Annotated in this window: 58 protein-coding genes, 3 tRNA genes and 2 pseudogenes (2 of these 63 only partly in view); 31 read left to right on the top strand and 32 right to left on the bottom strand. The window is 65.6% G+C overall.

Translation table 11 applies throughout. The features are described 5' to 3' along the window. Positions 1-124, bottom strand: the 5' portion of a protein-coding gene (locus B0T44_RS03065; RefSeq protein WP_077116507.1) for a hypothetical protein. It extends 122 nt beyond the left edge of the window; 124 of the gene's 246 nt are visible here — the first part of the coding sequence; its start codon is at positions 122-124; its stop codon lies beyond the left edge, outside the window. A gap of 195 nt (positions 125-319) precedes the next feature. Here B0T44_RS03065 and B0T44_RS03070 point away from each other — a divergent pair. The 9 genes and pseudogenes from B0T44_RS03070 to B0T44_RS03110 all read left to right on the top strand — a co-directional run. Further along, positions 320-392 (top strand) — tRNA-Asn (locus B0T44_RS03070). An 80-nt stretch (positions 393-472) separates the two neighbouring features. Further along, positions 473-805 (top strand): hypothetical protein, encoded by a 333-nt coding sequence (locus B0T44_RS03075; RefSeq protein WP_077116508.1) that lies wholly within the window; start codon positions 473-475, stop codon positions 803-805. Between the two features lie 88 nt (positions 806-893). Beyond that, positions 894-1,262, top strand: a complete 369-nt coding sequence (locus B0T44_RS03080) for a glyoxalase superfamily protein (protein ID WP_077116509.1) — start codon at positions 894-896, stop codon at positions 1,260-1,262. Next, positions 1,259-2,233, top strand: coding sequence for an ABC transporter ATP-binding protein (locus B0T44_RS03085; protein WP_077116510.1), 975 nt, complete (start codon positions 1,259-1,261; stop codon positions 2,231-2,233). The genes B0T44_RS03080 and B0T44_RS03085 overlap by 4 nt, the downstream gene beginning before the upstream one ends. After that, the gene (locus B0T44_RS03090) at positions 2,230-3,051 is read left to right on the top strand and encodes an ABC transporter permease (protein WP_077116511.1); all 822 of its coding nucleotides are present in this window, start codon (positions 2,230-2,232) and stop codon (positions 3,049-3,051) included. The genes B0T44_RS03085 and B0T44_RS03090 overlap by 4 nt, the downstream gene beginning before the upstream one ends. A gap of 26 nt (positions 3,052-3,077) precedes the next feature. Then, positions 3,078-3,437, top strand: a complete 360-nt coding sequence (locus B0T44_RS03095; RefSeq protein ID WP_077116512.1) for an ArsR/SmtB family transcription factor — start codon at positions 3,078-3,080, stop codon at positions 3,435-3,437. Next, positions 3,412-3,894: an SRPBCC family protein gene (locus B0T44_RS03100; RefSeq protein WP_245839074.1), complete on the top strand. Its 483-nt coding sequence runs from the start codon at positions 3,412-3,414 to the stop codon at positions 3,892-3,894. Before B0T44_RS03095 ends, B0T44_RS03100 begins: the two co-directional genes overlap by 26 nt. 234 nt (positions 3,895-4,128) lie before the next feature. Further along, on the top strand, positions 4,129-4,749 hold the full coding sequence (locus B0T44_RS03105; protein WP_077116514.1) for a hypothetical protein: 621 nt from the start codon (positions 4,129-4,131) through the stop codon (positions 4,747-4,749). Between the two features lie 127 nt (positions 4,750-4,876). Then, a pseudogene (locus B0T44_RS03110) lies at positions 4,877-4,984 on the top strand (dihydrofolate reductase family protein); the annotation flags it as partial. A 143-nt stretch (positions 4,985-5,127) separates the two neighbouring features. On the opposite strand, the gene B0T44_RS03115 reads toward B0T44_RS03110, so the two are convergent. The 4 genes from B0T44_RS03115 to B0T44_RS03120 all read right to left on the bottom strand — a co-directional run bounded on the left by B0T44_RS03115 (position 5,128) and on the right by B0T44_RS03120 (position 6,865). Continuing rightward, positions 5,128-5,331, bottom strand: a complete 204-nt coding sequence (locus tag B0T44_RS03115) for a cold-shock protein (protein WP_077116515.1) — start codon at positions 5,329-5,331, stop codon at positions 5,128-5,130. 229 nt (positions 5,332-5,560) lie between these two features. After that, on the bottom strand, positions 5,561-5,695 hold the full coding sequence (locus B0T44_RS27800; RefSeq protein WP_254893652.1) for a hypothetical protein: 135 nt from the start codon (positions 5,693-5,695) through the stop codon (positions 5,561-5,563). A 267-nt stretch (positions 5,696-5,962) separates the two neighbouring features. Continuing rightward, positions 5,963-6,121, bottom strand: coding sequence for a hypothetical protein (locus B0T44_RS26925; RefSeq protein ID WP_175647998.1), 159 nt, complete (start codon positions 6,119-6,121; stop codon positions 5,963-5,965). A 138-nt stretch (positions 6,122-6,259) separates the two neighbouring features. Further along, positions 6,260-6,865, bottom strand: coding sequence for a TetR/AcrR family transcriptional regulator (locus B0T44_RS03120; RefSeq protein WP_077116516.1), 606 nt, complete (start codon positions 6,863-6,865; stop codon positions 6,260-6,262). Positions 6,866-6,957: 92 nt separating this feature from the next. Between B0T44_RS03120 and B0T44_RS03125 the strand changes: the two genes are divergently transcribed. Both B0T44_RS03125 and B0T44_RS03130 read left to right on the top strand, forming a co-directional pair. Beyond that, on the top strand, positions 6,958-7,950 hold the full coding sequence (locus B0T44_RS03125; RefSeq protein ID WP_077116517.1) for an alpha/beta hydrolase: 993 nt from the start codon (positions 6,958-6,960) through the stop codon (positions 7,948-7,950). A gap of 299 nt (positions 7,951-8,249) precedes the next feature. Beyond that, positions 8,250-10,187, top strand: coding sequence for a propionyl-CoA synthetase (locus B0T44_RS03130; RefSeq protein WP_077116518.1), 1,938 nt, complete (start codon positions 8,250-8,252; stop codon positions 10,185-10,187). Positions 10,188-10,278: 91 nt separating this feature from the next. On the opposite strand, the gene B0T44_RS03135 is transcribed toward B0T44_RS03130, so the two are convergent. After that, positions 10,279-10,731, bottom strand: a complete 453-nt coding sequence (locus B0T44_RS03135; RefSeq protein WP_077116519.1) for a VOC family protein — start codon at positions 10,729-10,731, stop codon at positions 10,279-10,281. 135 nt (positions 10,732-10,866) lie between these two features. Then, positions 10,867-12,132: a cytochrome P450 gene (locus B0T44_RS03140; protein WP_245839075.1), complete on the bottom strand. Its 1,266-nt coding sequence runs from the start codon at positions 12,130-12,132 to the stop codon at positions 10,867-10,869. Positions 12,133-12,406: 274 nt separating this feature from the next. On the opposite strand from B0T44_RS03140, the gene B0T44_RS03145 reads away from it, so the two are divergent. Continuing rightward, positions 12,407-13,987, top strand: a complete 1,581-nt coding sequence (locus B0T44_RS03145) for an AMP-binding protein (protein WP_077116645.1) — start codon at positions 12,407-12,409, stop codon at positions 13,985-13,987. Positions 13,988-14,180: 193 nt separating this feature from the next. Here the strand turns inward: B0T44_RS03145 and B0T44_RS03150 are convergent, their stop codons facing one another. Genes B0T44_RS03150 through B0T44_RS03175 form a run of 6 tightly spaced genes read right to left on the bottom strand, consistent with a single transcriptional unit; the run spans position 14,181 to position 19,256 of the window. Further along, on the bottom strand, positions 14,181-14,858 hold the full coding sequence (locus tag B0T44_RS03150; RefSeq protein ID WP_081511499.1) for a TetR/AcrR family transcriptional regulator: 678 nt from the start codon (positions 14,856-14,858) through the stop codon (positions 14,181-14,183). A 9-nt stretch (positions 14,859-14,867) separates the two neighbouring features. Continuing rightward, a complete protein-coding gene (locus B0T44_RS03155; RefSeq protein ID WP_077116521.1) occupies positions 14,868-16,070 on the bottom strand; it encodes a thiolase C-terminal domain-containing protein in 1,203 nt (400 codons plus the stop codon). 28 nt (positions 16,071-16,098) lie between these two features. Continuing rightward, positions 16,099-17,250: a thiolase family protein gene (locus tag B0T44_RS03160; protein ID WP_077116522.1), complete on the bottom strand. Its 1,152-nt coding sequence runs from the start codon at positions 17,248-17,250 to the stop codon at positions 16,099-16,101. Continuing rightward, complete coding sequence (locus tag B0T44_RS03165) at positions 17,247-18,317, bottom strand: thiolase family protein (RefSeq protein WP_077116523.1); 1,071 nt, start codon at positions 18,315-18,317, stop codon at positions 17,247-17,249. Before B0T44_RS03165 ends, B0T44_RS03160 begins: the two co-directional genes overlap by 4 nt. Then, positions 18,310-18,798 carry a Zn-ribbon domain-containing OB-fold protein gene (locus B0T44_RS03170; protein WP_077116524.1) on the bottom strand — a complete coding sequence of 163 codons (489 nt, stop codon included), beginning with the start codon at positions 18,796-18,798 and terminating at the stop codon, positions 18,310-18,312. Before B0T44_RS03170 ends, B0T44_RS03165 begins: the two co-directional genes overlap by 8 nt. Further along, a complete protein-coding gene (locus tag B0T44_RS03175; protein WP_077116525.1) occupies positions 18,795-19,256 on the bottom strand; it encodes a PhlB family protein in 462 nt (153 codons plus the stop codon). Before B0T44_RS03175 ends, B0T44_RS03170 begins: the two co-directional genes overlap by 4 nt. 222 nt (positions 19,257-19,478) lie before the next feature. Here B0T44_RS03175 and B0T44_RS03180 point away from each other — a divergent pair, with 222 nt between their 5' ends. After that, the gene (locus B0T44_RS03180) at positions 19,479-21,017 is read left to right on the top strand and encodes an aldehyde dehydrogenase family protein (RefSeq protein WP_077116526.1); all 1,539 of its coding nucleotides are present in this window, start codon (positions 19,479-19,481) and stop codon (positions 21,015-21,017) included. Positions 21,018-21,038: 21 nt separating this feature from the next. Here B0T44_RS03180 and B0T44_RS03185 read toward each other — a convergent pair whose 3' ends face one another. Beyond that, positions 21,039-21,788: a VTT domain-containing protein gene (locus B0T44_RS03185; RefSeq protein ID WP_077116647.1), complete on the bottom strand. Its 750-nt coding sequence runs from the start codon at positions 21,786-21,788 to the stop codon at positions 21,039-21,041. A gap of 191 nt (positions 21,789-21,979) precedes the next feature. Between B0T44_RS03185 and B0T44_RS27805 the strand changes: the two are divergent. Further along, positions 21,980-22,090 (top strand): annotated as a pseudogene (locus B0T44_RS27805) (PDR/VanB family oxidoreductase); the annotation flags it as partial. Positions 22,091-22,271: 181 nt separating this feature from the next. After that, the gene (locus B0T44_RS03190; protein WP_245839076.1) at positions 22,272-23,141 is read left to right on the top strand and encodes an RNA-guided endonuclease InsQ/TnpB family protein; all 870 of its coding nucleotides are present in this window, start codon (positions 22,272-22,274) and stop codon (positions 23,139-23,141) included. Between the two features lie 49 nt (positions 23,142-23,190). On the opposite strand, the gene B0T44_RS03195 is transcribed toward B0T44_RS03190, so the two are convergent. Next, positions 23,191-23,685: a UCP032817 domain-containing protein gene (locus B0T44_RS03195; RefSeq protein WP_077116648.1), complete on the bottom strand. Its 495-nt coding sequence runs from the start codon at positions 23,683-23,685 to the stop codon at positions 23,191-23,193. 461 nt (positions 23,686-24,146) lie between these two features. Between B0T44_RS03195 and B0T44_RS03205 the strand changes: the two genes are divergently transcribed. Beyond that, positions 24,147-25,139 carry a zinc-binding dehydrogenase gene (locus B0T44_RS03205; protein ID WP_077116528.1) on the top strand — a complete coding sequence of 331 codons (993 nt, stop codon included), beginning with the start codon at positions 24,147-24,149 and terminating at the stop codon, positions 25,137-25,139. Between the two features lie 17 nt (positions 25,140-25,156). On the opposite strand, the gene B0T44_RS03210 is transcribed toward B0T44_RS03205, so the two are convergent. Further along, complete coding sequence (locus B0T44_RS03210) at positions 25,157-25,336, bottom strand: hypothetical protein (RefSeq protein ID WP_077116529.1); 180 nt, start codon at positions 25,334-25,336, stop codon at positions 25,157-25,159. Then, a complete protein-coding gene (locus B0T44_RS03215) occupies positions 25,333-25,764 on the bottom strand; it encodes a nitroreductase family deazaflavin-dependent oxidoreductase (RefSeq protein ID WP_077116530.1) in 432 nt (143 codons plus the stop codon). Before B0T44_RS03215 ends, B0T44_RS03210 begins: the two co-directional genes overlap by 4 nt. A 112-nt stretch (positions 25,765-25,876) precedes the next feature. Here B0T44_RS03215 and B0T44_RS03220 point away from each other — a divergent pair. Continuing rightward, a tRNA-Ile gene (locus B0T44_RS03220) sits at positions 25,877-25,950 on the top strand. A 138-nt stretch (positions 25,951-26,088) separates the two neighbouring features. Here B0T44_RS03220 and B0T44_RS03225 read toward each other — a convergent pair. Further along, entirely contained in the window at positions 26,089-26,598 is a 510-nt protein-coding gene (locus tag B0T44_RS03225) for a hypothetical protein (RefSeq protein ID WP_077116531.1), read from the bottom strand. A gap of 26 nt (positions 26,599-26,624) precedes the next feature. Next, positions 26,625-27,458, bottom strand: a complete 834-nt coding sequence (locus tag B0T44_RS03230) for a 2OG-Fe(II) oxygenase (protein WP_077116532.1) — start codon at positions 27,456-27,458, stop codon at positions 26,625-26,627. Positions 27,459-28,007: 549 nt separating this feature from the next. On the opposite strand from B0T44_RS03230, the gene B0T44_RS03240 reads away from it, so the two are divergent. Continuing rightward, positions 28,008-29,768, top strand: a complete 1,761-nt coding sequence (locus B0T44_RS03240) for a BCCT family transporter (protein WP_077116534.1) — start codon at positions 28,008-28,010, stop codon at positions 29,766-29,768. A gap of 91 nt (positions 29,769-29,859) precedes the next feature. Here the strand turns inward: B0T44_RS03240 and B0T44_RS03245 are convergent, their stop codons facing one another. The 4 genes from B0T44_RS03245 to B0T44_RS03260 all read right to left on the bottom strand — a co-directional run bounded on the left by B0T44_RS03245 (position 29,860) and on the right by B0T44_RS03260 (position 32,157). Next, positions 29,860-30,105, bottom strand: a complete 246-nt coding sequence (locus B0T44_RS03245; protein WP_139347779.1) for a DUF6374 family protein — start codon at positions 30,103-30,105, stop codon at positions 29,860-29,862. A 74-nt stretch (positions 30,106-30,179) separates the two neighbouring features. Continuing rightward, positions 30,180-30,677: a hypothetical protein gene (locus tag B0T44_RS03250; protein ID WP_077116536.1), complete on the bottom strand. Its 498-nt coding sequence runs from the start codon at positions 30,675-30,677 to the stop codon at positions 30,180-30,182. Beyond that, complete coding sequence (locus tag B0T44_RS03255) at positions 30,674-31,798, bottom strand: DNA polymerase III subunit beta family protein (protein WP_077116537.1); 1,125 nt, start codon at positions 31,796-31,798, stop codon at positions 30,674-30,676. The genes B0T44_RS03250 and B0T44_RS03255 overlap by 4 nt, the downstream gene beginning before the upstream one ends. 83 nt (positions 31,799-31,881) lie before the next feature. Continuing rightward, entirely contained in the window at positions 31,882-32,157 is a 276-nt protein-coding gene (locus tag B0T44_RS03260; RefSeq protein ID WP_077116649.1) for a hypothetical protein, read from the bottom strand. Positions 32,158-32,441: 284 nt separating this feature from the next. Here B0T44_RS03260 and B0T44_RS03265 point away from each other — a divergent pair, with 284 nt between their 5' ends. From B0T44_RS03265 to B0T44_RS03275, 3 genes are all read left to right on the top strand, one after another. Continuing rightward, entirely contained in the window at positions 32,442-32,735 is a 294-nt protein-coding gene (locus tag B0T44_RS03265) for a hypothetical protein (RefSeq protein WP_077116538.1), read from the top strand. 122 nt (positions 32,736-32,857) lie between these two features. Then, complete coding sequence (locus B0T44_RS03270) at positions 32,858-34,306, top strand: DUF1254 domain-containing protein (RefSeq protein WP_081511501.1); 1,449 nt, start codon at positions 32,858-32,860, stop codon at positions 34,304-34,306. A gap of 100 nt (positions 34,307-34,406) precedes the next feature. Next, positions 34,407-34,928: an SgcJ/EcaC family oxidoreductase gene (locus B0T44_RS03275; RefSeq protein ID WP_077116651.1), complete on the top strand. Its 522-nt coding sequence runs from the start codon at positions 34,407-34,409 to the stop codon at positions 34,926-34,928. Positions 34,929-34,946: 18 nt separating this feature from the next. Here the strand turns inward: B0T44_RS03275 and B0T44_RS03280 are convergent, their stop codons facing one another. The 3 genes from B0T44_RS03280 to pabB form a co-directional block, all read right to left on the bottom strand. After that, positions 34,947-36,824 (bottom strand): TerD family protein, encoded by a 1,878-nt coding sequence (locus tag B0T44_RS03280; protein WP_077116539.1) that lies wholly within the window; start codon positions 36,822-36,824, stop codon positions 34,947-34,949. A 462-nt stretch (positions 36,825-37,286) separates the two neighbouring features. Then, the gene (locus tag B0T44_RS03285) at positions 37,287-37,694 is read right to left on the bottom strand and encodes a hypothetical protein (protein WP_139347780.1); all 408 of its coding nucleotides are present in this window, start codon (positions 37,692-37,694) and stop codon (positions 37,287-37,289) included. 103 nt (positions 37,695-37,797) lie between these two features. Next, on the bottom strand, positions 37,798-40,245 hold the full coding sequence (pabB, locus tag B0T44_RS03290; RefSeq protein WP_077116541.1) for an aminodeoxychorismate synthase component I: 2,448 nt from the start codon (positions 40,243-40,245) through the stop codon (positions 37,798-37,800). 89 nt (positions 40,246-40,334) lie between these two features. Between pabB and B0T44_RS03295 the strand changes: the two genes are divergently transcribed. From B0T44_RS03295 to B0T44_RS03310, 4 genes are all read left to right on the top strand, one after another. After that, positions 40,335-41,390 (top strand): phosphotransferase family protein, encoded by a 1,056-nt coding sequence (locus B0T44_RS03295; protein ID WP_217697482.1) that lies wholly within the window; start codon positions 40,335-40,337, stop codon positions 41,388-41,390. 205 nt (positions 41,391-41,595) lie between these two features. Next, positions 41,596-42,726: an NDMA-dependent alcohol dehydrogenase gene (locus B0T44_RS03300; RefSeq protein WP_077116543.1), complete on the top strand. Its 1,131-nt coding sequence runs from the start codon at positions 41,596-41,598 to the stop codon at positions 42,724-42,726. A gap of 311 nt (positions 42,727-43,037) precedes the next feature. Continuing rightward, entirely contained in the window at positions 43,038-43,865 is an 828-nt protein-coding gene (locus B0T44_RS03305) for a serine hydrolase domain-containing protein (protein WP_077116544.1), read from the top strand. 97 nt (positions 43,866-43,962) lie between these two features. Beyond that, positions 43,963-44,496, top strand: a complete 534-nt coding sequence (locus tag B0T44_RS03310) for a DUF3145 domain-containing protein (protein WP_077116652.1) — start codon at positions 43,963-43,965, stop codon at positions 44,494-44,496. 16 nt (positions 44,497-44,512) lie between these two features. Here the strand turns inward: B0T44_RS03310 and B0T44_RS03315 are convergent, their stop codons facing one another. The 6 genes from B0T44_RS03315 to B0T44_RS03340 all read right to left on the bottom strand — a co-directional run bounded on the left by B0T44_RS03315 (position 44,513) and on the right by B0T44_RS03340 (position 46,976). After that, positions 44,513-44,839: a hypothetical protein gene (locus B0T44_RS03315; RefSeq protein WP_217697483.1), complete on the bottom strand. Its 327-nt coding sequence runs from the start codon at positions 44,837-44,839 to the stop codon at positions 44,513-44,515. Between the two features lie 66 nt (positions 44,840-44,905). Continuing rightward, complete coding sequence (locus B0T44_RS03320) at positions 44,906-45,124, bottom strand: hypothetical protein (protein ID WP_139347781.1); 219 nt, start codon at positions 45,122-45,124, stop codon at positions 44,906-44,908. A gap of 85 nt (positions 45,125-45,209) precedes the next feature. Then, positions 45,210-45,281: transfer RNA gene (locus tag B0T44_RS03325), tRNA-Val, on the bottom strand. Positions 45,282-45,312: 31 nt separating this feature from the next. Then, the gene (locus tag B0T44_RS03330; protein ID WP_077116546.1) at positions 45,313-45,777 is read right to left on the bottom strand and encodes a peroxiredoxin; all 465 of its coding nucleotides are present in this window, start codon (positions 45,775-45,777) and stop codon (positions 45,313-45,315) included. Positions 45,778-45,856: 79 nt separating this feature from the next. Continuing rightward, complete coding sequence (locus B0T44_RS03335) at positions 45,857-46,279, bottom strand: DUF3052 domain-containing protein (protein ID WP_077116547.1); 423 nt, start codon at positions 46,277-46,279, stop codon at positions 45,857-45,859. Between the two features lie 139 nt (positions 46,280-46,418). Beyond that, positions 46,419-46,976: an Rv2240c family protein gene (locus B0T44_RS03340; protein ID WP_077116548.1), complete on the bottom strand. Its 558-nt coding sequence runs from the start codon at positions 46,974-46,976 to the stop codon at positions 46,419-46,421. Positions 46,977-47,191: 215 nt separating this feature from the next. On the opposite strand from B0T44_RS03340, the gene aceE reads away from it, so the two are divergent. The 6 genes from aceE to B0T44_RS03370 all read left to right on the top strand — a co-directional run. Continuing rightward, entirely contained in the window at positions 47,192-50,056 is a 2,865-nt protein-coding gene (gene aceE, locus B0T44_RS03345; protein WP_077116549.1) for a pyruvate dehydrogenase (acetyl-transferring), homodimeric type, read from the top strand. A gap of 14 nt (positions 50,057-50,070) precedes the next feature. Beyond that, the gene (locus tag B0T44_RS03350) at positions 50,071-51,405 is read left to right on the top strand and encodes a PucR family transcriptional regulator (RefSeq protein ID WP_077116653.1); all 1,335 of its coding nucleotides are present in this window, start codon (positions 50,071-50,073) and stop codon (positions 51,403-51,405) included. 127 nt (positions 51,406-51,532) lie between these two features. After that, positions 51,533-52,456: an ACP S-malonyltransferase gene (locus tag B0T44_RS03355; RefSeq protein WP_077116550.1), complete on the top strand. Its 924-nt coding sequence runs from the start codon at positions 51,533-51,535 to the stop codon at positions 52,454-52,456. Positions 52,457-52,584: 128 nt separating this feature from the next. Next, positions 52,585-52,887, top strand: coding sequence for a meromycolate extension acyl carrier protein AcpM (acpM, locus tag B0T44_RS03360; RefSeq protein ID WP_077116551.1), 303 nt, complete (start codon positions 52,585-52,587; stop codon positions 52,885-52,887). A gap of 10 nt (positions 52,888-52,897) precedes the next feature. Then, positions 52,898-54,148, top strand: a complete 1,251-nt coding sequence (locus B0T44_RS03365) for a KasA/KasB family beta-ketoacyl-ACP synthase (RefSeq protein ID WP_077116552.1) — start codon at positions 52,898-52,900, stop codon at positions 54,146-54,148. Between the two features lie 122 nt (positions 54,149-54,270). Beyond that, positions 54,271-55,641, top strand: the 5' portion of a protein-coding gene (locus B0T44_RS03370; RefSeq protein WP_077116553.1) for an acyl-CoA carboxylase subunit beta. 63 nt of this gene lie beyond the right edge of the window; the window shows 1,371 of its 1,434 coding nt (coding positions 1-1,371); it begins with the start codon at positions 54,271-54,273; its stop codon lies off the right edge, out of view.

Raw genomic sequence — 55,641 nt, forward strand, 5'->3', positions numbered from 1 at the left:
GCTTGCGCGTCACCGGGCTCGCTGTGACCGCACGAGTGACCGCGCTGATCTGCTCATAGCGCGCCCGCCCGGCCTTGCTACCCAGCACATAGCCGGCAGCAATGCCGATGATCAACCGCAGCATCTCGTCGAGCTCCTCCCAGTCGTCCGCGTGCGCTCTACATCCTGCCCGACCCCCGCCACCCATGTCGATTCGCACGCGCCGGACAGCCCCCGCTCAACCCCACCCGCACCCCGCTGACGACACGATTTGGGCGGCCGCCCGACCATACGCTAGAGTTTCTCCTCGGTCAGTCCGAAACGGGCAGGCCGAGGTCGATCCCCTATAGCTCAATTGGCAGAGCAGCCGACTGTTAATCGGCAGGTTACTGGTTCGAGTCCAGTTGGGGGAGCAGGAAATAGCCCCTGACCAGTGGTTTCATATAGACGGTCGGGGCCGAATTCGTACCAGAATCCGCCGAACGGTGGATAAATGGCTGTAAACCTGCGCCACGTCTGTCTGTCGAACTCCACGAACAGCCGGGGCATCGCGCTGTGCCGCAGCAGTGCCATGTCGTCGATGCTGTCCGCGCCCGCGGCCATGTCCGCGCCAGCGCGTCACCTTCAGACCGCCGGTCGCGACTGTGTCCGTCGATACCGGCAGGTGTGCGTCGGCCACATGGCGCAAGTCCGCTTTCTCGGCCGGCTTCAGCGCGGGGATGATTCCAGCGGCAGCAACCAGGTTCGGATCGTCAAAGGTTGCGCCGGCAACCTGACAGTCTCCAGCATGACTGTGCAGGAACATCTTTCAATTGCAGGGAAGTGAGCTGGATCAACGGAGCAACGGGTGGGCGTTGCGGTCATCGCGTTCACGCTGGTTGACACGTAGGATTTTTCCTACGTATTGTGTTGGCATGTCAATCTCACAGATCCGAACGATCACCGCCTTTGTCGACGACCAGGACCGCGCGAAAGACTTCTACGTGGACGTCTTGGGATTTACCGTCCGGGCCGACCTGAAGATGGGCGATAATCGGTGGCTGGAAGTCGCTCCCACGGCCGCTGGGACGGCTATCGTGTTGCACCGACCGTTCCCCGGTGCAACGGCTGGCACGCTGGGTGGTGTGATCCTCGACAGTGCGGACCTCGACGCGGACACGAAGAAGCTGCGCGAGGCCGGGGTGGCGGTCGACGGCCCCAACGACATGCCCTGGGGCAGGCAGGCCACATTCACCGATCCGGACGGCAACAGCTTCGTCCTCTCGGCTCCATCACACCAATGAGCCCGCTGATCCAAGCGCATGGGCTGGTCAAGCGTTTCGGCACTACCGTCGCGCTCGACGGGATCGACCTGACCGCCCGGAGCGGTGAAATTCTCGCCGTACTCGGACGCAACGGGGCGGGCAAGACAACCTTCGTCCGGCTACTTGCCACCTTGTTGCGCCCGGATGGCGGCACGGTCGAGGTTCTCGGCAAAGACACGGTCACCGAGTCGCTGCCGGTGCGGCGCCTGATCGGGTTGGCGGGCCAAAATGCCACCGTTGAGCCGTTGATGACCGGCGTAGAGAATCTCACCATGATCGGCGCCATGTACGGGCTCTCCCGCCGTGACGCACGCACGGCAGCGTACGCGGTGCTCGATCGCCTGAGGCTGGCCGACCGAGCGCACGATCGGGTCGCCAGCTATTCAGGTGGCATGCGCCGGCGGCTGGACCTGGGCGCGAGCCTGGTCGGGCGGCCTCGGATCCTGCTACTCGACGAGCCAACCACCGGGCTGGACCCCGCGAGTCGCCACGCCCTGTGGGACTTGGTCAAGGATCTGGTGGCCGATGGGACGGACATCATCGTGACGACGCAGTACCTCGAGGAGGCCGACGCGCTCGCCGACCGTGTGGTGATCTTCGATCACGGCCGGATCATCGCCGATGGCTCACCCGAGCACCTCAAGGCTTCCCACGGTGAAGACATCGTCCAGGTGCGCACTCGCGGCCCGGAGGGCCTGGCCGTGATCGAGAAGACGATAGCGCGAATCCAGCGAACCGGTATCGACGTCGACCGGCTCGCCTGCTCGATGAGCTGGCAGTCACCGGCCGGCGGCCAAGACGCAGCGCGGTGCTTCACCGAGGCCGCCGCCGGCGATTTCACTATCGAGGAAATCACCGTCCGTCAGCCGACCCTGGAGGAAGCGTTCCTGTCGCTGACCGAATCCGGACCGTCCCCGGCCAGCGTGCTGAGCAAGGAGGCCGCGCGATGACCACCCTGGCCGCCACGAGCGCGCCCCCGTCGACCACAAGGCCCGCAACACACCTGGTGGGGTGTTCGCTCGCAGCAGCGCGGCGGGTCGTGCTCGTCACACTGCGCAACCCGTCGCTGATCGTGATGTCGGTTGTGCAGAGCGTGGTGTTCCTGCTGATCTTCCGCTACGTGTTCGGCGGTGCCATCACGCCCGGAACACTGTCGTACGTCAACTTCATGGTTCCGGGCCTATTGACCGTCACGGTGTTATTCGCGGTCATGGGTGTCGGCACGGCCGTCGCCGGCGAAGTGCACGCGGGGGTCATCGACCGATTCCGGTCACTTCCTATGCCGTCAGCGGTCGTGCTCTATGGACGTGCCGCCGGTGAACACCTGATGACCACATCGACTCTGCTGGTGACCACAGCCGTCGCGTTCGCTGTCGGCTTCCGCGTCCACAACGGGTGGGGCATTGTCGGACTGCTCGGGCTGTGCATGCTGGCCGCAGTCGCCTTCACGTGGGTGTTCATCGCGGTGGGACTTGCTGCCGGCAACGTGCAGGCCGCGCAGGGCGCAGGCTTCCTCGTACTGCCGTTGTCGTTCGTTTCCAGCGCGTATGTGCCCGTCACCTCGATGCCGGGCTGGCTGCAGACGTTCGCAATGCATCAGCCGGTGACCGTCCTCGCCGAGGCCAACCGCTACCTCACGCAAGGTGACGACGCGCTGGCCGGGCTCGAACACACAGGCGGCTACTACGTGATCGTCGCCGTTGCGTGGTGTGTCGGTATCCTCGCGGTCGCCCAGGCAGCGGCGCTTGCTCTGTTTCGGCGACGCTAGAAAGCACTCGACAGAAGAGGATCGTCATGCCCCAGCGCGCGAAGGCCACCGCGACTGATCGCGTGTTCGGGGCGCTGGCGAACCCCACCCGACGCGACATCCTGGCGCTGTTGCTGGAGGGCAGCCAGCCGGTGCAGGCAATAGCCGACCACTTCGACATGGCCCGTCCGAGCGTCTCCGAGCATCTGAAGGTGCTGCGCGACTGCGGGCTGGTCAGCGAAGAAAAACACGGACGGCACCGCTACTACCGCATCAACCCCGACCCACTGCACGATCTGCAGAGCTGGCTCAGCCCATATGAACGGTACTGGCGCCAGCACCTGACGAAACTGGGCGAGATGCTCGACACCATGAGCGACGATGAAGAAGGCGGCGAAGATGCATGACGAGACGACGGGCGACAACGATCTGACGTCGATCGTGATCGACCAGTTCTATCCACACCCGCCTGAGAAGGTCTGGCGGGCGCTGACCACCCCGAATCTGATGGCGCAGTGGATCATGGAACCAGTCGGATTCGCGCCGGTCAAAGGGCAGCACTTCACGTTCAAAGCGACCCCGATCCCCGCCACCCGGTTCTCCGGCGACATCGCCTGCGAGGTCCTCGATATCTCCGAGCAACAACGTCTTCGAATCAGCTGGACAGATGCCAACGCCGCCAGCCCCTACGGCTGGACGGTCACCTGGGACCTACACCCCGAGGGAAAGGGCACTCGGGTGATCCTCACACACAGCGGCTTCGACCCGGACGACCCGGTCCAACAGCATGCACGCACACTCATGAGTGGCGGGTGGCCCACGGTCGTGCGCCGCCTCGACGCCGCACTCGAAACACTCCCATAGCTGCCCGTGCCGAGATCCGGGCCGACAGCCTTCGTCGTCGGGGATCATCGCGATGAGCTTGCGGAAGGAGTATGGGATCACGTCATCGGGTATCCCGAGAGCCTCGCGGCTACGCCGAACCGAGGACCTGGCTAGGGCGTTGAACCTGGCGATCGTGCGGCCATATCTGTAGGTCATTGCGGGGCCCCATCCGGCAATCAACTCCGGCCGCTCTGCTGGAATACTCTGGCGCACATGAGCGAAGAGACCTGGGCGGCCCTGAAGGCGACTCCTCTCGCGGAGTTGCGGCGTCGCGCTGCGATTGTCAGCGAACTGTTCGAGAGCGTGCCGAAGAGTGTGGACGGTGCCCAGCGGTACGGGTGGTACGACGGGAGCGGCCAGTCGACGGTCTGGTACTTCAGCACCGGCGACCGGGTCTTGTTGCTGACGTTTCATCACGAAGAAGCTCTCAACCTCTGCTACGACGACAGCAATTACGCACTGCAAGAACATTTTTACGACGGTGTGCCCGAAGACCTCGTCCGTTTGGTACGCAATCGTCCGGAGAATGGGGAGTCCCTGAACCTCACGGATCCGGAGACCGAGAACACGATCCATGCGGCAAGCGGCATCTTCTGGTACGACGGCTGCCGGTGGCACATCGCGGACGGAGTGGTCGACTGTTGCCGCAGCGAGGACTTGGTCTTCTTCGATGAGTGCGGGCTCGATACCTGTCTGCATGTGTATCAATTCGGCCAGGACTTCACACCCGAGGACATCATCAGGAACCGAGCCTGGTGGGGTTGGTACGCCGACGATTCCGCGGAACAAGCCGCGCTGGCCGATCTCCGGGAAATCGTCGCACGGCATCCATGACCCGCAGCCCGACCGCCAGCGGCGCGAGCATTGGACTCGACGTCCGGGACGAGCGAAAACACGATCCAGTTGGTAGTCCGGGTGCTCGTATGCGAGTCGGTAACCTCCCACCCAAGGTGCCCGGTTGGACCCGAATCTCCAGGGGGCGGCCGACTTCGACCTCGAGCTGATCGAGAGCCGGACGCTCGACGGCAACATCCAGGAGCTCATCTACCGGCCCACCCTGCATATCTGAGTCCGCCCATGCACCTGCCGAGCTCCTCCCAGTTTCCCGCGGACCAGCTGAAGCGGCGGTCGCTGACAGGGGTGCCTCTGGATCGCGGCGGTTATGAGAAAGGCTCCGCACGTCAACGGTGCGGAGCCTGCGACCCATGCGGATCAGATCAGGTGAACGTCCTGAGCCTGTGGGCCCTTCTGGCCCTGACTGATCTCGAACTCCACCCGCTGACCCTCATCGAGGGATTTGAAACCCGAACCGCCGATGGCCGAGTAATGCACGAAGACGTCGGGTCCGCCTCCGTCTCGGGCGATAAAGCCGAAGCCCTTCTCGCCGTTGAACCACTTCACACTGCCTTGAACCATGCTTTACTACTTCATTTCTGTAGGTGAGCCGTGCAGATCACGTTGATCAGCCCGGTCTCGGATACCACTATGTCACACGCACGAAAATCCATACGCCAAGGATGCGAAAACCGGCCTCGGCTCGAGACGCAACTTCGTCTTCTTTATCGACGGTGTGCGGTGTGACCTGCGAGCCTCGAGATCGTGCAGCGTTTTCCAGACCCAGCCGGCCAGCTGCTCAGAGCTCCGTTCAGCGGCGTTTGGCGTCGAAAGTTGACTCGATCTCGGATTTTTTGACAGCCTTGGCTTTCTTGTCCGCTCGTTTTTCTTTGAGAGTTTTTCCGGACTTCTTCGCAGAGGTACTGCGGGGAGATTTGTCGGACATGAACGTCCTTCGACTCGGGGGCCTGGGCGGCCCCATTGCCTCAACCGTACGCGACGCCGCCGTCTTCGGTGCGAAAAGGAACTTTTGTTCGGCCCTGGGCCGCCGGTAGTGGTGAGACCGGTTCAGCCCACAGTCCGACCGTGCAGGTGTGCGACGGTCTCCCGCAGCGCCTCGGCGGCCCGGGGCCGGCGCGCCCACCGATACTTCGTCGGGATCGGCCGCGCCCACGCGATGCAGCGCAATTACCGAGGTTAGTTGTACGCGCTCCTACGTGCTGAACACGTTGCGCCGCAGCATGTTCGGAACATGACCCACGTACGCGAATTGGTAGGGCACATGATGCGCCGAGCGCGGCGCGACCTCACCACCGGCGAACTCGGGCGGCTCGCTCAGTGGGTCGGTGCTGTGCCGACGTAGTAGAGCCATGCCGACGTAGCTTCCTGGCTCGGCGCCGTGCTCTGGGCCGATTCGGTCACGGCGGTGATCGCCCAGCCCGGCTGAGTGGGCGCCGCGGCGTCAACTGCAGCGCCGGTGCCACCGGCGAACCCGGGGTGGCGCGGTTGTTTATGCGCGTGGCTCGGTCTGTTGTTTCGGCTCCGGCCGGGGTGATGTGGCCCGGTTCACCTCAATGCGCAGTGCTTGTTCGGCTTCCGCGGCGGACAAGCTGCCGATCAGGACGCGCATGGTGAGGCCATCAGCAGTGGCTATCAGTGATCGCGCCGTGGTGCGGGGATCGCTGAGGCCGGGCGCGATCCTGCCGAGCAGCCGCGCTGCCTCGCTCTCTGCGCCGTCCTTGGCCTCGGTCAGCATGCGCGCCAGGATCGGATGGTTGGTGCCGGCGGCGACGTATTGGTAGAAGACTGACACGCCCGCGCTGGATGTCTCCGCGCGGGGGATGGGCTGCCCGATGAGTTGCCATAACTTTTCGCGGTCGTCAGCGCGTTCGGTGGCGGCGGCATGTAGCTGTGCGGCGCTTGTCAGCATCACTTCCAGGCTGGCTCGGAGGAGTTCGTCCTTGCTCGGGAACCAGTACTGGATTCGTCCCACCGAGACTCCTGCGGCTGCGGCTACGTTGCGCATCGACACCGCGCTCATCCCCTTCTCCGCGATCACCTGCCATACCGCCTGGATGATCGCGGTCTGGCGTTCGTCGGGAGCCGTGCTGCCCATATCGCCATACTAACCGAGGAAAATACGAGCGTATTGGCAGGCGTGTACGCTGGGCCCACCGATCAATACGACTGTATTTTCCTGGAGTGGACATGGGTAACAAGCCGAGCCGCCGCGTCCTGAAGGGCCTGGCTGCCCTGGTGGTGTTATGGCTGGTGGTCGACAAGGTCGCCTCGATACTTGCCTCTGAGTCGACGGTGGGGCACTGGCGCAGCCAGGAAGGGTTCGAGTCCTACCGGGCCGCTTACGACGAGGTGATGGCGACCCTGCCCGCGCCGACCCGCACTCACGACGTCGTCACCGAGTACGGCACCGTACGGGCGTACGAGTGGGCGGCTACTGGCGATGCACCAGATGCCGAGCTGCCGGTTGTACTGCTGCCCGGAATGCGTTCGGGCGCACCGATGTGGGCCGAAAACCTCACCCACTGGATCGGTCGACGCACGCTCTACGCCATGGATGCGATCGGTGACTCCGGGTTGTCGACTCAATCGGTGCCCTTTACCTCGTTCGAGGACCGGGCCACGTGGGTGGAACAGACGCTCGCGGGCCTCGGTCTCGAGCGCGTCCACATGGTGGGGCATTCCTTCGGTGGGGCTATTGCAGCCGGTCACGCGCTCGATTATCCCGGGCGGGTGGCCTCCTTGACCCTGCTCGAGCCGGTGATGGTGCTGCACGGTCTGCCGGTCTCGATGTATATGTGGTCGGCTCTGCTGATGCTGCCCGTGCCTCAGTCGTGGAAGGACTATGCCTTGGCAGAGATCGGAGGCGTCTCGACCGAGGAGGTACAGGAGCGCACTCCCATGTCGGTGATGGTCGACGAGGCGGGCAAACACTACAAAGCCCCCACCCTGACGCCCCGGACTTTCACCGACGAGGAGTGGAGATCGATGTCGATGCCGGTGCGAATCGACCTCGCCAGCGACAAGTCCTTGGCCGGCGGCGAGGAGGCTGCCAGCCGAGCTCGTGACCTGGGTAAGGATCCGGTCACTGTCTGGCCTCGAACCACCCATTCCCTGCCTATGCAGGCTGCCGAGCAGCTCGGCCTGGAGCTGGAACAGTACTGGGCTGCCCATGACCGGTGAGTCGCGTCATCGCCTCGGGCGGTGTGTGGCACGGCCGGTAGGTGCTCCGAACGAGCGTCCGAGCGGCGGCATCGGCGAGCTCCTGCGGTTCGCAGCGGAGCTCGACCTCCTGGTCTCAAAGCTAACCAATCGGTAATGATATCGAGCTATTGACTAGCTGGATGCGGGTAGCTAATACTTACCGGGAAGGAAACATATGGCTAGGCACCGTTAGGAGGAAGGCGCAATGTCGCGGGATCGACGGTACGCACCTGCGCCGCACGGTGACTACCGGTGGGTGCCTGGGAGGGCGATCCGTGATGAGCTCCTATGAGGAAGTTTTCCGAGCCAGTGTGCTGGACCGGGAAGGGTTCTGGCTACAAGCGGCAGAGGCGCTCGACTGGTACCGGGTTCCCACGAAAGCCCTCGACGATTCGGCCCCACCCTTCTATCGCTGGTTTCCCGACGGTGAGATCAACGTCGCGTACAACGCGCTGGACCGGCACGTGGACGCCGGCCGGGGGGACCAGCCCGCACTGATCTATGACTCCCCGGTCACCGACACCCGGCGGATCTACACCTACAGCCGATTGCGCGACGAGGTCGCTACGTTCGCCGGGGCACTGCGTGATCTCGGGGTGACTGCCGGGGATCGCGTGGTGATCTACATGCCGATGGTCCCCGAGGCTGCGATAGCCATGTTGGCCTGCGCGCGACTCGGCGCGGTGCATTCGGTGGTATTCGGCGGATTCGCAGCCAATGAGCTCGCCGTCCGCATCGACGACGCCGCGCCGACGGTTGTCGTGTCGGCCTCCTGTGGGATCGAGGGCACGCGGGTCATCGAGTACAAGCCGCTGCTGGACAGGGCGATCGAACTGTCGACGAACAAGCCGGAGAAGCGGATCATCCTGCAACGCCCGCAAGCAGAAGCGGCCCTCGGCCCACACGATGTGGATTGGGCCGAGGCGGTCGCGAAAGCTGTTCCCGCCGACCCGGTACCGGTGAAGTCCACCGATGCGTTGTATGTGCTGTACACCTCCGGCACCACAGGCAAGCCCAAGGGTGTGGTCCGCGATAGCGGTGGCTATGCGACCGCGTTGGCCTGGTCGATGCCCAACGTCTACGACGTCGGGCCAGGCCAGACGATCTTCACCGCGTCGGATGTCGGGTGGGTCGTCGGTCACTCCTACATCGTGTACGCGCCCCTGCTGGCCGGGGCGACCACGATCCTCTACGAGGGCAAGCCGGTCGGCACTCCCGACGCCGGACAGTTCTGGCGGGTCGCGTCCGAATACGGTGTGCGCACCATGTTCACCGCCCCGACGGCGTTCCGGGCGCTGAAGAAAGAGGACCCGAACGGCGAGTACGCCGGGCAGTACGACCTGTCCGAGCTGAAGTATCTGTTTCTCGCGGGCGAGCGTCTCGACCCGGAGACCTACCGTTGGGCCTCGGAGCTGCTACAGATCCCGGTGATCGACCACTGGTGGCAGACCGAGACCGGATGGCCCATCGTGGCCAACCCGGTCGGGATCGAGCTGCTGGAGATCAAACCCGGGTCGCCGACGCGGCCGCTCCCAGGCTGGGACATCCAGGTCCTCGACACCGACGGTACGCAGGTGCCTGCCGGTACGGACGGGGCGATCGTCGCGAAACTCCCGCTTCCGCCGGGCGCCTTCTCGACACTGTGGGGGGACGATGAACGGTTCGTGAGTTCGTACATGTCGGCCTTCGAAGGCTGTTACCTCACCGGTGACGGCGGCACGATCGACGAGGACGGGTATGTGTTCGTCATGGGCCGGACCGACGACGTCATCAATGTCGCCGGGCACCGCCTGTCCACCGGCGGTATGGAGGAAGTGCTGGCCGCGCACCCGGACGTGGCGGAGTGCGCGGTAATCGGCGTCGCCGACCAGCTGAAAGGCCAGATCCCGCGCGGGTTCGTGGTGCTCAAGGCCGGGGTGGACACCGCCGCGGAGGGTTACGAGGACACGCTGCGCGCCGAGCTGGTCCAGATGGTGCGCGACCAGGTCGGCGCGGTCGCCTCGCTCAAGGATGTCGCGATCGTGCCCGCCCTGCCCAAAACCCGCTCCGGGAAAATCCTGCGCAAGACCATGCGCGCCATCGCTGACGGCCTCGACGCGCCGGTGCCCTCCACCATCGACGACGCCTCGGTGCTCGACGCCCTTCGCCCCGTGCTCCATACACCGACGCCGGTCGACGTGCCGAGTGTTTCCAGCCATCGCAGCCGGGTTCGGTAACCACCGGTGTAGGGGTACATGTCTCGATCGCCCAGACCGATGCAGGTCAGCAATGATACGAGTACTGCGTCCCCGCGCCGACTGCTGGTTCCTATGCTGCGCAGAACTCGTTGCCCTCCGGGTCTTGCATGATCCACCAGTGCCCGGCGGGCCCTTTGTCGATCTCTTGGACGCGGGTTGCGCCCAGCTCTTCCAGCCGGGCCACGAGCCCGTCGAGGTCACCGGGTTCGCTGTGCACATCGATATGTAAGCGGTTCTTGCCCGACTTCTCCTCGGGGACGTCCTGGAAGAGCAGACGCCTCCCGCGACCGACGCCGCTGGTCTGGTCGAACGGGTCGTCGGGGTGGCGGATCGCAGCGTAGCCCCGGAAAGTTTTGCGACCGTGGTGCTCGGCGATTGCGTCCTCTCGAAGCTGGCCGGCGGCCAGTAGGTGCTCGATGAGAGCGGTGGGATCTTCCACCTCGTATTCCAGAGCCGCGGCCCAGAAATCGGCGAGAGCGGCGGCGTTTCGGCTGTCGATGACCAGTTTCCAGTTCAATGCCATGCCATTTCCTACCATCGGCAGCTGCCCGGCCGGTGGCCTGTCCTGGTCGGAAGGCTTACGGGCTTTCACCATGGTGTGCTGTTTGCGGGAGTAGTGATCTGGGCGAGGACGGGCGCGGCCGAGTGTGCCGGCCAGCTAAATGTGCAACGGAGGCGATTCGGGGAACTTGACCGGCAATGCCGCCAGCGAACGGTTGAACGGACCCGGCCGCCACTGCAGTTGATCGGCCGGGACTGCCAGTTCCATATCGGGGAGGGCGTCGAGCAGTTGGTCGATCGCGTCCTGGGCGACCAGGTAGGCCAGGTGCCGCGCCGGGCAGGTGTGCGGGCCGGTGCTCCACGCCAGATGGGAGCGGTTGTCGGCGAACTGGCCGGAATGGATCTCCGGATCGTTGTTGCAGGCCATGATGCTGATCAGCACTGGTTGGTGTGCGGGTAACCAGACGTTGTCGATGAGGATCGGCTGCCGCGGGTAGGTCATGCAGTAGTTCGCTATCGGTGGGTCGGTGTACAAGACCTCGTCCAGAGCGTCGCGGGTGGAGAGGCTGCCGTCGAGCACGTTCGCCGCGAACCGGTCGTCGGTCAACATCAGCAGCAGCGTGTTCGTCACCAGGTTCATCTGCGGTTCGATCCCGGCCCCGTACAGAGTGACCAGCTGATGAACCATTTCCTCGTCGGACAGTTCGGTTTCGTGTGCGATCAGCCGCGACGTGATGTCGTCGCCGGGTTCGTCGCGTTTTCGCCGGGTGTGTTCCAGCAGCGCGGTGGACATCAGTTCGTTGCCCTTGTCGGCGTCGACCCCGGAGAACAGTGCCGCCATACCGCTCGCGACCTTACTGCCGGTATCGGGATCGCAGCCCAGCATGGTGTTCAGTGCCTCGAAGCCGAGTGGGTATGCGTACTGGGCGAGCAGGTCGGCATGACCGTCGCCGCAAAAGGAGTTGATCAGCGGAATCGCGATCTGCTCGACCACCGCGTGCATTGCGTGCAGATCGATTCCGTTGATGGCCGCGCTGTTTGCCGTCCGGTAACGTCGGTGCTCCGCCCCGGCAGTGCGTAATGCGTTCGGCCGCCATTCCAGCATCGGTAGTACGGGGCAATCCGAGGGCACATCCTTTTGCCATATGCGTGGATCGGCGGGGAAATGCTCGGGGTCGTTGAGGATTCGCAGTGCCGTGCGATATCCGGTCACCAGAGTCGCTGGTATGCCAGGCGCGATCTCCACTGGAGCCATCGAGCCGAACTGTTCCCGCATGTCCCGGTAGAACCGGTGCGGGTCGGCGGCGAACTCCTCGGTGTAGATGGCGAAACGCGGACCATCGGCGCCGGCCGGGGAAGTATGCGCGACCGGGCAGCCGGGCGGTGACGGCTGCGAAAGTTCCGGCGACTGAAAGATGGCCACAGAACACTCCAGGTGATCGAACAGGCGAGTGATGAATATGTGACGAATGAGACTATCGGCTAACGGTCGGCAATGCTTGCGAACGATAGATCCAGTACAGGTGGAACGTGTTACAGTTTTCTAGGTTTGCGCGCTTCGGCGGGACCGGTCCGGAACGGGGATCGTGAAGGCCAATCGCATCTCCGGTTCCGGTGTCGAGCCTGGTGGGGCATATTTCAACTTCGCAGGGGCCGTTCGCAAAGCCGGGCCCGAAAGGCAGACGATGAACACTGAACTGCGTGACGAACAGGCCGATCTGCTCCATCGGGAGCCGCTGCCGGTCGATCTGCTCATCAACTCCCTCGACCGCTACGCCGACCGCACCGCCGTACATATCGGCGACGAGACGCTGACCTACCGCGACGTACGAGACCAGATCAGCCGTTTCGCGCAGGCGCTGGCCTCGCTCGGTATCGGGGTGGGCAGCACGGCGGCGGTGTTGTCGGCGAACCGGCCCGAGGTGCTGTTCATTCAGGGTGCGAACAATCTCAGCGGTGTCCGTGCGGTATCGCTGCACCCGATGGGCTCGCTCGACGACCACGCCTATGTGCTCACCGACGCCGGGATCGAGACGCTGATCTACGACCCGGCCGGTTACGAGGAGCGCGCCGCGCAGTTGCAAGAAAAAGTGCCCGGGCTGCGTAACCTGCTGGCATTCGGCCCCACCGCAGCGGGAACAGACTTGATCGAACTCGCGGCGTCGTTCGAACCGGCTCCGCTGCGCTCGCCCGACGTCGACCCGGACGACGCCATGAGCGTTGCCTACACCGGCGGCACCACAGGCAAACCCAAAGGTGTGCTGATGAGCTACCGGGGCAGCTCGACGCTGCTGCGCATCCAAATGACCGAATGGGAATGGCCCGAAGAGATCCGGTTCCTGGTGTGCACACCGCTCAGCCACGCCGGTGCCGCGTTCTGGAACCCGACCAGCATGCAGGGCGGGTCCATCACGGTGCTGCCCGGCTTCCACCCGACCAAGGTGCTGGAGGCGATCGAGAAATACAAGATCACCGCCACCATGCTGGTCCCGACCATGCTCTACGCCCTGCTGGACAGCCCTGACCTAGACAAATACGATCTGTCCAGCCTGAAAACGATCTTCTACGGCGCCTCGGCGATCTCCCCGGCCCGGTTGAAGGAAGCGATCGAGAAGTTCGGCCCGATCTTCTTCCAGTTCTACGGCCAGGCCGAGAGCCCGATGACGATTTCGGTACTGCGCAAAGGCGACCACGACCTGAACAAACCCGAACGCCTCGCCAGCTGCGGCCGCCCGGTCCCCTGGTTGAAGGTGGCATTGCTCGACGACAAGGGCAATGAGGTGGAACCCGGTGAGCCGGGCGAGATCTGCGTACGCGGCCCGCTGGTGATGAAGGGCTACCTCAACAAACCGGAACAGACCAGGGACGCGACCGAATTCGGCTGGCTGCACACCGGCGATATCGCCCGCCAGGACGACGAGGGTTTCCTCTACATCGTCGACCGCAAAAAGGACATGATCGTCTCCGGCGGATTCAATGTGTACCCGCGCGAGGTGGAGGACGTGCTGTCGGCGCATCCGGCGGTGAGCGCCGCCGCGGTGATCGGCGTACCGGACGAGAAATGGGGCGAGGCTGTCAAAGCGGTGGTCGTACTGCGCTCCGGGCAGGCCGTGGAACCGGCGGAGTTGCAGGCGCTGGTCAAGGAACGCAAGGGCGCGGTATACACCCCGAAATCGGTGGATTTCGCCGACAGCATTCCGGTGAGCCCGCTCGGCAAGCCGGATAAGAAGGCGTTGCGCGCACAGTACTGGGATGGGACCGGGCGTCAGGTGAACTGAGCGCACGGATCCGCGGCCCCTATGGCTTGCGTTCCAGCCCTGGCGCTCCTAGCTGCGAGGGCTGGAACGCGGGCCGAGCCGTGAACGGGCTCGTAAGACTCGCCCTACAGCACGTGCGGAGCAACCCCGCTGGACAGATGTCGGGTTCGGCGGCGCATCGGCCTGGGAAGCGGGACTTCGGGAGGGTGGGAATTCAGCGGTCGGGTGGCCCGGCGAGGATGGCGGTGACGGTGTCCACCAGTTCCTCCACCACCTCGTCGGACGTGAGCTCGGTGCCGCTGAGGGCGAGGATGTCGTGCAGGCCTTCGGGGTCGCCGAGGGTATGAAAGGTCAGGCTCATCGCCTGGGTGAGTCGGAATTTGATGGTGCGGGCGGGAGCGTCGGGGTCGATTTTCTCCAGCAGGGCGGTGAACCGGCGGGCCTGTGGTGCGAAGCCTTCGGTGAGCCGGGCCAGTGCGGGATGGTTGCTGCTCATGATCCCGGCGACGAAGGTGACCCAGGCGGTGCCGCCGGCTGCGGCGAGTTCGGCCACCGGCCGGACGAACGCTTCGGCGAGCGCGCGCGCATCCGGCCGGGTGGAACGTTCGATGGTGTCGAGCAGCTCGGCGCGGCGGGTATGGATGTGGTCGCCTCGCTGGCTGATCAGTGCTTCGACCAGGGCTTCTTTGGAACCGAAGTGGTAGTGCACCGAAGCGACGTTCGCCCCGGCGGCCGCCATGACCGCGCGCAACGACACCGCGTCGATACCGCGTTCGGCGAACAGGTGCTCGGCCGCAATGATCAACCGCTGATCGGTTGGCAGAGCGATATCGGGGCGGATCGCGTCGTCATGTTGCGCCGTCTCCGGTTCGAGCCGACCCCGTCGTGCCATGGCCGAACTCTATGCCACCGAGCCCGGCGCGCCGTACAGGGTGACCACGCACGCCCCGCCGAGGCCGAGGTTGTGTGCCAAGGCCAGCTGCGCGCCGTCGACCTGCCGCGGCCCGGCTTCACCGCGCAACTGCCAGGTGAGCTCCGCGCACTGTGCCAAACCGGTGGCGCCGAGCGGATGGCCTTTGGAGATGAGCCCGCCGGAGGGGTTCACCACCCAGCGTCCGCCGTAGGTGGTTGCGCCGGATTCGACCAGCGCGCCCGCCTCACCCGTCGCGCACATACCCAGCGCCTCGTAGGTGATGAGTTCGTTGATGGAGAAACAGTCGTGCAGTTCGATCACGTCGATATCGTCGATGCCGACACCGGCCGCGCCGAGCACCTTCTGCGCGGCTGTGCGGGTCATGGGCGCGCCGACCACGTCGATCATCCATTCGGACGCGAACGAGGACGCATCGTCGGTGACCAATTCCTGCGCCAGAATCGGCACCGCGCGCTCGGCGAGCCCGTGTTCCCGCACGAACCACTCACCGACCACGACCGCTGCGCCCGCACCATCGGACATGGGAGAGCACTGCGAGCGGGTCAGCGGGTCGTGCACGGTCCGGTCCGCGAGCACCTGTTCCAGGGTATAGGTGTCCTGGAATTGGGCGTTGGGGTTGCGGGTGGAGTGTTCGTGGTTCTTCACCGCGACGGCGGCCAGCTGCTCACGGGTGGTGCCGTATCGGCGCATGTGTTCGCCTGCGGCTGCGCCGAAGAATTGGGCGGTCATCGGCGCTTGACCGAAACCGGCGCTGGCTTTCAGCGCCGCCATATGCCGGTCGACGGTGGTGACAGCGGGCGTGGTGCCGTTACCTGCCATCGCTTCCTTGGTCATCTGCTCGAAGCCGACGGCGAGCGCTACATCGACCAGCCCGGCCTGCACCCATTCGCGGGCCAGCATGAGCGCGGTCGACCCGGTCGCACAGTTGTTGTTGACGTTGACGATCGGGATACCGGTGAGCCCGATATCGTAGAGCGCGCGCTGCCCGGCGGTGGACGGCTGAAAGACATAGCCCACAGCGGCACGCTGTACATGCTCGTAGCCGATACCGGCGTCGGCGAGAGCAGCTCCGACGGCTTCGGCGACCATATCCGGGTAGGTCCAGTCCCGGCTGGCGATCTTCTCGAATTTCGTCATGCCGACGCCTGCGATATAGACGGGCTGGGTCATCGTGATTTCTCCTCGTTCTGGCCCGGTTTCAAGCCGGGCGTTCGCTGCCGACCACCCACAGCGCATGGAATTGGGAGGCGCCGCCCATGGCGTGCCCGATGGCAGTGGACGCATCCGCGACCTGATGTTCGCCCGCGGTGCCACGCACCTGCATGGCGGCTTCGGCGAAACGCAGCAGCCCGGTGGCGCCGGTCGGGTTCCCGGACAGCACCCCGCCCGAGGGGTTGATCGGCAGGTCACCGTCGAAGGCGGTGCGGCCGGAGTCGACCATCCGCCAGCCTTCGTTCTGCTCGGCCAGCCCGATGTTCTCCAACCACATCGGCTCGTACCAGCTGTAGGGGATATACAGCTCGGCGGTGTCGATATCGCGTGCCGGATCGGTGATACCGGCTTGTCGGTAGGCCTCGGCCGCGCACTGTCGGCCCGCTTCCGGGTTCACCTCGTCGCGTCCGGCGAAATGCCCGGTCTCGGTGCGCCAGGACATGCCGTGAATCCAGGCGGGCGGCCGTCCGGTGCGTTCGGCGTCGTTCTCGCCGGTGATCACCACTGCACAGGAACCATCCGACGACGGGCAGGATTCCAGGTACCGAATCGGATCCCACAGCATCCGCGAATCCCGGACTTCCTCGATGGTGATATCCGGACGTTGAATATGCGCATACGGATTCCGGGTGGCGTTGAGCCGATGGTTGACCGCCACCTGCCAGCCGATGTGTTCGGGCGCTCGGGAACGGCGGATGTATTCACGAATCACCGGCGCGAAATGCGCCCCCGCACCCGCGCCCAGTTGAGCGCTGAACGGTAGACCGCGGGAGAGCGCCCAGGTGAAATCACCTTCGGACTCTTTGGAATACGCGACAACGAGCACCCGTCGCGCCAGCCCGGCCTGCACCAGGTGCGCACCATAGATGGCGGCGTGCCCGCCGACGCTGCCACCGGTGAATACCCGAGTGACGGGCAGCCCACGTGCACCCATCGCATCCGCCAGATACAGCTCGGGGTACATCACCCCGTCGAACAGGTCGGGGGTTTTCGACAGCACGATCGCGTCGATATCCCCGAATTCCAGTTCGGCGTCTGCCATGGCCTCGTCGACCGCTTCGCGCACCATCGCGCCGATGGTCACCGTGCGTTTGCGGGCCTGTTTGCTCTGGCCGATACCGACCACCGCAACTCTCACCGGTCTCCCTCCAATAGGCAGATCAGGTTCTGCTGTAGCGCCGGTCCGCTGGTCGCGTGCGCGAGCGTCCGGTCGGCGCGGCCGGTCAGGATGTGCTGCGCCGCTTCGCCGATGCGAATGAGACCGGTGGCGGTGGCGGGGCGTCCGGTGAGCGGGCCGCCGCCGGGGTTGACTTCGGTGCCCGTCAATTCGAGCGTGTCGACCAGCAGGGGCTCCTGATAGCTGTATTCGGTGTGTAGTTCGGCCACGTCCACGTCGCGTGCGCTGAAGCCCGCGAGCTCGGCGGCGCGGGCCGCAGCGCGGGCGACGGTGTCGAGCCGGGTGAGATCACGGGCACCCGGATAGTGGGTGTCCATCCGGTGATCGGCGCCGCGGATCCAGGCCGGGCGTGTAGTCAGCCTGCGCGCCGCATCACCCGCGGCCAGCACTGCGACCGCGGAGGCGTCACCGATCGGGCCGACATCGTGGGCTCGCAGTGGTGTGGCGATATATGGTGCGGCGAGCAGATCCTGCACCGAAACGTTCCGCGATATCTGCGCCGCCGGGTTGTCGACCGCGGCGGCCAGGCTGCGGGCGACCACTTCTGCCATCCGCTGTTCGTCCAGCGCACCCGAGTCGATCAGCGCCGCGGCCTGCAGTGCGGCCAGCGCGTCTTGGTGGGGGCGCAGCGGAGCGAGGTAGTACGGGTCGAGTTGCGCGGACGTCACCGCGTCGAGGTTCTGCACCAGCGATCCGCGACCGACCCCGTAGACGACCGCGATATCGCCTTCCCCGAGCTGCAGCCATGCCCACGCTTCGTACAAGGCCCACGCCGCGTCCATTTCGACATGTGATTCCGAGATCGGCGGCCAGGCGCCGACCGCGTCGAGGGATTCGATGTAGGCGAAGGTGCGGCCCTCGTAGAAATCGTGGCTGCCGGAGGTGAAGAAATCGACCTCGCTGCGGTCGATTCCCGCGTTGTCGAGCGCTTCGCGCATGACGGGCAGCAGGATTTCGGCCATATCGTGGCGCCGATCGGCGGCAGCACACGGTGATTGGGCAAAAGAAACCAGGGCGACGTCACGCATCGGCCTCTCCTGTCCGGTTCGCGTCGATGGGCCGGTAATAGCGGATGCTGTTCATCGAGGTGCTCAGTTCGTCGTCGTCGCACCACACGGGCTCCACTCTCATCCCGATATGCACTGCGGAAAGGTCGGTTTCGCGAATCAGGTGCATCAACCGGGTGTCGGCGCCGTCGACCTGGATGTAGGCGACCAGGTAGGGCGGGTCGATGACCTGCCCGGGGAACGGGAAGTTCACGACACAGAAGGTGGACACGGTTCCGGTGCCGTCGAGCGGGAACGGTTCCGACAGCTCGGTCAGGCAGCGGGAGCAGAATTCCGGCGACGGTAGATATACCCGGTCGCAGCTGTCACAGCGGCGGGCGAGCAGCCGGCGATGCGCGAGCCCGCGCAGAAAGGTGGACCGCCCGGTGCCCGCGACGTAGGTGTACTCCATCTGGAACGGGTTGGTGAATTCTGCGACCGGTGTCGGCAGGGGCGCGTTCATACCTGCTCCTCCGGTTCGAAGCAGGCAATATCGCGGATACTGCCCACCCGTTCGTCGCGCCAGCGCGGCCGCACCCGGAGCCCGGTGCGCATGCGTGTGATGTCACCACCGGTATCCACGACGTGGAACAGCGCGCCTTCGGTGCCGTCGATCCGGATCAGTGCCCAGGCGAAATGGTCGCTGTCGATGCCATCGCCGGGCCGGGTGGGAACCCAGGTCCAGTGCCGCACGGTGCCGGATGGCTCGAGCGGTACGAGTTCCCGGGTAGCCGTGGCGTCGGCAGGATCGAATTCGAGCACCGGGCACAGCACGGCACCCGTCTCGGTACGCACTCCATACAGCCGACCGTCGCGCAGACCGCCCAGGAAGGTGCCGATCTTTTCTCCGACCGTGCGGTTGAACGGGAATTCGACACTGTAGGGCGCGCTGAGGCTCGCTTCTCGGGTTTCGGCTGTCATATGCCTCCTGCCGACGGTGTGGGCCACGGCACTCGCTGCGCCGTGCACAACGATCCTCTACCTCGTGGCGGACTGTGTCAATCACGTGATTGAATCGAGTGATAGAAACAGCGGCCCGGGGTGTGGGGCGCCTACCGGGATCTCTGGTGTGGTCCTCGCCTCATGTCGTAGGCTCCAGCAATAATAGAACCTGTTCCAGTTCCTCGGGTGAGGAGATTTTCCATGGCCATCGTTCAACCGCTCGCGCCGACCAGTGACGGCAGGCGCAGGCTGGAACTGCGCAACCCGGCGACCCGGGAGCCGGTCGGCGAGATCGAGGTGAGCACGGCCGATGACGTCGCCGCCGCCGTCGCCCGCGCCCGTGCGGCCCAGCCCGCCTGGGCGGCCCGGCCCGTCTCCGAACGCGCCGCCATCGTGCGCCGGGCAGTATCGGTGCTGATCGCGCGCCGCGACGAGATCGTCGCAACAGTCCAGGCCGAAACCGGTAAACCGCGAGCCGAAGCCCTCGCCATCGAGCTGGTCCCGTCCTGCGACTTCCTGAACTATTGGAGCGGCAGGGCCGCCAAGGACCTGACCGATGAACGCCGCCGCCTGCACGGCTATCTACGCCCGCTCAAGAAGCTCGTCATCAACTACCAGCCGCTCGGCGTGGTCGGGGTGATCACCCCGTGGAACGGTCCGTTCGTGCTCTCGCTCAACCCGGTCGCGCAGGCGCTGCTCGCGGGTAACGCGGTGATCCTCAAACCGTCGGAAGTCACCCCGCACGCGGGGGAGTGGGCGGCCAAGGTGCTGCATGAGGCGGGTGTACCTGCCGACGTCCTGCAGGTCGTGCACGGTGACGGCGAAACCGGCGCTGCCCTGGTGAATACCGATATCGACAAGATTTCGTTCACCGGCAGCGTCCCGACCGGCAAGAAGATCGCCGCCGCCTGCGCCGAGCGCCTCATCCCCTGCACCCTCGAATTGGGCGGCAAGGACGCCATGATCGTATGCGCCGACGCCGACTTGGAGCGCGCCGCCCGCGGTGCGGTCTATCTGTCGATGTTCAACAGCGGCCAGGTGTGCGTGGGTGTCGAACGCATCTACGTGGTGGACAGCATCGCCGACGAGTTCATCGAGATGGTGCGCACCCGCGCGGCCGAGGTCACCTACGGGCCGGGCAGCAACACCGATGTCGGCCCCTTGTTCTGGGATCGCCAGCTCGACGTCGTCAGCCGCCATGTCGAGGACGCGAAGGCCAAGGGCGCGACCATCGTGCTCGGCGGTGAACCCGACACCGCGCAGGGGGCGTTCTTCAAGCCGACGATGGTCGTCGACGTCACCCATGAGATGGAGCTGATGCGCGAGGAGACCTTCGGCCCGATCGTGGCGATCATGCGGGTGCGGGACGAGGAAGAAGCGATCCGCCTGGCCAACGACTGCAAGTATGGGCTCAGCGGCAGCGTGTTCACCAAGGACCCGGACAAAGCCATCCGCATCGGTAAACGACTACACACCGGCTCGGTGGTGCACAACGACGCGTCGGTGATCTACGGCGTGCCCGAGGCCCCGTTCGGTGGCCGCAAGGACAGCGGTCTGGGGCAGGTCAACGGCAGGGAGGCGCTGCGCGGCTTCACCCATCCGCAGCCGATCCTGCTCGATCGCTGGCAGCTGAAGAAGGAGAACATCTGGTACCCCTACGAGCAGGCCACGGTGAAGACCCTGGAGCGCACCATCGGGTTCGTGTTCGGTAGTGCGCTCGCCCGGCGACTCATGCGGTGACCGGTCCCGGCGGGTGGTTGATCAGCGGCGCGGGTCGGCCACCCGCTGCACGATCTCGATCTCTTCGGTGACCGCGTCGTCTTCGGTGTTCACGCCGCTTTTCCGGCTCGCAAGAAAACGCTTGCCCATCTCGACCACGATCGGCAGCACCGAGACGGCGACGATCAGCAGGAAGATGGCGTCGATATTGTCGCGGACGAAGGCGATCTGGCCGAGCAGATAACCCAGCAGGGTGACGCCCGAACCCCACGCGATACCGCCGACCACGTTGTAGGTGAGGAAGACCGAGTACCGCATGTTTGCCGCACCTGCTACCACCGGCGCGTATGTGCGCACGATCGGCACGAAACGGGCCAGCACGATGGTGATCGGTCCGTGCTTTTCGAAGAACGCGTGCGACTCGTCGATGTACTTCTTTTTGAACAGCTTCGCGTCGTTGCTCTTGAACAGCTTGGTCCCGCCGCGTGAACCGATGAAATAGCCCACCTGGTCGCCGAGGACTGCCGCGATGGGAATCAGCACCATCAGCAGCCAGATCGGCGCGAACGGCTCGATCTCGGTGGATTTCGATGCCGCGATCAGACCCGCCGTGAACAGCAGTGAGTCACCGGGCAGGAGCGGGAACAGCAGACCCGATTCGATGAAGACGACGACCAGTAGACCGATCAGCATCCAGGTGCCGAACGAATTCAGCAGGTTCACCGGGTCCAGAAAGCCCGGCATCAGTGCGAGATCGGTCGTCACGGATTGGGCGGCGAGGTACGTCGTCATCCCCCAGAAGATACCCCAGCCGGAGATCGGCATTCCCGCTGCCGACCAAACGGCCGATGTACGCAGGTTCGACCGCGGTGCGACGCGGCGTCCCCGCTCCCGGCCGAGGGATTCGTGCCTGTCGGCGCAGCCGGAATTCGGGCAGGCGGTGCTCGAGGTGACCGTCGACCGTGCAGGCGGCGACGAGCTGGTTGCGCCAGTACTCCCTGTGCGGCGACCCGGCCGACACCCGCGGCTATCGGATCGCGATCCGGCGCATCCCGGATGGCGGCGGTGGCTCGATCGAGGTGCACGACGGCCTTCACTCCGACGGGCGACCGTACGTGCCGGACGCCGAGTTGTCGAAGGCGTTGACCGCAGCGAAGAAAGATCCCGACCGGGTGTGGCTGGGCGAGGTGTCGTCGGTGGTGCTGCAACAGGCACTGGCCGACCTGAACACCGCCTACCGGAATTTCTTCGCCTCCCTGTCCGGGAAACGCAAGGGTGCGCGGGTCGGTCCGCCTCGGTTCCGGTCCCGCCGCGACCATCGGCAGGCGATCCGGTTCACCCGCAACGCCCGATTCACGGGCACGGCGGGGCGGGAAGCTGCGGCTGCCGATGATCGGCGATGTGAAGGTGGCGTGGTCGCGGGAGTTGCCGTCCGAGCCGTCGTCGGTGACCGTCATCAAGGACGCGGCGGGCCGCTATTTCGCCTCCTTCGTCGTCCAGGTCGACGACCAGCCGTTACCGCAGGTGGGCTCCGAGGTGGGGATCGATCTGGGGTTGTCGACATTCGCGGTGCTGTCCAACGGCAAGACCGTCGCCTCTCCCCGGTTCCTGCGCCAGGCCGAACGCCGGTTGAAAAAAGCACAGCGGGCGCTGTCCTGCAAACAGAAGAGCTCCAAGAACCGGGTGAAAGCCCGTGTCCGGGTCGCCAAGGCGCACGCCAGGGTGGCCGACACGCGCTGGGACTGGGCGCACAAGCATTCCACGACGATTATTCGCGAGAACCAAGCGGTGTACGTCGAGGACTTGTGCGTGAAGGGTGTGGCGCGCACTCGGTTGGCGAAATCCGTCCACGATGCCGGGTGGGGCCTGTTCACTCGCATGCTGGAGGACAAAGCCCACCGGTACGGGCGGCACTTCTCGAAGGTGGACCGCTGGTTCCCCTCCACCCAGCTGTGCTCGGTGTGCGGGGTGCTGGGTGGGAAGAAACCGTTGCATGTCCGGGAATGGACGTGCACGTGTGGCATCACGCATGACCGCGATGTGAATGCGGCACGGAACATTCTCGCGGCCGGGCGGGTCGAGAGGTTGAACGCCTGCGGAGAGACGGTAAGACCTGCCGTGTATGCGGGAGGCACGTCTTTGTGAAACAGGAACCCACCGCAGAACCGCAAGGTTCAGGAGGAATCCCGGCCGCTCACGACCAGGAGGACGTCAAGGCGGCGACACGTTCGGCCTCGATTCCCCACGGATCCGGGACTCCGACACGGCTGTCGAGATCCCACAGCACACAGTCCTCACCTGGCGCGGCAACGAGCGACCAGGCGACAACGGTCCGGTCGAGCTGCGAACGCATGTCCCCGTGCGCCTCACCGACGCCCTCGGGGTAGTGGTGCAGGAACCTGCCGTAGGCGGCAGCGCAGAATTCCGCGTACATCTCGGTGCACAGAATGAGCCCGTGCCACGCTTCGTCCACCGCGCGGGACGGCATGCCGATCACCTGATCGTCACGCAGAGCGGCACCGCAGCAGCGCAGCCACTGCCGTAAACCGGTCTCGACGAGGTCCCGCGGCTGCCACGGGCAGGTTTTGTAGACAGCCTCGGGCAGGTTCAGAGCCTGAACTGTCCGGCCCACGGTTTCCAGGTCGAGCCCATGGCCGGGCCGACCGCGTCCGTTCGCACGTCGGAACATGATCCACTCCAGAGGGTGCGGTGGCACAGCGTCCGGCCAGGTGCGTCGACCGAAACGCCATGCGCTCCAAGGCCTCCACCAATAGCCTCGCTATATGGAATTGCTTGTCATTCTCGTATTGTTCCTGGTTCCCGGGGTGTTGATCTTCGCAACGGTCGCGATCGCGATAGTTGCACAGAACAGGCCGCCACGCAGTCGGCGCCCGCCCGGCGGCCCGGGAACCACCGGCGGGGCCTGGTCGGCGGGATACACCTGGACCGACGGTGGTAGCGATCCCGGTGGCAGCTCCGGCGGGGGCGGCTGCGGCGGCGGTGGTGGAGGCGGCTGCGGGGGCGGTGGTGGCGGGGGTGGCAGCTGACCTCGCCGGATCGCACGCTGAACCACCACGATTTGACCTCAACATAACTCGAGGGTCAATTCTGGTCGATGTCGCCAGAGATACCGAACCAGAGGAGATTCCCATGCGTGCAGTGCAAGCAACGGCATTCGGCGGGCCGGAGGTGCTCGAAGTGCGCGAGCTGCCGAACCCGGCACCCGGCGCGGACGAGGTGCTGGTCGAGGTGGCCGCCGCGGATGTGATGTTCCTCGACACCAAGCTGCGGTCGGGTTGGGGCATCGACTTCTTCCCGGTGCAGCCACCGTATGTGCCCGGTGGCGCCGTCGCAGGCACAGTCGGAGAGGTCGGCGCGAACGTCGACCCGTCATGGCTCGGCAAACGGGTCATGACGAACACGGCTGCCAGCGGTATCGGCGGCGGAGTGCCCACCGGCGGGTACGCCGAAAAAGCGCTCGCGAAGGCTGAGTCCCTCACCGAGGTGCCGGACACGGTGACCTCGCAACAGGCCGTCGCCCTGGTGCACGACGGGCGCACCTCCCTGGCGGTGTTCGACCGTGCCGCCATCCAGCCAGGCGAATGGGTGCTGATCACTGCCGCGGGCGGGGGACTGGGCACACTGCTCACTCAATACGCCCACCATGCCGGGGCGAAAGTGATCGCCGCGGCACGCGGCGAAAGCAAACTGGAGCTGGCCGCGCGGCTCGGCGCCGACAGCGTGGTCGACTACTCGCAATCCGGCTGGGCGGACCAAGTCTACGCTGCGACAGGGGGTTCCGGCCCGCATGTGGTGCTGGACGGCGCCGGAGGCGCACTGGGCGCCGCCGCTCTCTCCATTACCGCCAACGGAGGCCGGTTCCTCGGGTATGGAACTGCCGCAGGCAGTTTCGCGACGGATATCGATGTCGAGCCGGTGCGGGATGTGCAGGTCATCGGCCTGTTCGACCTGCAGGACGGTGCCACCGACTGGCAGTCGTTCGCCCGGCGTGCCCTCGCCGAGGTTGCTGCGGGGAGATTGGAAACCGTTGTCGGGCAGTCCTACCCGCTCGCCGAGGCAGCTCAGGCGCACGCGGCCATCGAAGCCAGGGCCGCTGTCGGCCGTACCGTCCTGATGGTGTGAACGGCCCATTTTTACACTCAGCGGTTTTGCTGCAAGCTCGCTATGGTGCCGGAATGCTCACAGCTGTCGTAGTTGTCGCCATTCTGATTCTTGTTGCCGCCGTTGTTCATATTGCGAGCCGCCCGCCGCGTGATCTGGCCGAAAGCCAGAGCAGTTGGAGCGAGTCCGGTGGTGGTGCCGATCGCTGACCGGTTCACCCGGTCGGCGTCAACACCACCACCGCGATGGGCCGCTTCGTGCGCTTCTGGTATTCGCTGTAGCGGCCCCGGTTCACCTCGTCCACCAGATTCCAGCGGCGCGAATAATCCGGATCGCCGGGCAGCGTGGCCCGTGCGATCACCGGAACAGTGCGCCGCCCCACCTGGATCGCACACTTCGGCTCCGCCTTCAGATTCGCCAACCATCCCGGCGGCCGCAGCGATCCACCATTGGACGCCGTCACCAGATAGTCACCCCCATCCCGGGCGTAGGTCAGCGCCGACGTCCGCCGCTGCCCCGTCTTCCGCCCCACCGTCCGCAGCAACAGCGTCGGATTCCCGAACAGCAACCGATGCCCCACCAGCCCCCCGCTGCGCTCATACACCCACTGATGCGCCCGCAACACCTTCACGAACAAACCCGCCATCACACCTCCAGTCCCGGCCGACCCCGCCACCCTAACCGCCAACCCCCGCCCAACTGGCCCTCGCCGCACCCCACCGGGTAACATCCCCACACCTGCGGAATCCACCGCAGAGGGGGCGGTAGCTCAGTCGGTTAGAGCCGTGGACTCATAATCCATTGGTCGCGGGTTCGAGCCCCGCCCGCCCCACAAATAGCCATTTACCAGCGGAAACGCTGGATTCGATGATCGTTTTGCTCAAAAGCGTTCCGTCCTCGAGCCGAGGGGACCGTCCCCTGTCCGTTCTCAGGGTTTCCGCCGTGATGTCCTGAGTGTGGCTTCTGACGGCTACGAAGCAAGGAAGTCACCGTGCGTCGCTCGGCGGTAGCGTTCCCACCATTCTCGGATCGCCTGTACTTCCCGGGTGAACTCCGAATCTGATTCAGAGATGACTGTCAGGGGCGCGACCAGTATCGTTCGGCGCCCACTGAGCAGCGTCACCCTCACTCGCCGGTATCGGCCGCGGTGCACGGTATCGATGGCGGCGATAGTGTGCCATGGGAAGAGTTTCGGTCGGATTTCGCGGTGTACCAGCCCGTCCGGGGTCAAGCGGGTTTCGGCGGTCAGGTGGATGTAGCGAATGAGCAGGCCTGCGCCTGCCATGCAGATTCCCAATACGGTGAGCGCAAGGTGTAAGACGATCAGGACCGGTTCCGGGGAGGTCGGATCGAGGAGACGTAGTGCGAACTGAATTGCACCGAGGAGGGTTTGTAGTGCGCCGACGGCCACGATCACCCATGACGATCCCAGGAGCAGTGGGTTGCGGGGCGGACGGAAAATCGGGGTGGATTGCATCATTGTCCATCTGAGGTGGGGAGGTGACCTCAACCAGAGTAGCGGTAGCGGCGCATCCATTTGGTCATGATCCATTTTTCGCCGGCGAGCACCGGTGCTCCGGCGTGCTGTGTCATCGGGTCGAGTTGCCCTCTGTTGTTGAAGTATCGGAAATAGACGGCATTGCCCTTGCGCGGGGAGATCGACATGCCTGCCTTGGTGAAGGCGGTGCTGCCGCCGTCTTCGACATCGTTGAGGTAGACCACGAGAGTGGCTGTCCGCTGGCCGCCGCGAGCGATATGGGTGACGTGGCCGGGTTGTTCCGGCGGAAAGTAATCGAAATGCGGACGGTACTCGCCTCCGACGCCGTACCGCAGAACTTGCAGGCCCTCACCGTTTTCCAACGGTACGTTCATCAGGGCGGAGATCCGCCGGTCGAGTCGGTCGATGAACGGAGTCTCGGACAACTGGAATGATGTGCTCTCGCTGGAGCGGTGCGCAATTATTTCCGCACGGCCGGTTTCGGGGTTGACGGTCGTGGAGCGCTGCAGTTTTTTCTCGGACAGCTCGATCACCTGATCGCACTCTTCGGCGGAGAGGACATCGCCGAAGAGAATCAGCTGCGGCTGTTCCAGCAGTAATATGGGGTGGATCGCGCGATCGTGGGCATGAATGGTTCGATCGGTCGTAACGGGCAGCGGGTCGTACTCGTAATCCGCGTTGCCCGGCGTTTCTCCCACGAGCACAGCATGCACCGCCGCGGGGGCCGCGTCCTTGTCGAAACCGCCGTTGATCATCGCTTCGACCATCGACTCGACCGAACACCCCCGGGTGAGGTTTTCCTCGATCCAGTTCCGCCACGCAAGGTCCAGCGCCACCGTCATACTCGCAGATTTTATGCGCTAACGCGTTGGGACGCGGCTCGTTTCGGGTCGGCTGCCGCGTAAGTGGGAGGCACGTCTCTGTGAGGCAGGAACCCACCGCAGAACCGCAAGGTTCAGGACGAATCCCGGCCGCTCACGAACCGGAGGACGTCAAGGGCGGATCGGGAGCAGGGGCAGACGAAGGTGAGTTCGTCTGCTTCGGTAGAGAAGGCGAAGGCGGCGGCCGCGAAGAAGGTGGGGCGGTCGGATTTCTGCAACGTGTTGTTATTCCCATACATGCCGGGTCGGAAGGAGTCGGGCTGCCTGCCCAGGATCAGCCGCCAGAACCGGTCAGCTGGTTGGACGCCACTGTGGACAGTTGTCCGGAATATTGTCGGGTGAGTGCCGGCGGGTAGCTGCTCGCGTTGCACCCGCCTGATCCGCCCGGTCGGCGGCGCATTACGGTTGTGTGTTCTGTACAGAGCGGGTAGCCGGAGCACTGTACGGTTGCCCCGGGTAACGTCGCGCTTCTGCAAGCGTGCATTTGTGATCTGAAAGGACTCGGATTCCATGTCGATCGGCACCGGCAGAGCTTCCGATGCACCCGACGCGACCGCGAAAGAGGTAGCCGGCAGATTGCGGGCGAAACGTGGTCTCGACCGAGTGGTTTTCGGTGTCACCGCGCTGGGTGCGCTGGCGTTCGTGGCGTGGGGCATCATCGACCAGGCCGGTCTGGCGTCGGTGGCCTCGAGTATGCAGTCGTGGGTGATCACCAACACGGGTTGGCTGTTCGTGCTGGTCGCCACCGCGTTCGTGATCTATGTGATCTGGTTGGCGATCAGTCGGTACGGCAAGATCCCGTTGGGCGCCGACGACGAGAAGCCGGAATTCCGCACCGTGTCCTGGATCGCGATGATGTTCAGCGCCGGTATGGGTATCGGCCTGATGTTCTGGGGCGTTGCCGAACCGCTTTCCCACTTCGTGAAACCCCCGCCGGGGACCGCCGATCCCGGTAGCCCGGCAGCTTCCGAAGTCGCGATGGCGACAACACTGTTCCACTGGACCCTGCATCCGTGGGCGATCTACGCGGTGGCCGGTCTCGCTATCGCCTACAGCACCTTCCGCAAGGGGCGCTCGCAGTTGATCTCCTCGGTGTTCCGGCCGATCCTCGGCAGGCGAGCCAAGGGACCCGGCGGGCGGGCCATCGATATGATGGCGATCTTCGCGACCCTGTTCGGTTCGGCGGCGTCGCTCGGATTGGGGGCACTGCAGATCGGCGCGGGCCTGGACCAGCACGGCTGGGTCGGCTCGGTCGGCAAGCTCGGCCTGGTGGGTGTGATCACGGTGCTCACCATCGCGTTCATCGCCTCCGCGGTCTCCGGTATCGATCGTGGTATCCAGTGGCTGTCCAACACCAATATGGTGCTCGCCCTGGTGCTCGCGGCGTTCGTGTTCGTTGTGGGGCCCACCCTGCTGATGCTGAACTTCCTGCCCACCGCGGTGGGTGACTACATCGAGATGATGCCGCGGATGGCGTCGCGCACCGGTGTCGCAGGCGGCGCGGAAATGGAAGCGTGGCTGTCGTCGTGGACCATCTTCTACTGGGCGTGGTGGATTTCCTGGACCCCCTTCGTCGGCATGTTCATCGCCCGGATCAGCCGCGGCCGCACCATCCGGCAGTTCGTCACCGGTGTGCTGCTGGTGCCGAGTCTGGTCAGCTTGATCTGGTTCGTGATCTTCGGGGTCGCTGGGATTCAGGCGCAGCGCGAAACCGGGCAACTGACCGAGGCCGACGGATCGGTCAACGAGGACTTCGCTCTGTTCCATCTGCTGGAGCAGTACCCCCTCCCAGCGATTACCGCCATCCTGGTGATGGTGCTGGTTGGTATTTTCTTCGTCTCCGGCGCCGATGCCGCCTCGGTCGTGATGGGTACGCTCTCGGAGCGGGGTGGGCTGCAACCGTCCCGGTTGACCGTCACCTTCTGGGGTGTGGCCACCGGCGCTGTGGCTGCGATCATGCTGATCATCGCCGATTCGGAGAATCTGGCGGGTGCATTGACCGGGTTGCAGGCGCTCACCACGGTGGTGGCGCTGCCGTTCATGCTCGTGATGGTGTTCATGTGCTTCTCGCTGTACCGGGACCTGCATTCGGACCCGATCATCCTGCGCGAGGACCGAGCCGTGGAACTGGTCGAGGGCGCGGTTCTGCAGGGCACCGAGCGGCACGAGGGCGAGTTCGAACTCGTCACCGAGGCGGTGCGGCCGGCGGAGCCGGAACAGTCCGCGGACGAGGTCGAGCCGGTGAGCGGTAAGCCTGCCGACCGGGTCTGAGCACTGAACCCTTCGCCCGGCCGGTTCTCAGAGCAGGGCTGGGCCGGGGGCTCGTGAACGTCGGCCGAGGCAGACGCCACGAACCGCTGATTCATCGCGTGCGCCCGCGATAGTCCAGGCATGCACGACCACCGGACGGGACTTCCTGCAGCGACGCGGGCCGCGCGCCGTTCTGCGTGGCCTGAATGTAGATCCGTAGTCCCGCGGTGACCTTCCGCGCCAGTGCCTCCAACTGATCGGGCGACAGCGTTTCCCCGAACGCCGCCGCGGCAAGCAATCGTTCCCGTACCTGTTCCAGGTTCATGCGAGCGAACGGGATCGGCGCGAGTTCGGGCATGCGCAGACCATACCCGAACTCGAACACAGTTTCGATAGTTCGGGTGATAGCGCGGTGTGCACGCCGTACCACTCTCAGGGGCGGCCGGTCGGGGCTGAGGCGCGCCGAGATGTCGTCCGCTCCTGGATGGCGGCCTCCACCTCGTCCAGAGCGGACCTGATCATCGCACCGTACCCATCGTCCGGCAGCGAGTCCACTGCGGCTCGGGCGGCGTCCACCTCCCACCGAGCGGCGTCGAAAGACGACAGCCTGCGGTAGTTGTCGGCCAGGTTCAGGTGCAGGGACGGGAAGAAGCCGCGCACATCGAGGCCGGAGTCGTACTGGCGGGCGCGATGGTCGGTGAGAGACAGCGCTGCATCATAGGCGCGGATATCCCAGGTGAGAGCCTGGGCTGGGTCGTCGTGTAGGTCGGCGAGGTAGTGGGCGAGGGTGCAGCGGTGCAACGGGTCGCCCTGCGGGCCGATGGACTCCCACAGGGCGGTCAGCGTGTCGCGGGCGGTGTCGCCGTCGCCCTCGCGACCGCGCGTGACGGCATCGGTGATCGCGGCCATGGTCGGGTCGGAATGGTTCATGTGTTCTCCTCGGTGTCGGGGGTGGGTCGGACGGTGGGCATGGTGACGGTGGTGAGGTCGCCGACGCTGGCGGAGCGAATCACCACGGGCTGATCCGGTGCGGAGATGTCGAGCATGATGTCGGGGCCGACAGCGCTCTGGAGCGCAGGACGCAGCGTCGGGGTTGCGAACGCGAGCTCCACTGCCGTGCCGATTACGGCGGCCGGTAGTTCTTCGCCTGCCGTGCCGGGGGCGGCGACGACCAGCGTTGCCTGATCGGCGGGTGCCAGGTTCGCCGGGTTCGCTCCGGTGGTACCGGGCTGTGGTGCGGGGTGGGCCGAAAACACCAGCGCCGGGCCTGCGGCATCGATCGCGTCGAGCAGGCGGTCGCGGGTGAGGACGACGCGGGTTCGGACCGGCGCGAGCCCGGAAAGGACGGCGCGGTAGTCAGGATAAGGCTCGGCGATGGACCGACAGTGGCGCTCGATACCGCCGCTGTTCAGCAGCAGACCGCGATCGCCGGGGGAGAGGGCGACCTCGTCGGTGGTTCGCAGCCACGGCTCGATCGCGGTGAGTTCGGTTCCCGCGACAACCAGTGACCAGTCGCCGCCGGATCGGCGCAGCGGTACGAGGGTCCGGGTGGTGAGGCGGTAGCGGTCGGTTGCGGTGAGGATCAGCGCGTCGCGTTCGACTTCGAGGAGAAACCCGGTGAGCACCCGGATTCCGTCGTCGGCGGCGACCGCGGACCCGACTTGTTCGATGGCGTGAGCCAGTGCCGGACCGGGCAGCAGGACGCGGGGCCCGGAGTTCAGTTCGGCCTTGATGGCGCGAGCGGTATCGGCGGCATGGCGGGCGCGGCGTTCGAGAGCGTCGACGTGTTCGTCGAGCAGATGCTCTGCCAGTGCCTGGTCGCCGGACAGTATCGCGGTGATGCCGTCGAGGCCGACTTCGATTTCCCGGAGCCGCCGGATGAGCATCGCGCGCTCGAGTTGGGCGGACCTGTAATAGCGATAGCCGGTGACGGCGTCCACCTCGGCGGGTGTCAGCAGGCCGCAGTCGTCGTAGAACCGCAGCGCGCTCGCCGTCAGTCCGCTGGCCCGCGCCAGCACACCGATGGTGACCAGCTGTTCTTCGTCGCTCACTCCGCCATCATCGGCCTTCGACCAACCAGAGGGTCAAGCCGCGGCGGCTCAGCGCGAAGTAGCGACTGCCGGAAACCTGAGGGTCAGCCGATGACGGCGTTCATGATGGTGCCCGCGCTGGTGGCGACAACGCCGCCGATCATCGCGCCTGCCACCATCTTCGGGGACTGCAACCCGCCGCCGGTCCACTTCTCCCAGGCGAAGCGCCCACCGGCGTAGATGATTCCGCAGATACCGGAGAGCAGAACGAACCAGGTCAGATATCTGACGAGCTGGAGGAACTTGTCGGAGATGGGTGGCGCTTCAGGGGTGGGGTTGCCCAGTTGCGCCAGCGTATCGGTGACGGTGGCCAGTATCATCTCGCAGCTCACTTGTTAGTGGTGGGCGGGAACGCCTCCAGATCGTATCCTTTCGCGGCTGTATACGCAGAAACCCCAGGTGAGAAGGGTGCCTATAGCGTGAAAACGGCTGCGCCGCAAGCACTTGCGCCCAACGGCTATCGCTCGCGAAGATGGAATGGGGGTGCCGGGACCACCCGGATCACTTCCCCCATCAGTTCCCTCCGGCGAATCAGCTTGCGGCCGAATGCTGCAGCCGCGCGGATGGGAACAGCTAGCAGGTTGTACCGGAGAGGAAGCAGACGGTGAGCAACATCGCGATATCGGTCGTCGACACGGTCACGACACTCGCACAGGTCGCCAATCCCACTCCGGAAGCACCACCGCTGGCGGACAAGGCCATGAAGTTCGTCGGCTACGCGACCTGGCTGGCGATGATGTCGGGCATCGTCAGCATCATCTACGCGGGTGGTCGCTTCGCCTGGGAGAAGTGGAGCGGCGGCGGATTGCAGTCCCCGAAGATGGTGGCCGGTGCCATGGCCGGCGGTATCGTCGCGACCAGCGCGGGCACCATCATGAACGCCGTCATCGGGATCTGAAACACCGGTAGCGCATGGCGCGATTCGGTTCGCGACCACACCTGATCAGCAAACCCACAGTTATACTCCCTCGCGTATCTCTCGAACAGTCCAGTGGACGCCCGGGAAGCAGGGAGAACCGCATGGGCGATATCGCGCGCAGGCGCGGGGACGGAGTTCGCGCTCGGTCTCCCGCAGCGGACCCGCTGCTGTCGCGGCGCACCGCCTTGGGCTTCATGCTCGCCGCTGCCGGACTCGCGGCCTGCGGGGACGGCGGCGACGAGGACGGCGGCGTAGAGCCTTCTGGTACCGCCGCAGACCGCAGCAGGGTCGCTGCCGATGCCTACGTCTTCGGTTACCCGCTCATGCTCATCGACGCCACCCGCGCCACCGCCACCAGCCCGGTCAACCACTTCCGCCACGCCACCCGTCTCCCCACCCCTGAGGACCACAACATCGTCCGTGTCGACGTCGATACCCTGTACTCCTCGGCCTGGCTGGACCTGCGCGAGGAACCGATGCTGTTCGAGGTGCCGCCGATCGAGGAGGGGCGCTATTGGATGATGCAGCTGGTGGGCGCCTGGTCGAACACCGTACACAGTGTGACCGGTGTGCGTCCGCGGGCAGAGGTCGACGAACCGCCCTACGTCTACGCCGTCACCGCCCCCGGGTGGACGGGCCGGCTGCCCGACAATGTGACGCCACTGCCGATGCTCAGCCCTGACGCATGGCTCATCGGCCACGTCGAGGTCAAGAACTCGGACGACCTGGCCGCCGCGCGTGAAGTCCAGAACCAGTTGAAGCTGGCGCCGTTGAGCACCTGGAACACCATCGCTCATCCTCCTTCCGTTCTGCTGCCACCGTTGGGGCGGGAACTGCCGCCGGTCGAGAAGGTCGCCGCCATGGACGCGCGGGCCTACTTCGACCGCATGTGCCTGCTCATGGAGCAGAACCCGCCCGTCCCCGACGACGAACTCACCCTGCGCGAGTTCGCGACCATCGGTATCGAGCCGGGCGGCAGCCCGGAGGGAGTATCCGATGCGGAATTGACCGCAGGCGCCAACGAAGGCAAGCGGCAGATCACTGTCTATCTGGATCCGGGCAGCAAGATCCGCAACGGGTGGGTTTTCGACACCAGCGTCGGTGATTACGGCACCAACTATTTGATGCGTGCCGCGGCGGCGATGCGCGGTCTGGGCGCGAACTTGGCGGAGGAGGTGCTGTACCCGTCGCTGTTCGCCACTGCCGACGACGACGGCGTCCCGATTAGGTTCCGTTTGCGTTTCCCGCCGGGACAGACCCCGCCGGTCGAGGCGTTCTGGTCGCTGACGGCTTACACCGCCGAGGGCTGGCTGGTGCCCAATCCCGCAGGCATCTACTCGGTGGGGCATCGGATCCCGGTGGTGTTCTCCCCCGACGGAACCCTCGAACTCGCCGTCCAGTACGAGGATCCGGGGTCGGCGGTGCCGCCAGGTAACTGGCTGCCGATCCCGGCCGAGGGCCAGTTCTCTATCGTGCTGCGCCTGTACGCTCCCAAACAGGTAGCTCTCGAGGGGAAGTGGGCGCCGCCGCCGCTTGAACCACTGCCCTGAGCCGAGGAAGTTCATGGTCGGCTCAGGGTTTTTCCCGATACCGCCGCCGTTGATGCCGAACGACAATCAATGTGTCGAACCGACCAACGGGGAGCAGGCGATGACCGAGCAGACCAGTACCAGACGAAATCGACGGGATCGGACCGTGGACGAGCAGCAGATACGAGAGGTGCTCGCTCGTGCCTCGCACGCGTGGGCCGACAATGACGCCGGCGCGTATGCTGCGGAATTCACCCCCGACAGCGATTATGTGGCCTTCGACGGCACATGGCTGCGTGGCAGGGAAGCCAACCGCGCATTGCACAGTGAGCTGTTCGCCGGTGTGCTGTACGGCACCAGGATCGAGGGCGATATCGAATCGGTCCGGTTCCTGACCGACGATATCGCGATCGCGCATATGACGGGTTCGGTGGCGTTCGCCTGGCAGCCGACGGTCCCGAAGGGCCGGCTGTCGCGCAACACCTGGGTGCTGCGCCGCGACGGCGACGACTGGCGGATCGAGGCGTTCCACAACACTCGGGTCCGCCCGATGCCGGGCGACAACTTCTTCGCGCGCATGTTTGCCCGTTATGTCCGCTGGCGCACCGAGCGCACGGCGGCGATCACCGGCCAGACCTCGTAGGGCTGATCCGCGTCCGGCTCAGATCCGGGCGCCCTTGGCGCGGTTGCAGGCCCGGCACAGGATCTGCAGGTTCGTCGCGCTGGTCGCGCCGCCGCGGCTGAGCGGGATGATGTGGTCGAACTCCAGGTAATGGCTGTCGCCGCATTCGACGCATTTACCGCCGTCACGCTGCCACACCTCGGCCTTCACCTCCTGCGGGATACTGCGGGTGTCGCGCTGGCCGGGAGTGAGGGTGAGCCGTTTGGCCACCCGCAGCGCGCCTTCGAGGGTGGCGGCCACATGATCCGGATCCTCGACGGCGAAGGTCGCGCCACCCCGCGCCGAGGTGGCGGCGACGACCACCGTGTCGTATTCGACGGTTACCGAAACAATCCGCGACCACGGCATCTCCACTCCGGAACCGGTGCCGACGAACCGCAGCTTCTTGTTGCTGACGATGAGCCTGCCTTCGGTCCGCCTCGGTCCTTTGGCGAGCTGCCGCACCTGGGTGACGCCGACATCCAGATACACCCGCTCTTCTGGGTCGAGGTGCAGGTCGGGCGAGCGCACGGTGGGCAGGTCGCCGCCGCGCAGCCGCGACAGCATCCGGCCGCGCTGCATCCGCCACCGCAGCTCATCGATCTGCGGGCCGGACAACTGGAGTTCGGTGACCGCGTGCTCGAAATCGTCGTACTCCTCGGCCTCGATCCGGCCGTCGGCGAACGCGAACGCCACCCGGCGCTCCACATAGTCCAGTGCGAGCGGACGCAGCACCGCGTAACCGGCGCTTTCTTCTATCCACTGGTAGCGCAGCGACGCCCAGAGTGCCTCCCAATCGGCCCCGCGCGGGCCCGTCGCGGTGAGCACCCGCCAGGCGCGGGTGTGCCAGTGGGTGAGGAACTCATCGACCTGCCCGGGACATACCGCGCACGAGTGGTAGCCGCCGAAAATACGGCGGCGGCGCGGATGCCCGCAGCGGGCACAGTCACGCGGGTGCTGCGGCCGGGCCTGGCGGGTATCGGGGGTCCAGTGCTCGCCGTCCCACCAACGCAGCCGTGCCGGGTCGTCCGGGTCGGGATGCCAGTCCGCTCGGTCGCGGTTCGGCGGTGGTGGTGGTTCGATCGGTGCTCGGGGCTGGAGTGGACGACGTAGGGTGACCCCGGTGTGCCGGACTGCCGGTTCGGCGGTCGATGTCGCCGCTCGAGGTGGTTCGGTAGTGCGTGCCGCCGGAGACCTGCTCGATCGCACCCCTGCCGGACCCGTAAGTGTCGAGGGAGTCCCGGTATGGGGCGACCTTACGTGCGGGACAGTGGTAGACCCCGTGCGGCCGGGTCGCGTCTGCGCGTTGTGTTGTTGTGGGCGCCCGGAGCTCGCCTCGGGGCCGCGTCGTACATGTTCGGCCTGCGCCGGTTCATCGTCTTCGACATCGACACCGAATTCGGTCACCAGCCCGGCCATTCCGCTGGCCCAGCCCTGCCCGACTGCTCGGAACCGCCACTGCCCGTCGCGGCGGTAGAACTCCCCGAACAACATCGCAGGCACCGATTCCGAATCCTCGATCCGGAACCAGATGATGGGCCGGTCGGCGTCGTACACGGTCAGCCGCAGCTCCGAAACCCTGCTGAACAAGCCGTCGTCGAGCGATCCTGTCACCGCGATCCGGTCCACTTCGGCTTCGGTGCGCGGCAGCGAAACGCTCAGCCGAGCGGTCCCAGGAGCGGGCGCCTGGTCGACGGTCACCGCCTGCGAGATATGCCTGGGCGCATTGTAGAAAACCAGATCCCGGTCGGAGCGCACCTTTCCCGATTCGTCGAGCAGCAGCGCGTGCGCATCAACCGAATGCTCGGTCCGCCACGAAATCACCACGGCCAGAAGGGATGTCGGTACCGGCGCATTCGCGCCCTTGCAGAGTTCCATCGTTATCGAACTATGCCACGCGCAGCCGACACCATCGGACGACAGCTCCCACCGCCCTCGGCAACGAGCCGGCTACCAGGCGGTTCACCGTCAGCGACAGGGAAACCGAAGCCAGGCGATACCGCCGATGAGAGCATTGGCTCGGTGCCGTGAACAGTCCGGCCGCACCGGTGCCCTACCCGCTCTGCTGGTTGGGGCTCGGGTCGCTGGAGCAGCCGGGGGAGCCGCTACGTTCAGGGCAGGCTGGTTCGGCTGGTTGTTCGGCCTAGTAGCTGAATGAGGTGGAGGCATGTCGGGAGCAGCCGAGGGGAGCCGCTGTGGTTCGGGTCGGCCGTTCAGCGAGTTGACTTTTGGCGGCGAGCGAGGTGGAGATACACCGGGACAGTCGAGGGGAGCAGCCAGGACCGCTCGGCAGGAATGGTCGCGGGCGAGATCGCGGAACGTTGCGGCAAAACGCGGGCGCTAGGTGCGGCCGCGGCGTAGGTCGGTGTGCTCGCCGTTGGACTGGGAATCGGTGCGGTCGTGTACCGGGATCACGTTGATATCGGTGCCCTCGATCAAGATCTGGGCGTTCTTGTTGGCGCTGAGCAGGATCTCCACCAAGCGCTGTGCTACTTCCGCAGCTGTTTCCGCCGAGGCGTAGCGAGCGAGAGTGCGGGTCACCGGGCCGATCTCGCCGGTCCCGCGGTGGTGATCCCAGCTCCATGAGCCCGCGGTGGTGTTTTGCCGCGCCACCACCTCGACCTCTCGGATATTCCGCGTCGGCCCGGCCCGTTCGTCGGTCTCACGCACCGGTGCGGTACCGATCTCGTCGATCGCAGCGGCCCGAAGCCAATCGCCCGCAAGCGTTCTCACCCACAGTTGTGCCATATCAGTATTGTCGCCGACCAGGGGCATTTCGGGGGCCGTCTTCGCGAGGGTGCGGGCGATCCCAGAAGCTGCCCGTCGAGCGGTAATCGAACTGATCTTCTGTTCAGATCCAGACGACGGGCTCGCTGACGGCAGGTGTCGGAGAACCGGCACCCGGGACGATGGCGCGCATGGCAGCTCCTGCTTTGAGCAGCACCTCCGCGTATTCGCTGTCCGGGTCCGAATCCAGGACGATCGCGCCGCCCGCCCCGATCTGCCAGCGGTCGCCGTAGCGGACCGCGGTGCGGATGACGATGTTCAAGTCGGCGGTACCATCGAGGCCGAGGAATCCGATGGTCCCCGAGTACACGCCGCGCGCTTCGGTCTCCAACTCATCGATGATCTCCATGGTGCGTAGCTTCGGTGCGCCGGTCATCGAACCACCCGGGAAACAGGCGCGCAGGCAATCGATCACGTCGACCCCGGCGCGCAAGGTGCCGCGCACGGTCGACACCAGCTGGTGCAGTGTCGAATAGGTTTCCACCGCCATCAGCTTCGGCACATGCACGCTGCCGATTTCGCAGACCCGGCCCAGATCGTTGCGCAGCAGGTCCACGATCATCAGGTTCTCGGCAATGGTTTTCGGGTCGCCTGCCAGCGTGGTGCGCAACTGTTCGTCTTCCTCGGGGTCCGCCCCACGCGCGGCGGTGCCTTTGATGGGTTTGCTTTCCACTCGGCGGTTCCGGTCGACCTTCAGGAACCGTTCCGGCGACGAGCATGCGATCTCCAGCTCGTCGAACCGTAGATACGCGGCGTACGGTGCGGGGTTGCAGCGCCGCAGCATCCGATAGCAGTCCAACCCGTCGACGGTCGCCGAGACGGTCGCTTGATCGGTCACACAGATCTCGTAGGACTCGCCTTCGCGCAGCTTCTGCAGACAGACGTCGATGTCGGCCAGGTACTGTTCCCGTCCGCGCCCCAGTGCGGCCGCGACCTGCCCGGGGTCGGTGCCGATGGTCAGCGGCCGCGGGTTCGACCAGGTGGGCAGTGTCTCCAGCACGGTTGCGGTATCACGCAACCATTGCGTACCGGCCTGTACGGCATCGGGGGTGGGTTCGGTCAACACGAGCAGATAGGTACGCCCGGCTTCGTGATCGACCACCACCGAACGGTCGGCGAAGATCCATTGTGCGTCCGGCATCGGCGCATGATGTACGGCTGCGCCGCCGCAGTCGGCTTTCACCTCGTATCCCAGGTAGCCGATATAGCCGCCCGCGAAATCGAAGGGCAGATCGGGTAGCCCGGTGCGGCGGTCGCGCAGCTGGTCGGCCAGGTAATCCAGAATCCCGCCCGGCACCGCACGCTCGCATCCGTCGCTGGAGGTCACCGTGACCGCCCCGGTGCCGACGCGGTAGCGCACCACCTCGCTCGACGGCCCGCTCGCGTCGCCGAGGAACGAGAACCGGTCCAGGCCGGGTTCGACGTGTTCGCTGTCGAGCCAGAACGCGGTCGGCGACTCACTGTAGAGCCGCACGAAGATCGCTTCGGTATCGATCGCGCGGGCGATGACATGGTGTTGGAGCTGCCAGCGTGAACCGGTGTCCGGCATATCTCCGCAGTCCGGGGCGCCGCGCTCGCCGGGTACGGCCCGCGGAACCGGCGGAATGCTCCGCGCCGTTTGTGGTGCTCTGCTCGCCGGAGGGAGTTCAGTGCCGCTCGGCTGCCCACCGGCGTACTCGTGTCCGAACGGCGGCGCAGTCGCTTCCCTGGCTGGTGCAGAGCGCGCTGCGAATTGTTCTACCCAGAGTGCCTCGGTGATCGGCGGCTGCTGTCCCACGGATGCTCTGGTTCTGCTAGCGGGACCGGGTTCGTCCGCACTGTCGCTGTCGTGCAGCGGTATTTCGATCGCGGGTGCAGGCGGCGGCGAATCCCGGCCAGGTCTGCTCGCGACCGTAGATGTGTTCGCGTGGCCCTGCCCGCCGCCCGCACGGGCCCATTGCCTGGTCAGGGCTGCGAAGTTGGCGAGCAGCGCTGCGCCGTACTCGCTGGCAATCGACTCAGGATGGAATTGCACCCCCCATTGCGGGCGGGTCCGGTGCCGCACTCCCATGACGACGCCGTCTCCGGAAACGGCGGTGACTTCCAGACTGTGCGGAACGGTGCGCGCACTGAGCGAGTGGTAGCGCACCGCGGTGAAGCTCTGCGGTATGCCCGTGAACAGGCTGCGCCCATCGTGTTCGATGCGATCGAGGTACCCGTGCCGGGCGGTGGGTGCTGCGGCGACGGCGCCGCCCGCGGCGAGCACGATTCCCTGGTGGCCGAGGCATACGCCGAGCAGCGGTAGTCCGGCTTCCCGGATCACCGCCGCGGAGATCCCGATATCGCGGGCGACGTCCGGGCGTCCGGGCCCGGGGGAGATGACGATGTTGTCGAAACGGTCGAGCCGCAATTGTGCGACCGAGTCCACCTCATCGTTGCGCACGACGGTCGGCTCGACCCCGTTCACCTGGCTGATCAGCTGATACAGGTTGTAGGTGAACGAGTCGTAGTTGTCGATCAACAGCGTGCGCATTCTGTGCCGAACCCTACGCCGCCGCCGATCCGGCAAACTGTTGTCGGTTGCCTTCAGTTCGACTGGGTGGGTGGGGCACAATGTGGGGCATGTCTGTTGCGCAACCGGTCGGCGTGGAACGTGATGTCGTCGACTTCGCCGTGGTCGGGAACTGGATGGACGAGCAGGGACTTTCCGGCGGTGAATTCGCGGAGGTGACCGCGCTCGGCGGCGGCACCCAGAACATCATGCTGCGCTTCCGGCGCGGTGACCGCGAGTACGTGCTGCGGCGCGGCCCCGAACACCTGCGTGCCAGGAGCAACGAGGTGATCCGCCGCGAAGCCCGGTTGCTCGGCGCATTGAACGGCACCGAGGTGAAGGCCCCGCGTGTGATCGCCGCCTGCACCGACGAAACGGTACTGGGTGCGGTCTTCTACTTGATGGAGCCGATCACCGGTTTCAACCCGCAGAACGAACTGCCCGCACTGCACGCAGGCGGTGCCGAGATCCGCCGCCGGATGGGTCTGTCCGCGGTCGAGGGCATCGCCCGGCTCGGCTCCCTCGACTATCAGGCGCTCGGCCTGGCCGACTACGGCAAACCCGAGGGTTTCCTGGAGCGGCAGGTGCCGCGCTGGCTCGGTGAGCTCGAGTCCTACTCGTCGAACGAGGGCTACCCGGGACCGCAGATCCCGGGCCTGGAACAGGTGGGCGAGTGGCTGGACCGCAACCGCCCCGCCCGGTGGACGCCAGGCATCCTGCACGGCGACTGCCATCTGGCGAACATGATGTTCTCCTACGACGGTCCCGACCTCGTCGCCATGGTCGACTGGGAGATGTCCACTATCGGCGACCCGCTGCTCGACCTGGGCTGGCAGATCGCGACCCGGCCCGAACCCGGCACCACCGGTGCAGCGTTGGTCGGCAAACTCGGCGAAGTGGGCGGTCTGCCCACTGTCGCGGAGATGATCGCCCATTATGCGAAGTTCTCCGACCGCGACCTGAGCGCCGTCACCTGGTACACGGTGCTGGCCTGCTTCAAGCTCGGCATCGTGCTGGAGGGCACCTACGCGCGCGCGTTCGCGGGCAAGGCGCCCAAGCAGGTCGGTGACTTCCTGCACGCCATCACCCTCGAACTGTTCGAGCGGGCGCATCGTTTCATGGAGTGAGGGGCGCTCGCGAGCGGTTCGGGTAGTGCGGTCGCGTCGCGGTGGCCCCGCCGTCGGCTCAGGAAACCTGCACCTGGACAGGTCTGATGTGGTCGTTTGTCCAGTTATTGCGGCGATCTTCTCGAAACTACTAGAACGTGTTCCAGTTTTTGCGTAGTGTTGGTGCCGTCACATGAAGCCCGTGCACGTGAGAGGTCGGACAGGAATGAAGACGAAGGGCGCGATCCTGTGGGGGATCGACGAGCCGTGGTCCGTGGAAGAGATCGAGATCGGCGACCCGCGCGCCGGTGAGGTGCAGATCCAGCTGGAAACCGCTGGTATGTGCCACTCCGACCATCACATCGTCACCGGTGCCACCCCCATGCCCTCCTTCCCCGTCATGGGCGGGCACGAAGGCGCGGGCGTGGTTACCAAACTCGGGCCGAACGTGCCTGCGGACCTCGCCGTCGGCGACCACGTCGTACTGTCGTTCATCCCGGCATGCGGTCGCTGTCCCGCCTGCGTCGCCGGTCATATGGCGCTGTGCGACCTGGGTGCCGGGCTGCTGTCCGGCCAGTCGATCAGCGACGGCAGCTACCGCATCCACGCCCGCGGCCAGCACGTCATCCCGATGTGCCTGCTCGGCACCTTCTCCCCGTACATGACGGTGCACCACACCTCCGTGGTCAAGATCGACCCCGAGGTTCCGTTCGAGGTGGCCTGCCTCGTCGGCTGCGGTGTGCCCACCGGTTTCGGCTCCTCCACTCACGTGGCCAAGGTGTCGCCCGGTGACACCGTCGCGATCGTCGGTATCGGCGGTGTCGGTATGAGCGCGCTGCAGGGCGCGGTGCTGTCCGGCGCGCAGCAGGTTGTCGCGATCGACCCGAACCCGTGGAAACGGGAGCAGGCCCAGAAGTTCGGCGCCACCCACACCTACCCGAGCATGGCCGAGGCCATCGCCCCGCTGATGGAGGCCACCGAAGGGCGGATGGCCGACAAGGTCATCCTCACCATGGGCGAAATGCACGGCGACTACATCGAGGAAGGCCTGATCCTCACCGCCAAGGCAGGCGACCTGGTTGTCACCTCGATGGGCCGGATGGACGCCTTCGACGTCAAGCTCAACAGCTTCCTGCTGTCGATGCTGCAGAAGACCGTCAAGGGTTGCATCTTCGGCGGCGGCAATGCCCGCCAGGACATTCCACGCCTGCTGCGGCTGTACAAGTCCGGTCAGCTCAACCTGGACGATATGGTCACCCGCAGCTACCGCTTGGAAGACATCAACCAGGGCTACCAGGACATGCTCGACGGCAAGAACATTCGCGGCATCATCAAGTACACCGACGCCGACCGCTGATCCGGTCGCGGGCAGCCGCCGGTGCCGGTATCGATCGGATACCGGCACCGGCGGCTGCCGCCTTCCGGTTCGACACGGTAGCCTCTGCCGGCATCGATGCTGGATCCCTGGACGCCGCCGCTCGCCAGCTCCCGATCCACATCCTCCGTTGGGCGCCGAGCGCGGCTCGAAGGCGCGGTGTAAGCCGAGCCTGACGACGCGTGGGAGCCGCCGACACCAAGGACGGGCCCGTGCGCCGAAACGACGGTTGGGTGCCGATATTTCACTCGGCCCGCTGGATGTGGCGAAACATGGTCTCGTAGGCTCGATATGTGCGTGCACTCGAGCAGATACAGGACTGGCCGGTACGACACGCGGCAGCCGGTGTTGTCACCCGTGACGGCATGACAACGACAGGTGACGCCGACCGGGTTTTCCCGCTCGCTTCGGTGACCAAACCGCTCGCCGCCTATGCCGTGCTGGTCGCCGTCGAAGAGGGCGCGATCGAGCTCGACCAGCCTGCCGGACCGACCGGCTCCACGGTGCGTCACCTGCTCGCCCACACCTCCGGTTTGGCTTTCGACACCACCGACCAGATAGCCGAACCCGGGGCGCGGCGCATCTACTCCAGTTCCGGTTTCGAGGTGCTGGCCGATTTCGTCGCGCAGCAAACAGGTATCGCGTTCCCCGAGTACCTGCGGCAAGCGGTATTCGAACCGCTGGCCATGACCTCCTCCGAACTCACCGGTTCCGCAGGTCATGCGGCCCGGTCCACTGTCGCCGACCTCGCCCTTTTCGCCGCCGAACTTCTCGAACCCCAGCTGATTTCGACGCAGACGCACACCGAGGCCAGCACGGTCCAGTTCCCGGGCCGAAACGGAGTTCTACCCGGTTTCGGTTCGCAGCGACCCAACGACTGGGGTCTGGGCTTCGAGATTCGCGACAGCAAGACTCCGCACTGGACCGGGACCGCGAACTCCCCACGCACCTACGGTCATTTCGGCCAGTCCGGCACCTTCCTGTGGGTGGACCCGGAGCACGAGGTGGCGTGTGTCGCGTTGAGCGACGAGAATTTCGGCGACTGGGCACGGGAGGCCTGGCCCCCGCTCAGCGATGCGGTGCTCGCCGAAACGACACGTTCACGCAACTCAGCGAAGTAACACGTGTAACTCGAGACACTCGAGTACACTCGGGCCACGCACCAGCTCGATGGACCGTTGGGGAAGACGTTCCTGGTCGACGCTGGAGGTGTCTGTGCTGCGCGCATCGAGTCAGTTCGCGGACGTGACGGCGGGTGTGGTCTACATCCACTCGTCGCCGGCTGCGCTGTGCCCGCATATCGAGTGGGCACTCGCGTCCGCCCTCGGCGCACCCGCTCAACTCCGCTGGACCGCCCAGCCCGCCGCCGCGGGCCAACTCCGCGCAACCAGCGAATGGATCGGCCCCGTAGGCACCGCCTCCCGCATCGCCCAAGCCCTACGCTCCTGGCCCGTCCTGCGTTTCGAAGTCACCGAGGACCCCAGCGAAGGCGTCGACGGCGAACGCTACAGCTTCGTCCCCGACCTCGGCCTCTGGCACGGCTCCATCAGCGCCAACGGCGATGTGATGATCGGCGAGATGCGGCTGCGCGGGATGCTGCGCACGGCCCGTGAACTCGACAAGTACTCCAGCTACGACCTGGCCGCCGAGATCGACCGGGCGTTGGGGACAGCGTGGGACGAGGACCTCGAGTTGTACCGCCCGGGGAGCGAAGGTGCTGAGATCACCTGGCTGCGGCGAGAGGTCGGGTAGAGCGGCCTAGCACGGTTCATGGTGAACCGTCTGCCGTTATCGAATCCCGCAGGTTCGGTTCCACGGCGAGGATATCGTCTCGGCCGGAGGTGGCGATCATGGCGTCGCGGCGGATAGCCAGTAGCGCGACATGGACATCGACGACGTCGGGGTGACGGCATTCACCGATCTTGACACCCACGAGAAGGGCCTCGACGCGATCGAGCGCGGCGATGTGGATCCGGTCATCGGTCAGGAGGAACCGTGATATGAGATATTGCCTCGGACCGTCCCGCCATGCTTGGGCGAGCACTCCGGACGGAACGATGACAGGAAGTCCTGAATCCACCGTTTCGGCGAGCAAGGTTCGAATGTAAGGTTTTTCCGCGTTCGAGTGCGATAAGGGCTCCGGTGTCCAGTACGAGACCGGTCACACGGCTGACTGTTTGCCGAGCAGGCGGGCGAAGTCGAGGTTCGCGCGCTCGACCTCTGGGTCCGACTCGCTGAGCTGTCCGAAGGTGGAGCCCAGATAGCTGAGGCGGCCGCGTAGGCCGCCGTCGCGGACGATGATCAGCGATTCGATATACGCGGAGATGCTCGGCGCTTCACCCGCCTTCGGCGGCACGTCGAGCGGCCTCGTATGCCTCATCGGAGAGGCTGACAGAGATCTTCGCGGTCATGAAGACAACGGTAGCGCTGGTAGCACCGAAGTGTGACTCGCAATCCAATTACAGTGGGCGCAGACGGGTTCGAACCGCCGACCGCTGGTGTGTAAAACCAGAGCTCTACCGCTGAGCTATACGCCCTTGTGCGCCCCGAGGAAATCGGGGCGACGGGTTATGAATCTAGCGCGGCGAGCGCTTTCTCCCAAGCTGCCTGGTCACGGGGCTCTCCGGGGGCGTTCATCTCGGCGAAACGGATGTAGCCTTCCCGGTCGACGACGAAGGTGCCGCGGTTCGCGAAACCCGATTTCTCGTTGAACACGCCATAGGCCTGGGCGATGGCGCCGTGCGGCCAGAAATCCGACAGCAGCGGGAAGGTGTAGCCCTGCTCGGCGGCCCAGATCTTGTGGGTGGGTGGCGGGCCGACCGAGATGGCGAGGATCGCGGCGTTGTCGTTTTCGAACTTGGGGAGCTCGTCACGGACCTTGCACAGTTCGCCCTGGCAGATGCCGGTGAAGGCGAGCGGATAGAACACGATCAGCACGTTCTTGCGGCCGCGGTAATCCGACAGCGAGACGTCCTGGTTGTTCTGGTCCTTCAGGGTGAAATCCGGCGCGAGTGAGCCGACCTCGAGCGGCATGGCAGAGTCCTCCATCGTGTCGGGTTTCGCGCCGGGCGCGCAAAAGACATCCAGTGCGAAACCTTAGCCGAAGCCCCGCTCAGCGCTGCTTCGAGGGAGCTTTCGGCTGCACAAGGCGGCTGCCGGACCATTCACCGAGATTGATCGTCGAGGTTTGGGTGAGACCGGCGGTGGGGGCGGCTTCGGCGATCTCGCTGGGATCGACGTGGCCGGGCAGGCCGGTTTTGGGGGTGAGCACCCAGATGAAACCGTCGTCGCCGAGCGGGCCGATCGCCTCCATCAGCTGGTCCACCAGGTCGCCGTCGCCTTCACGCCACCACAGCAGCACGACATCGATGACCTCGTCGGAATCCTCGTCGAGCAGCTCCTCGCCGATGGTCTCCTCGACGTCGGCCCGCAGGTCGTCGTTGGTGTCCTCGTCCCAGCCCAGCTCCTGAACAACCAAGCCGTGGGTGATGCCAAGCTTCTGAGCGAAATTCTGCGCGTCCGCCGCGGCGACCACGGTGGTGTCCTCCTCAAATCCGACTATTGGTAGGTGCAAGCGAACATGGTTAACGGCCGCAGCGCAAGCCGATCGAGCGAAATTTCACCCGAATGTCGCACGAAAATCCCGGTGACCGGGCAATTCGCCAACAGCGATTTCATCGAGCCCCGCAAGCGTCGCGGACCGCGTTGCGGGCGTCGTTGACCCGTTTGCTGGCGTCGTTGAGCGGCCCGACGGGGGCGGTGTAGGTCATGCCTCTGGTCTGCTTGGCGAGTTCGCGGGCGGCATTGACGTACTCGGTGAGTTTGTCCGCCAGATCCGGCGGGATCTCGGCGCGGGTGCTGTTGACAACGCTTTCGACCTTGTTCGCGGCGTCTTCGAGGGTATCGGCGGCCGCGTCGCGTTTGGGCACGTAATCGGGGGCGTTGTTGTCGTGCGCGTCGACGAACTCGTTGTATTTGGTGACACCGATCCCGGTGGTGGCCGGGAACGGGTCGCAGTTGTCGGAGATCGCCTGAGCGCGCTCGGCGGCACGCCGGGAAGAAGTCGCCGCGGCGGACGAGGACGCGGCCTCGGTCTTGTATGCCGACAGCTCGGCCGCGTTGGGCGTCGCGGAACCGGGGACCTGCTCTGCGCATCCCGCGACCGACAACCCGGTGGCGAGTGCGGCGACAGCGCATATCAGCCCGAACTTGCGCGGGTCAAGCACCTTCATTGTCCTCCCCACTCCCTGGTGTACTCCGATCGGCTCCGGCCGTCTTGCCTGTCGCACGGTACTGGATTCACGACTGACATGATGACCTGGGACGCACCATCGGCAAGGATGGATGGTGCAGCCATACCTTTCGTCAACGGGTGGTCCGCCCACCAGCGCGACCATCCAGGGAAACAGAAGCCATCAGCTCGTCCACCCCTGTACGAGGAGCAGTTTTGACCGATCTGATCCACTCTTCGGCGTCGGCGGAATCCGCTGCGCCCGGCTCCACCCCCGCCGCCCGCGCCGGGAACGGCGCGCAACCCGGGCCGCCGGCCGGCGGACGCGTCCGGGTGATTCGTGAGGGAGTGGCGTCGTACCTACCGGATATCGATCCGGAGGAAACCAGTGAATGGCTCGAATCCTTCGACGATATGCTCGATCGCGAAGGGCCGGGCCGGGCGCGGTATCTGATGCTGCGCCTGCTCGAACGCGCCGGCGAACGCCGTGTCTCCATTCCCTCCCTGACCTCCACCGATTACGTCAACACCATCCCCACCGAGAACGAGCCGTGGTTCCCCGGCGACGAGGAAACCGAGCGGCGCTACCGTGCCTGGATCCGCTGGAACGCCGCCATCATGGTGCACCGCGCGCAGCGGCCGGGTATCGCGGTCGGTGGCCATATCTCCACCTATGCGTCGTCGGCGGCACTGTACGAGGTGGGGTTCAACCATTTCTTCCGCGGTAAGGATCATCCGGGCGGCGGCGACTCGATTTTCATTCAGGGCCACGCCTCGCCGGGCATCTACGCGCGAGCGTTCCTCGAGGGCAGGCTGTCGACCGACCAGCTCGACGGATTCCGGCAGGAGTACAGCCATGGTGGCCTCGGCCGCGGGCTGCCGTCGTATCCGCATCCGCGGCTGCTTCCCGATTTCTGGGAGTTCCCGACGGTGTCGATGGGTCTGGGCCCGATGAACGCCATCTATCAGGCGCGGTTCAACCACTACCTACATGATCGCGGGATAAAGGACACCTCCGACCAGCATGTGTGGGCGTTCCTCGGTGACGGCGAGATGGATGAGCCGGAATCGCGCGGCCTGGCCCATGTGGCGGCGATGGAAGGTCTGGACAACCTGACCTTCGTGGTGAACTGTAACCTGCAGCGCCTCGACGGCCCGGTGCGCGGCAACGGCAAGATCATCCAGGAACTGGAGTCGTTCTTCCGTGGCGCGGGCTGGAACGTCATCAAGGTGGTGTGGGGCCGCGAATGGGACGCGCTGTTGGGCGCCGACCGCGACGGCGCACTGGTGAACCTGATGAACACCACGCCCGACGGTGACTACCAGACCTATAAGGCCAACGACGGCGCGTACGTGCGCGACCACTTCTTCGGCCGTGACCCGCGGACGAAGGCACTGGTCCAGGATCTGTCGGATCAGGAGATCTGGAATCTCAAACGCGGCGGCCACGACTACCGCAAGGTGTATGCGGCGTATGCGGCGGCGCTGGCGCACAAGGGTCAGCCGACGGTGATCCTGGCCAAGACCATCAAGGGCTACACCCTCGGCAAGCATTTCGAGGGTCGCAACGCCACCCATCAAATGAAGAAGCTGACCCTGCAGGATCTGAAGGATTTCCGTGACCTGCAGCGGATCCCGATCAGCGACGCCGAACTGGAGAAGGACCCGTACCTGCCGCCGTACTACCACCCCGGCATGGAGGCGCGGGAGATCCAGTACATGCTGGACCGCCGCAAGGCGCTCGGCGGTTTCCTGCCGGAGCGGCGGACCACAGCCCAGCCGTTGCGGCTGCCCGGCGACGAGGCGTACAAGTCGGTGCGCAAGGGTTCGGGTAAGCAGGCCGTGGCGACCACGATGGCGCTGGTGCGGCTGATGAAGGAGTTGTTGCGCGACAAGGAGATCGGTAAGCGGATCGTGCCGATCATCCCGGACGAAGCCCGCACCTTCGGAATGGACTCGTGGTTCCCTTCGTTGAAGATCTACAACCGCAACGGCCAGCTGTACACCTCGGTCGACGCCGAGTTGATGCTGGCCTACAAGGAAAGCAACGTCGGGCAGATCCTGCACGAGGGCATCAACGAGGCCGGTTCCACCGCATCGTTCACCGCGGTCGGCACGTCCTACGCCACACACGGTGAGCCGATGATCCCGCTGTACATCTTCTATTCGATGTTCGGGTTCCAGCGCACCGGCGACGGCCTGTGGGCCGCGGCCGACCAGCTGACGCGCGGGTTCCTCCTCGGTGCGACCGCCGGTCGCACCACCCTCACCGGTGAGGGGCTGCAGCACAACGACGGGCATTCGCTGCTGCTGGCCTCCACCAACCCCGCGGTGGTGTCCTACGATCCGGCGTTCGCGTTCGAGATCGCCCATATCGTGCGCGACGGCCTGCGCCGCATGTACGGCGGCACCGAGGGCGTCGCGGGTTTCGGCGGCGAAAACATCTTCTACTACCTCACCCTGTACAACGAGCCCTACCAGCAGCCCGCCGAGCCGGAAGGGCTCGACGTTGCGGGCCTGCTCAAAGGTATCTACCTGTATCAGCGCGGCGGAGAAGGGGATGCGCGGGCGCAGATCCTGGTCTCCGGTGTCACCGTTCCCGACGGTCTGCGCGCCCAGCGGTTGCTGGCCGACGACTGGGGTGTGGCGGCCGACGTGTGGTCGGTGACGTCCTGGGGCGAGCTGCGCCGGGAGGCGCTGGACAAGGAGATGGCCGCGTTGCGGGACCCGGGCACCGATCCGGGCACGCCGTACGTCACCCAGGCGCTGCACGGCGCCGAGGGGCCGTTCGTGGCCGCCTCGGACTGGATGCGCGCGGTTCCCGATCAGATCCGCAAATGGGTTCCTGGCGATTACACGACCCTCGGCACCGACGGTTTCGGGTTCTCCGATACCCGTCCTGCGGCGCGGCGAGTGTTCAATGTCGACGCGGAATCCATTGCCGTGGCAGCATTGGCCGGGCTCGGACGAACCGGAAAGATCGACCCGGCTACAGCCGCGGAGGCCGCGGCGCGCTATCGCATCGCTGATGTCGACGCCGCGCCGACGTTCACCGCGGGCGGTGCTGGAGACGCGGAGTAGCACAACACCAGATGATGGAACGTAAACCACCGCGACCGCGGCGGATCTCCGAGGGCTCTTCTGAGCATCACGAGGTCTATCTGCCGACGGGTGCGCTGTCCCCGAACCGGCAGACCCGCGATCCGCTCCCGGATACGCTGCTCAAACGTGTGAAGCAGTTCTCGGGCCGGCTGTCCACCGAGGCGGTGGGGTCGATGCAGGACCGGTTGCCGTTCTTTGCCGATCTGGACGCCGCGCAGCGCGCCGGGGTGCAGATGTTGGTGCAGACCGCGGTGGTGAACTTCCTGGAGTGGTTGCAGGACCCCGACAGCGATATCCGGTTCAGCTTGGACGCGTTCCAGGTGATTCCACAGGATCTGGCGCGGCGGCTGACGCTGCGCCAGACCGTGGACATGGTCCGGGTCGCGATGGAGTTCTTCGAACAGTGGCTGCCCGCGCTGGCGCGCAACGACCGGCAGTTGGTGGCGCTCACCGAGGCGGTGCTGCGATACGGGCGTGAGCTCGGTTTCGCGGCCGCCTCGGTGTATGCCAGCGCCGCCGAATCGCGCGGTGCCTGGGATACCCGGCTAGAGGCGCTGGTGGTGGATGCGGTGGTGCGCGGCGACACCGGTCCGGACATGCTGTCGCGGGCGGCGACGCTGAACTGGGATGCCACCGCTCCGGCGACGGTGCTCGTCGGCACGCCGCCGAGCGACCAGGGGGTGTCGGTGGTCGGCGCGGTGCACACCATCGCCGCGCGGCACGGCCGGGCAGCGCTCGCGGTGGTGCAGGGGGCGCGGCTGGTGATGGTCGTCAGCGGGCAACTGGGCGAGGCGCCGGAGACTTCCGGTTTTATGACCGACCTGCTCAACGAGGTCTTCTCGGATGGCCCGGTGGTGATCGGGCCTACCACGCGCACGCTCGGCGCGGCACATGCGAGCGCATTGGAGGCGCTGGCCGGGATGGAGGCGGTGATCGGCTGGCGGGGGGCGCCGCGGCCGGTGCACGCGACCGAATTGTTGCCTGAACGTGCGCTGCTCGGCGACCGAGCTGCGATCGACGCGTTGAACGAGTACCTTGTCCTACCGTTGGCGTCGGCCGGATCGGCGTTGGCGGACACTCTCGACGCCTATCTCGACTGCGGTGGTGCGGTCGAGACCTGTGCCCGGCAGCTGTACGTTCATCCAAATACGGTCCGCTATCGCCTGAAGCGTATCGGCGAGATCACCGGGCGTGATCCTATGAATCCACGCGATGCCTACGTGTTACGAATCGCCGCCACAGTGGGTCGTTTGACACGAACTCGTAACGAACCGTCATCATCAGTATCAGAAACCACATACGCCTCATTGGATGGCGAGGGGTTGTAACACGTTTCCCGAATCGGTCGATTCGGACATCCGACGTGGTGTTTTGTGGAATTCACACAAAAGCCGTCCGCAAGCTTCATTCGCGCCGACATCTCCGGAATGCCCTCTCACAGTGTTTTCTAAGGGAGTGATCGCGTTGTTCGCCCCTGGACAGGGCTCTCAGACACCCGGCATGCTCGCGCCTTGGCTCGACCTTCCCGGTGCGCAGGAACGCCTGGCGGTCTGGTCCAAGGCCTCAGGTCTGGACCTGGTCCGTCTCGGCACCACTGCCACCGCCGAGGAGATCACCGACACCGCTGTCACCCAGCCACTCGTCGTCGCGGCAGCCCTGCTCGCCTTCGCGGAAATCGAGCAGGATTCACTTCCGGCCGATACCATCGTCGCCGGACATTCGGTCGGTGAACTCGCCGCCGCGGCGATCGCCGGCGTCATCTCCGCCGACGACGCCGTCACCCTCGCCGCTATCCGCGGTGCGGAGATGGCCAAGGCGTGTGCGCTGGAGCCGACCGGAATGTCCGCGGTACTCGGCGGCAACGAAGCCGCCGTGCTCGAACGGCTTTCCGAACTCGACCTCGTCCCCGCCAACCGCAACGCCACGGGTCAGATCGTGGCGGCGGGCCGGTTGGACGCTCTCGCGGAGCTCGCCGCGAACCCGCCGGAGAAGGCCCGGGTTCGCGCACTGCCCGTCGCGGGTGCGTTCCACACCGCGTTCATGGCGCCGGCGCAGGACGCGGTCGCCGCGGCCGTCGCCGAGATCACGCCCGGAGAACCGACCCGGACCCTGCTGTCGAACGCCGACGGCAAGCCGGTCGTCTCGGGCAAGGATGCGGTCGATAAGCTCGCCGCGCAGGTCACCCGGCCCGTCCGGTGGGACCTGTGCACCGAAACTGTCCGGCAGGCCGGCGTTTCGGCGGTGGCGGAGCTGCCGCCGGCGGGCACCCTCGTCGGCATTGCCAAACGGGAGATGAAAGGCACGCCGACGCTGGCCTCGAAGACCCCTGAGGACCTCTCCGCCCTCCCCACGTTGGCCGGGCTCACCAGCTCCGGCTAGCTTTCCTGCGCGGTGTGCTCATCGCTCATAACGATGAGGACAACCGTCCGAGCGGCGTAACTATCCGCCGTCTCGAACCGAAGATAAAACAGTAGAGCCAGACACAGTAACAAGAAGGGAGCCACGAAGTGGCCGCTCTGACCCAGGAACAAATCGTCGAGGAACTCGGCAAGATCATCGAGGAGGTCACCGGTATCGAGCCCTCCGAGGTGACCATCGAGAAGTCCTTCGTCGATGACCTGGACATCGACTCGTTGTCCATGGTCGAGATTGCCGTGCAGACCGAGGACAAGTACGGCGTGAAGATTCCGGACGAGGATCTGGCAAGCCTGAAGACCGTCGGCGACGCCGTCGCCTACATCCAGAAGCTCGAGGCGGAGAACGCGGAAACCGCCGCCGAGCTCAAGGCCAAGTTCGACAACGCCGAGTAGGGCCGAAACTGTGACCACTCCTTCCACCTTGAACGGGAACTTCCCCAACGTCGTCGTAACGAGCCTGGCGGCGACCACGTCGATCGCGGGCGACGTCGATGCGACGTGGAAGGGACTCCTCAACGGCGAGAGCGGCATCGACGTTCTCGAGGATTCCTTCATCGAGGAGTACGACCTTCCGGTCCGCATCGGCGGGCATCTGAAGGTTCGGCCCGAAACCCTGCTGAGCCGAGTCGAAATCCGTCGCATGGCCTACGTCGAGCAGCTCGCGACCGTGCTCGGTCGCGAAGTGTGGCGCAACGCGGGCAGCCCGGAGGTCGATCCAGAACGGCTCGGTGTGGCCATCGGCACGGGCCTCGGTGGCGCCGACGCACTCATCGATTCGGTCGACAAACTGAAGAACGGCGGCTACCGCAAGATCTCGCCGCTCGCTGTTCAGATGATCATGCCGAACGGGCCGTCGGCCGTCGTCGGTCTCGAGCTGAAGGCCAGGGCGGGAGTGGTCACTCCGGTCTCGGCATGCTCGTCCGGTTCGGAAGCCATCGCCAACGCGTGGCGGATGATCGTGATGGGTGACGCCGATATGGTCGTCACCGGCGGTGTCGAGGGATACATCGATATGATCCCGATCGCGGCGTTCACCATGATGCGCGCGATGAGCACCCGCAACGACGACCCGAAGGGCGCTTCGCGGCCGTTCGACAAGGATCGGGACGGTTTCGTCTTCGGTGAAGCCGGTGCGCTGATGGTCATCGAGACCGAAGAGCACGCCAAGGCGCGCGGGGCCACCATCCACGCCCGCCTGCTCGGTGCAGGCATCACCTCCGACGGTTTCCACCTGGTCGCTCCGGAGCCCGAGGGCACCGGCGCAGCCCGGGCGATGACCAGGGCGATGCAGACCGCAGGTCTGACCAAGCAGGACATCACCCACATCAACGCCCACGCCACCGCCACCCCCATCGGCGATACCGCCGAGGCGAAGGCGATCAACAAGGCCGTCGGCAACCACGCCTCGGTCTACGCTCCCAAGTCGGCACTTGGCCACTCGATCGGCGCCGTCGGCGCACTCGAGTCGGTGCTGACCGTGCTCAGCATCCGGGACGGGATCATCCCGCCGACGCTGAACCTGGAAAACCAGGACCCCGAGATCGACCTCGATGTGGTGCGCGGCGAAGCCCGCCGCCAGGAGATCGAGTACGCGATCAACAACTCGTTCGGTTTCGGTGGGCACAATGTCGCGCTCGCCTTCGGCCGGGCCTGACACCCAGGCCTGACCGGCTGCTCAACGAGCCCGGTGTGAGCGGCCGAGCTGAAGCTCGGCCCCTCCACCGGGCTCGGCATCAGCTGCCGCGCGGCCGGCTGCACATATTCGAGGAGAACGCGATGACAATTCTGGCTCCCGCCTATCAGGCGGACACCGCGACCGACCCCCGCGACCCACTCGGCCGGCTGCAGCGTTTCTTTGATCCCGGAACCATTCTTCCCCTCCACCCGCGTGACAAATCCGGCGTGCTGGCCGCGATCGGCGAGGTCGATGGCGTGCGCACCGTCGCCTACTGCTCCGACGCCACCGTCATGGGCGGCGCCATGGGTGTCGAGGGTTGCAAGCACATCGTCGACGCCATCGACACCGCCATCGACTCCGGGATTCCGGTGGTTGGCCTGTGGCATTCGGGCGGCGCGCGGCTGGCCGAAGGCGTGGAAGCACTGCATGCTGTCGGTCAGGTTTTCGAGGCGATGGTCCGGGCATCCGGACTGGTCCCGCAGATTTCGGTAGTGCTCGGTTTCGCCGCGGGCGGCGCCGCCTACGGTCCCGCGCTCACCGATATCGTGATCATGGCGCCCGAGGGCAGGGTCTTCGTGACCGGGCCCGACGTGGTCCGCAGTGTTACCGGGGAACAGGTGGACATGGCCACCCTCGGCGGACCCGAAACCCACGGCAAGAAGTCCGGTGTCACCCATATCGTCGCCGAGGACGAAGCCGACGCCATGCATCGCGCCCGCAAACTGGTGACGATGTTCGCCGACCAGGGCGAGTTCGACCTGGTCGCCGCCGCACACGGCGATGTCGACCTGCAGGCGATGCTGCCCGCCTCCGCCAAGCGCGCCTACGACGTGAAGCCGATCGTGCACGAGCTGCTCGACAACGTCGACGGCGAATCCTCCTTCGAGGAACTGCAGGCCGGATACGCGCGCAGCATGGTCACCGGCCTCGGCAGGCTCGGTGGGCGCACCGTCGGCGTGCTGGCCAACAACCCGCTGCGTCTCGGCGGCTGCCTGAACTCCGAAAGCGCCGAGAAGGCCGCCCGCTTCGTGCGCTTGTGCGATGCGTTCGGTATTCCGCTGATCGTGATCACCGATGTGCCCGGCTACCTGCCTGGTGTCGGCCAGGAATGGGACGGTGTGGTACGCCGCGGCGCGAAGCTGCTGCACGCCTTCGCCGAGGCCCGGGTGCCGCGGGTCACGCTGGTCACCCGCAAGATCTACGGCGGCGCCTACATCGCGATGAACGCCCGCTCGCTCGGCGCCACCGCCGTGTACGCCTGGCCGGGGTCGGAGGTCGCCGTCATGGGCGCCAAGGCCGCGGTCGGCATCCTGCACAAGAAGGCGCTTGCCGCTGCTCCGGAAGCGGAGCGGGAAGCGTTGCACGAACGGCTCACCGCCGAGCACGAAGCCATCGCAGGCGGTGTCGACCGGGCGCTGTCCATCGGTGTCGTCGATGAGGTGATCGACCCGGCGCATACCCGCAGTAAG

Source organism: Nocardia donostiensis, assembly GCF_002081715.1.
Classification (GTDB): domain Bacteria; phylum Actinomycetota; class Actinomycetes; order Mycobacteriales; family Mycobacteriaceae; genus Nocardia; species Nocardia donostiensis.

Bases quoted from the DNA above. Each gene is read 5' to 3' on its own strand.
- B0T44_RS03215 (WP_077116530.1), bottom strand. From the start codon at position 25,764: ATGGCGGGTTTGTTCGTGAAGGTGTTGCGGGCGCATCAGTGGGTGTAT.
- B0T44_RS03250 (WP_077116536.1), bottom strand. From the start codon at position 30,677: ATGAACCATTCCGACCCGACCATGGCCGCGATCACCGATGCCGTCACG.
- B0T44_RS03225 (WP_077116531.1), bottom strand. From the start codon at position 26,598: ATGATGCAATCCACCCCGATTTTCCGTCCGCCCCGCAACCCACTGCTC.
- B0T44_RS03100 (WP_245839074.1), top strand. From the start codon at position 3,412: ATGAAGAAGGCGGCGAAGATGCATGACGAGACGACGGGCGACAACGAT.
- B0T44_RS03195 (WP_077116648.1), bottom strand. From the start codon at position 23,685: ATGTTCCGACGTGCGAACGGACGCGGTCGGCCCGGCCATGGGCTCGAC.
- B0T44_RS03185 (WP_077116647.1), bottom strand. From the start codon at position 21,788: ATGACGACGTACCTCGCCGCCCAATCCGTGACGACCGATCTCGCACTG.
- B0T44_RS03285 (WP_139347780.1), bottom strand. From the start codon at position 37,694: ATGGCACAACTGTGGGTGAGAACGCTTGCGGGCGATTGGCTTCGGGCC.
- B0T44_RS03245 (WP_139347779.1), bottom strand. From the start codon at position 30,105: ATGCCCGAACTCGCGCCGATCCCGTTCGCTCGCATGAACCTGGAACAG.
- B0T44_RS03155 (WP_077116521.1), bottom strand. From the start codon at position 16,070: ATGACCCAGCCCGTCTATATCGCAGGCGTCGGCATGACGAAATTCGAG.
- B0T44_RS03300 (WP_077116543.1), top strand. From the start codon at position 41,596: ATGAAGACGAAGGGCGCGATCCTGTGGGGGATCGACGAGCCGTGGTCC.
- B0T44_RS03180 (WP_077116526.1), top strand. From the start codon at position 19,479: ATGGCCATCGTTCAACCGCTCGCGCCGACCAGTGACGGCAGGCGCAGG.
- B0T44_RS03260 (WP_077116649.1), bottom strand. From the start codon at position 32,157: ATGATACTGGCCACCGTCACCGATACGCTGGCGCAACTGGGCAACCCC.
- B0T44_RS27800 (WP_254893652.1), bottom strand. From the start codon at position 5,695: ATGTCCGACAAATCTCCCCGCAGTACCTCTGCGAAGAAGTCCGGAAAA.
- B0T44_RS03095 (WP_077116512.1), top strand. From the start codon at position 3,078: ATGCCCCAGCGCGCGAAGGCCACCGCGACTGATCGCGTGTTCGGGGCG.
- B0T44_RS03280 (WP_077116539.1), bottom strand. From the start codon at position 36,824: ATGGAACTCTGCAAGGGCGCGAATGCGCCGGTACCGACATCCCTTCTG.
- B0T44_RS03295 (WP_217697482.1), top strand. From the start codon at position 40,335: ATGTCTGTTGCGCAACCGGTCGGCGTGGAACGTGATGTCGTCGACTTC.
- B0T44_RS03205 (WP_077116528.1), top strand. From the start codon at position 24,147: ATGCGTGCAGTGCAAGCAACGGCATTCGGCGGGCCGGAGGTGCTCGAA.
- B0T44_RS03350 (WP_077116653.1), top strand. From the start codon at position 50,071: ATGGAACGTAAACCACCGCGACCGCGGCGGATCTCCGAGGGCTCTTCT.
- B0T44_RS03240 (WP_077116534.1), top strand. From the start codon at position 28,008: ATGTCGATCGGCACCGGCAGAGCTTCCGATGCACCCGACGCGACCGCG.
- B0T44_RS03275 (WP_077116651.1), top strand. From the start codon at position 34,407: ATGACCGAGCAGACCAGTACCAGACGAAATCGACGGGATCGGACCGTG.
- B0T44_RS03130 (WP_077116518.1), top strand. From the start codon at position 8,250: ATGAGCTCCTATGAGGAAGTTTTCCGAGCCAGTGTGCTGGACCGGGAA.
- B0T44_RS03170 (WP_077116524.1), bottom strand. From the start codon at position 18,798: ATGAACGCGCCCCTGCCGACACCGGTCGCAGAATTCACCAACCCGTTC.
- B0T44_RS03135 (WP_077116519.1), bottom strand. From the start codon at position 10,731: ATGGCATTGAACTGGAAACTGGTCATCGACAGCCGAAACGCCGCCGCT.
- pabB (WP_077116541.1), bottom strand. From the start codon at position 40,245: ATGCGCACGCTGTTGATCGACAACTACGACTCGTTCACCTACAACCTG.
- B0T44_RS03090 (WP_077116511.1), top strand. From the start codon at position 2,230: ATGACCACCCTGGCCGCCACGAGCGCGCCCCCGTCGACCACAAGGCCC.
- B0T44_RS03330 (WP_077116546.1), bottom strand. From the start codon at position 45,777: ATGCCGCTCGAGGTCGGCTCACTCGCGCCGGATTTCACCCTGAAGGAC.
- B0T44_RS03075 (WP_077116508.1), top strand. From the start codon at position 473: ATGGCTGTAAACCTGCGCCACGTCTGTCTGTCGAACTCCACGAACAGC.
- B0T44_RS03150 (WP_081511499.1), bottom strand. From the start codon at position 14,858: ATGGCACGACGGGGTCGGCTCGAACCGGAGACGGCGCAACATGACGAC.
- B0T44_RS03230 (WP_077116532.1), bottom strand. From the start codon at position 27,458: ATGACGGTGGCGCTGGACCTTGCGTGGCGGAACTGGATCGAGGAAAAC.
- B0T44_RS03105 (WP_077116514.1), top strand. From the start codon at position 4,129: ATGAGCGAAGAGACCTGGGCGGCCCTGAAGGCGACTCCTCTCGCGGAG.
- B0T44_RS03120 (WP_077116516.1), bottom strand. From the start codon at position 6,865: ATGGGCAGCACGGCTCCCGACGAACGCCAGACCGCGATCATCCAGGCG.
- B0T44_RS03270 (WP_081511501.1), top strand. From the start codon at position 32,858: ATGGGCGATATCGCGCGCAGGCGCGGGGACGGAGTTCGCGCTCGGTCT.
- B0T44_RS03175 (WP_077116525.1), bottom strand. From the start codon at position 19,256: ATGACAGCCGAAACCCGAGAAGCGAGCCTCAGCGCGCCCTACAGTGTC.
- B0T44_RS03080 (WP_077116509.1), top strand. From the start codon at position 894: ATGTCAATCTCACAGATCCGAACGATCACCGCCTTTGTCGACGACCAG.
- B0T44_RS26925 (WP_175647998.1), bottom strand. From the start codon at position 6,121: ATGGCTCTACTACGTCGGCACAGCACCGACCCACTGAGCGAGCCGCCC.
- B0T44_RS03340 (WP_077116548.1), bottom strand. From the start codon at position 46,976: ATGAAGGTGCTTGACCCGCGCAAGTTCGGGCTGATATGCGCTGTCGCC.
- B0T44_RS03085 (WP_077116510.1), top strand. From the start codon at position 1,259: ATGAGCCCGCTGATCCAAGCGCATGGGCTGGTCAAGCGTTTCGGCACT.
- B0T44_RS03125 (WP_077116517.1), top strand. From the start codon at position 6,958: ATGGGTAACAAGCCGAGCCGCCGCGTCCTGAAGGGCCTGGCTGCCCTG.
- B0T44_RS03165 (WP_077116523.1), bottom strand. From the start codon at position 18,317: ATGCGTGACGTCGCCCTGGTTTCTTTTGCCCAATCACCGTGTGCTGCC.
- B0T44_RS03115 (WP_077116515.1), bottom strand. From the start codon at position 5,331: ATGGTTCAAGGCAGTGTGAAGTGGTTCAACGGCGAGAAGGGCTTCGGC.
- B0T44_RS03320 (WP_139347781.1), bottom strand. From the start codon at position 45,124: ATGAGGCATACGAGGCCGCTCGACGTGCCGCCGAAGGCGGGTGAAGCG.